Origin of the sequence: Cohnella sp. LGH, assembly GCF_017671885.1 — a bacterium.
GTDB classification, from domain to species: Bacteria; Bacillota; Bacilli; order Paenibacillales; family Paenibacillaceae; genus Cohnella; species Cohnella phaseoli.
Genome location: NZ_CP072117.1, coordinates 5,644,840 through 5,702,510 on the forward strand (window position 1 = coordinate 5,644,840; position 57,671 = coordinate 5,702,510).

At 53.0% G+C, this 57,671-nt stretch carries 39 protein-coding genes and 1 pseudogene (2 of these 40 only partly in view); 7 read left to right on the forward strand and 33 right to left on the reverse strand.

Annotated features, from left to right (window positions below):
- Both J4772_RS23925 and J4772_RS23930 read right to left on the reverse strand, forming a co-directional pair.
- Window positions 1-548, reverse strand: the 5' portion of a protein-coding gene (locus J4772_RS23925; protein WP_116062954.1) for a carbohydrate ABC transporter permease. It extends 358 nt beyond the left edge of the window; only the first 548 of its 906 coding nucleotides appear in the window; its start codon is at window positions 546-548; the stop codon falls past the left edge of the window.
- 19 nt (window positions 549-567) lie between these two features.
- Window positions 568-1,431, reverse strand: coding sequence for an ABC transporter permease (locus J4772_RS23930; RefSeq protein ID WP_116063032.1), 864 nt, complete (start codon window positions 1,429-1,431; stop codon window positions 568-570).
- 320 nt (window positions 1,432-1,751) lie between these two features.
- On the opposite strand from J4772_RS23930, the gene J4772_RS23935 reads away from it, so the two are divergent.
- The gene (locus J4772_RS23935) at window positions 1,752-2,609 is read left to right on the forward strand and encodes an AraC family transcriptional regulator (protein WP_209071694.1); all 858 of its coding nucleotides are present in this window, start codon (window positions 1,752-1,754) and stop codon (window positions 2,607-2,609) included.
- Window positions 2,610-2,629: 20 nt separating this feature from the next.
- On the opposite strand, the gene J4772_RS23940 is transcribed toward J4772_RS23935, so the two are convergent.
- Window positions 2,630-3,826 carry an SGNH/GDSL hydrolase family protein gene (locus J4772_RS23940; RefSeq protein ID WP_209071695.1) on the reverse strand — a complete coding sequence of 399 codons (1,197 nt, stop codon included), beginning with the start codon at window positions 3,824-3,826 and terminating at the stop codon, window positions 2,630-2,632.
- Between the two features lie 407 nt (window positions 3,827-4,233).
- Here J4772_RS23940 and J4772_RS23945 point away from each other — a divergent pair, with 407 nt between their 5' ends.
- Together J4772_RS23945 and J4772_RS23950 are read left to right on the forward strand one after the other, a co-directional pair.
- Window positions 4,234-9,738 carry a discoidin domain-containing protein gene (locus J4772_RS23945; protein WP_209071696.1) on the forward strand — a complete coding sequence of 1,835 codons (5,505 nt, stop codon included), beginning with the start codon at window positions 4,234-4,236 and terminating at the stop codon, window positions 9,736-9,738.
- A gap of 162 nt (window positions 9,739-9,900) precedes the next feature.
- A complete protein-coding gene (locus J4772_RS23950) occupies window positions 9,901-10,416 on the forward strand; it encodes a hypothetical protein (RefSeq protein WP_209071697.1) in 516 nt (171 codons plus the stop codon).
- 553 nt (window positions 10,417-10,969) lie between these two features.
- Here the strand turns inward: J4772_RS23950 and J4772_RS23955 are convergent.
- The 14 genes from J4772_RS23955 to J4772_RS24020 all read right to left on the reverse strand — a co-directional run bounded on the left by J4772_RS23955 (window position 10,970) and on the right by J4772_RS24020 (window position 34,331).
- A complete protein-coding gene (locus tag J4772_RS23955) occupies window positions 10,970-11,251 on the reverse strand; it encodes a hypothetical protein (RefSeq protein WP_247740835.1) in 282 nt (93 codons plus the stop codon).
- A 152-nt stretch (window positions 11,252-11,403) separates the two neighbouring features.
- Entirely contained in the window at window positions 11,404-15,315 is a 3,912-nt protein-coding gene (locus tag J4772_RS23960; protein ID WP_209071698.1) for an S-layer homology domain-containing protein, read from the reverse strand.
- Between the two features lie 113 nt (window positions 15,316-15,428).
- Window positions 15,429-18,029: a winged helix-turn-helix domain-containing protein gene (locus J4772_RS23965; RefSeq protein WP_209071699.1), complete on the reverse strand. Its 2,601-nt coding sequence runs from the start codon at window positions 18,027-18,029 to the stop codon at window positions 15,429-15,431.
- Between the two features lie 490 nt (window positions 18,030-18,519).
- Window positions 18,520-20,787: a glycoside hydrolase family 3 C-terminal domain-containing protein gene (locus J4772_RS23970; RefSeq protein WP_209071700.1), complete on the reverse strand. Its 2,268-nt coding sequence runs from the start codon at window positions 20,785-20,787 to the stop codon at window positions 18,520-18,522.
- A gap of 24 nt (window positions 20,788-20,811) precedes the next feature.
- Window positions 20,812-21,699 carry a carbohydrate ABC transporter permease gene (locus J4772_RS23975; RefSeq protein ID WP_209071701.1) on the reverse strand — a complete coding sequence of 296 codons (888 nt, stop codon included), beginning with the start codon at window positions 21,697-21,699 and terminating at the stop codon, window positions 20,812-20,814.
- Window positions 21,700-21,723: 24 nt separating this feature from the next.
- Window positions 21,724-22,656: an ABC transporter permease gene (locus J4772_RS23980; protein WP_247740836.1), complete on the reverse strand. Its 933-nt coding sequence runs from the start codon at window positions 22,654-22,656 to the stop codon at window positions 21,724-21,726.
- Window position 22,657: 1 nt separating this feature from the next.
- Window positions 22,658-25,315, reverse strand: coding sequence for a glycosylhydrolase-like jelly roll fold domain-containing protein (locus J4772_RS23985; RefSeq protein ID WP_209071702.1), 2,658 nt, complete (start codon window positions 25,313-25,315; stop codon window positions 22,658-22,660).
- The gene (locus tag J4772_RS23990; RefSeq protein WP_209071703.1) at window positions 25,312-26,850 is read right to left on the reverse strand and encodes an ABC transporter substrate-binding protein; all 1,539 of its coding nucleotides are present in this window, start codon (window positions 26,848-26,850) and stop codon (window positions 25,312-25,314) included. The genes J4772_RS23985 and J4772_RS23990 overlap by 4 nt, the downstream gene beginning before the upstream one ends.
- An 84-nt stretch (window positions 26,851-26,934) precedes the next feature.
- On the reverse strand, window positions 26,935-28,560 hold the full coding sequence (locus J4772_RS23995) for a response regulator (RefSeq protein WP_209071704.1): 1,626 nt from the start codon (window positions 28,558-28,560) through the stop codon (window positions 26,935-26,937).
- Window positions 28,535-30,283, reverse strand: coding sequence for a sensor histidine kinase (locus tag J4772_RS24000; RefSeq protein ID WP_209071705.1), 1,749 nt, complete (start codon window positions 30,281-30,283; stop codon window positions 28,535-28,537). Before J4772_RS24000 ends, J4772_RS23995 begins: the two co-directional genes overlap by 26 nt.
- Before the next feature lie 32 nt (window positions 30,284-30,315).
- On the reverse strand, window positions 30,316-30,942 hold the full coding sequence (locus J4772_RS24005) for a TetR/AcrR family transcriptional regulator (protein WP_209071706.1): 627 nt from the start codon (window positions 30,940-30,942) through the stop codon (window positions 30,316-30,318).
- Window positions 30,932-32,155: a pectin acetylesterase-family hydrolase gene (locus tag J4772_RS24010; protein WP_209071707.1), complete on the reverse strand. Its 1,224-nt coding sequence runs from the start codon at window positions 32,153-32,155 to the stop codon at window positions 30,932-30,934. The genes J4772_RS24005 and J4772_RS24010 overlap by 11 nt, the downstream gene beginning before the upstream one ends.
- Before the next feature lie 35 nt (window positions 32,156-32,190).
- Window positions 32,191-33,081: a poly(ethylene terephthalate) hydrolase family protein gene (locus tag J4772_RS24015; protein WP_209071708.1), complete on the reverse strand. Its 891-nt coding sequence runs from the start codon at window positions 33,079-33,081 to the stop codon at window positions 32,191-32,193.
- Between the two features lie 464 nt (window positions 33,082-33,545).
- Entirely contained in the window at window positions 33,546-34,331 is a 786-nt protein-coding gene (locus tag J4772_RS24020) for a TatD family hydrolase (RefSeq protein ID WP_209071709.1), read from the reverse strand.
- A gap of 650 nt (window positions 34,332-34,981) precedes the next feature.
- Between J4772_RS24020 and J4772_RS37620 the strand changes: the two genes are divergently transcribed.
- Window positions 34,982-35,065: a putative holin-like toxin gene (locus J4772_RS37620; RefSeq protein WP_371822914.1), complete on the forward strand. Its 84-nt coding sequence runs from the start codon at window positions 34,982-34,984 to the stop codon at window positions 35,063-35,065.
- Between the two features lie 212 nt (window positions 35,066-35,277).
- Here J4772_RS37620 and J4772_RS24025 read toward each other — a convergent pair whose 3' ends face one another.
- Window positions 35,278-36,735: a DHA2 family efflux MFS transporter permease subunit gene (locus tag J4772_RS24025; RefSeq protein ID WP_209071710.1), complete on the reverse strand. Its 1,458-nt coding sequence runs from the start codon at window positions 36,733-36,735 to the stop codon at window positions 35,278-35,280.
- 324 nt (window positions 36,736-37,059) lie between these two features.
- Between J4772_RS24025 and J4772_RS24030 the strand changes: the two genes are divergently transcribed.
- The gene (locus J4772_RS24030) at window positions 37,060-37,764 is read left to right on the forward strand and encodes a TetR/AcrR family transcriptional regulator (RefSeq protein WP_209071711.1); all 705 of its coding nucleotides are present in this window, start codon (window positions 37,060-37,062) and stop codon (window positions 37,762-37,764) included.
- Between the two features lie 74 nt (window positions 37,765-37,838).
- Here the strand turns inward: J4772_RS24030 and J4772_RS24035 are convergent, their stop codons facing one another.
- The 4 genes and pseudogenes from J4772_RS24035 to J4772_RS24050 form a co-directional block, all read right to left on the reverse strand.
- Window positions 37,839-38,024 carry a GNAT family N-acetyltransferase gene (locus J4772_RS24035; protein ID WP_209071712.1) on the reverse strand — a complete coding sequence of 62 codons (186 nt, stop codon included), beginning with the start codon at window positions 38,022-38,024 and terminating at the stop codon, window positions 37,839-37,841.
- Window positions 38,021-38,507: pseudogene (locus J4772_RS24040) on the reverse strand (DAK2 domain-containing protein); the annotation flags it as partial. The gene J4772_RS24035 and the pseudogene J4772_RS24040, both read right to left, overlap by 4 nt.
- A 229-nt stretch (window positions 38,508-38,736) precedes the next feature.
- Entirely contained in the window at window positions 38,737-41,361 is a 2,625-nt protein-coding gene (locus J4772_RS24045) for an S-layer homology domain-containing protein (RefSeq protein WP_209071713.1), read from the reverse strand.
- A complete protein-coding gene (locus J4772_RS24050; protein WP_209071714.1) occupies window positions 41,358-43,802 on the reverse strand; it encodes a DUF6242 domain-containing protein in 2,445 nt (814 codons plus the stop codon). Before J4772_RS24050 ends, J4772_RS24045 begins: the two co-directional genes overlap by 4 nt.
- A gap of 172 nt (window positions 43,803-43,974) precedes the next feature.
- Here J4772_RS24050 and J4772_RS24055 point away from each other — a divergent pair, with 172 nt between their 5' ends.
- Window positions 43,975-44,643, forward strand: a complete 669-nt coding sequence (locus tag J4772_RS24055) for a response regulator transcription factor (RefSeq protein WP_209071715.1) — start codon at window positions 43,975-43,977, stop codon at window positions 44,641-44,643.
- 2 nt (window positions 44,644-44,645) lie between these two features.
- Here the strand turns inward: J4772_RS24055 and J4772_RS24060 are convergent, their stop codons facing one another.
- The 10 genes from J4772_RS24060 to J4772_RS24105 form a co-directional block, all read right to left on the reverse strand.
- Entirely contained in the window at window positions 44,646-46,628 is a 1,983-nt protein-coding gene (locus J4772_RS24060; RefSeq protein ID WP_209071716.1) for a sensor histidine kinase, read from the reverse strand.
- A gap of 114 nt (window positions 46,629-46,742) precedes the next feature.
- Window positions 46,743-47,996, reverse strand: a complete 1,254-nt coding sequence (locus tag J4772_RS24065; RefSeq protein ID WP_209071717.1) for a hypothetical protein — start codon at window positions 47,994-47,996, stop codon at window positions 46,743-46,745.
- A gap of 162 nt (window positions 47,997-48,158) precedes the next feature.
- On the reverse strand, window positions 48,159-48,644 hold the full coding sequence (locus J4772_RS24070) for a small multi-drug export protein (RefSeq protein ID WP_209071718.1): 486 nt from the start codon (window positions 48,642-48,644) through the stop codon (window positions 48,159-48,161).
- A 34-nt stretch (window positions 48,645-48,678) separates the two neighbouring features.
- A complete protein-coding gene (locus tag J4772_RS24075; protein ID WP_209071719.1) occupies window positions 48,679-49,395 on the reverse strand; it encodes a hypothetical protein in 717 nt (238 codons plus the stop codon).
- A gap of 124 nt (window positions 49,396-49,519) precedes the next feature.
- Window positions 49,520-50,518, reverse strand: a complete 999-nt coding sequence (locus tag J4772_RS24080; RefSeq protein WP_209071720.1) for a LytTR family transcriptional regulator DNA-binding domain-containing protein — start codon at window positions 50,516-50,518, stop codon at window positions 49,520-49,522.
- Between the two features lie 91 nt (window positions 50,519-50,609).
- Window positions 50,610-50,990, reverse strand: a complete 381-nt coding sequence (locus tag J4772_RS24085) for a VOC family protein (RefSeq protein WP_209071721.1) — start codon at window positions 50,988-50,990, stop codon at window positions 50,610-50,612.
- Window positions 50,983-51,450, reverse strand: coding sequence for an SRPBCC family protein (locus J4772_RS24090; protein WP_209071722.1), 468 nt, complete (start codon window positions 51,448-51,450; stop codon window positions 50,983-50,985). Before J4772_RS24090 ends, J4772_RS24085 begins: the two co-directional genes overlap by 8 nt.
- 55 nt (window positions 51,451-51,505) lie before the next feature.
- On the reverse strand, window positions 51,506-52,093 hold the full coding sequence (locus tag J4772_RS24095; protein WP_209071723.1) for a TetR/AcrR family transcriptional regulator: 588 nt from the start codon (window positions 52,091-52,093) through the stop codon (window positions 51,506-51,508).
- A gap of 93 nt (window positions 52,094-52,186) precedes the next feature.
- On the reverse strand, window positions 52,187-53,086 hold the full coding sequence (locus tag J4772_RS24100) for a phosphotransferase enzyme family protein (RefSeq protein ID WP_209071724.1): 900 nt from the start codon (window positions 53,084-53,086) through the stop codon (window positions 52,187-52,189).
- Window positions 53,087-53,370: 284 nt separating this feature from the next.
- Window positions 53,371-55,629, reverse strand: a complete 2,259-nt coding sequence (locus J4772_RS24105; RefSeq protein WP_209071725.1) for a glycoside hydrolase family 36 protein — start codon at window positions 55,627-55,629, stop codon at window positions 53,371-53,373.
- A 190-nt stretch (window positions 55,630-55,819) separates the two neighbouring features.
- Here J4772_RS24105 and J4772_RS24110 point away from each other — a divergent pair, with 190 nt between their 5' ends.
- On the forward strand, window positions 55,820-56,716 hold the full coding sequence (locus tag J4772_RS24110) for a helix-turn-helix domain-containing protein (protein WP_209071726.1): 897 nt from the start codon (window positions 55,820-55,822) through the stop codon (window positions 56,714-56,716).
- 21 nt (window positions 56,717-56,737) lie between these two features.
- Here the strand turns inward: J4772_RS24110 and J4772_RS24115 are convergent, their stop codons facing one another.
- Window positions 56,738-57,671, reverse strand: partial view of a hypothetical protein gene (locus J4772_RS24115; RefSeq protein ID WP_209071727.1) — the final stretch only. 1,241 nt of this gene lie beyond the right edge of the window; only the last 934 of its 2,175 coding nucleotides appear in the window; its start codon lies off the right edge, out of view; its stop codon occupies window positions 56,738-56,740.

The following is a 57,671-nucleotide window of genomic DNA, read 5'->3' on the forward strand; positions in this document are numbered from 1 at the left end:
CTGCAGCCGTCCAGCTGCGCGGCTTCCAGCATTTCCTCCGGAATCGAGGTTTGAAAATAAGTCCGAGTTATGACCACGTTCCACACGCCCAAGGCGCCCGGCAACAGCATCGCCCAGACCGTGTCGAGCATGCCGAGATCTTTCACCAGAATATAGAAAGGGATAAGCCCTCCCGAGAACATCGTCGTGAAGACGAAAAGAAACATGAAATAGTGGCGCCCGTACAAGTCCCTTCTCGACAGTGGATACGCTGCCAACACCGTCATCGTCACATTGATGGCCGTGCCGACCGCCATGTAGAACAGGGAGTTGCGAAAGCCGGACCAGATCAGCTTGTGGTGGAACACCGCCTTGTAGCCGTCTAGCGTAAAATCGACCGGCCATAGCCAGACGCGGCCCGACACGATGGCTTCCGAGCTGCTGAACGAAGCGCTTACAATGTAAAGAAGCGGATATAAGACTGACAGCAGAAACAGCGATAAAATCGAATAATTGATCACGGTAAACCAGCGGTCGCCGCCAGAATCCCGAATCGCACGGTTGTCCAAGCGAAACTCTCCTTTCCCGTTACCAGAGGCTCGTCTGTCTCGTCTTGCGCGCGATCTGGTTCACGGCAATGAGCAGCGACAGATTAATGACGGATTTAAACAATCCGATAAGCGTGGAATACGAATAGTTCATGCCCGGCGAATTCAGCGCCACCTTGTACACATAAGTATCGATAACCTCGGAAGTTCTCATGTTTAGCGAATTCTGCATCAACAATATTTTCTCGTAGCCGACATCCAGCATATGACCCATATTGATAATCAACAGAATGATCGCAATCGGCAAAATGCCCGGTAGATCGACATGCCACATCCGCCTCACCTTACTTGCCCCGTCGATGACGGCCGACTCATGAAGCGCCGGATCGATGCCAGCGAGCGCCGCCAGATAGATAATGCAGCTGAAGCCGACCATCTGCCATACGCCGGACCATACATAGATCGATTGAAACCATTCGGCTTTGGCCATGAACTGAACCGGTTCGAAGCCCAGCCCTTGGATGACGTGGTTGACCATCCCTTTGCGCGGATCAAGAAGCTCGAAGATGATGCCGACCATGACGACTACCGAGATAAAATACGGCGCATAGGTGATCATCTGAACGCTTTTCTTGAAGAACACGCTGCGAACATAGTTCAGGCTCAAAGCCAAAATAATCGGGAACGGAAATCCGGCAATCAGGCTGTAGAAGCTGATCGTTAACGTATTTCGCAGCAGTCTCCAGAAATCGTAGGAATGGATGAATCGGTCCAGATGCTTGAGTCCGACCCATTCGCTGCCCCAAATTCCTTTGGTCACCACATAGTTTTTGAACGCAATTTGCGCCCCGTACATCGGAATGTAGCTGAACACGATAATGAAGAGAACGGGAAGCGCCAGCATGAGATAGAGCTGCCAGCCTTTGCGGATTTTGCTCCATGCGGACTGGCCGTTCTTACCGGCAGGGGATCTATGGATGGTCTGTTCGTTTTGCACGGTTTTCTCACCCCCCTTCGTTGTCCGGACGACCGGCGTTTAATGTAAGCCTTTACAACCCTGCCATCCTATTATAAACTCGTACTGTCATTATGTATTTGCATTACATGTTCTTGTTTCGCTCGAAACCCTATTTATTTTGTTTACAAGCACACAAAATCCATTATTTTATTTGTACTAAATTGACTTTAGCTGTTTTCCTCAATTTAAGGGAGGCTGTTTATGCCATGCATATCCGCAAATACGGCAACATTACCCTCACCTCTCCCCAGCGCTACGAGAGCGGCGGCATTCACCCCTATCATCATGAGATTCTGTACATATCCTCAGGCGAGATCCAATTGAGTTGGCTGAACGAGGTTTATGAGACGAGGGGGCCGGCGCTTTTTTTCCTGACGCCGAACACTCCGCACCAACTTACGAAGATTTCCACCCAATACAGCTTTCTGTTCATGGAAGCCGACATTCAGCACGATCCTTTCCTCAACCTGTCGGAGATGATGCGTTGGAACACGCTGCAGTGCGGGATGCAGGCTCCTTCCTATGCGTTGTCGGCGATTATCCAGACGATGAACCTGATCCGCAACCATTTCGAATCCGAGCTCTCGACGCATACCGGCCTGATCAACCAGTTGGTGACGGCGGAAATGCAAAAGGTGGTGCTGTTGGTTCGGCATATCGTCACCCAGTCTCTGCATACGGCCAAACCCGACAAGAAGCTGCGGGCGGAGTCGGACGACGGTGTCAAGACCGAGACGGAGGAGGCGGTCGACATGCTGATGCATTTCATGGAATCCTACTACCGGGAGAACATCACCCTGAAGGATCTAACCGACCGGATCCACCTTAATCCGTCCTATCTGATCCGGGTGTTCAAACAGATGAAGGGCATGACGCCGTTCCAGTATTTAAACAACCTGCGGATGAACGCAGCCATCAGCCACCTGGAAAACAGCGAGCTGTCCGTACAGGATATCGTCAAGCTGACGGGGTATCAGAGCATTCATTATTTCAGCCGAGTGTTCAAGAATACGTACGGAGTCAGCCCGACGATGTGGCGGCAGAACCATCGGACCGTCCCGTAACTTCATGCAGCGGTCATCGTTCAGGGGACAAGTAACCCCGTTATAAATTGGGCATACCAGCGAATCAGAAAATCGTTCGGATGATTGATGTTGTTGCCCGTCATATCCGCAAAGGGCTTGTGTTTCAGCAGCTCCTGATGCACGCCGGTCAGATCGGCCACCACGATTCCTTCCCCCTCGAGTCGATCGATCGCCGTCTTGTAATTGGGCTGCTGCTTGAGAAATTCCGTTTCCGGATTAGGAAGGCTTGTGCTTACGACAATGAATTCGATGTCGGGATTGGCGCTGCGGATCTGATCGACGATGTCTTGAATATTGCTGCGAAATTGTTCCGGCGGAACGTCTAAGGTTCCATCGTTCATACCGAATGCGAGGATGACCAAGTCCGGACGGCGCTCCGCAACGAGCGCCCTCGCTTCCGCTTTGCCCCAGGCGGAATCCTTGCCTCCGACGGAAGGATTCTCGAAGATAAGCTCGGAAGCGTAATTCCGCTTGAGCGCCTCAACCAGCAGCTCGCCCCAGCTCGGCAAATAGGGTGCCGCTCCCGTTATTCCGCTTGCATTCTGCCCTTCCGCGATGCTGTCCCCGTATAGGATCAGTTTTAAAGGCTCCCCTGCCCGCAGCCTGCTGAGGGTTCTCTTCAAGGCTCGTTCCGCAAGGGACGGAACCGGTCCTTTCCATTCGTTCGCCCTGTGCGTATAGGTCACGCTGACCTGCTGCTCATGAAAAAATGATCCTTCTCTGTAAAGAACGTACCCGCCTCCTTTTTTGGCGAAGTCCATTCCTGGGATGTGCGTGCGAGGGTATAGCCGGGACTTTTTCATCACGGGAATGCGGGAGCCTTCCGGCAGCTTGAGCTTTCCATTCTCGAATATCCAATCCACGCCCGGATCATAGACGATATCTTGACCCGCATTCGTAACGGAGACGATTTCCAGAGGGGTAAACAGCAAGCTCGCTTCCGGAGGTTTTTCGCCATCCGCCACCATGAGAAGCGATTCCCCGTACATCGTGGTCCCTTTCCAGAAAGGGACCAGTGCCCTTTCAACCGGATCGCGGATATCGGAATAAGTAGCCCCGGTCCTCTCCTTCTTTAGCTGCAGATACAGACCAACGGTCGCCGCCAGCAGCAAAAGCGCAAGCATGCCAGCAACGGCCATCCGCCGATTGATTCCTCTCCGTTCCTTGCTGCCGGATAGCTTGTAATCCCGTTTCATTCGCCCGGTCGCTCCTTTCTTTCCCGTCTAAAGCAATCATAGATGAAACGAACGGCCGCGTATTTACCTCACATGTTGCAATTAGGAGAATCCGGAAATTCATAACCCGTGCCAGGCTTCATCTGACAGTTAAGCGCTTGCATTATTTTGACCTTGCCTTTTCCCGCAGGAGAGGTTTCCGAAAAAGCAGATTCTTTTGCCAAACCTAGCGGAAGTCGATGGAGTGCAAATCCTCCTTCTTCTGATGATCTTATTAAGGAGAAAATTCTCTTTCAGGAATTAGCCAACAACAATATGTCGTGTAAATACTTTCGAATTCGACACGTCTATAATAAAGCTCAACATCATGTAAAGGCTTACATCAATCGTTATACAGCAATCCGAACAACGACTTAAGGAGGAACATGATGAGAAAAAGTTTAAGCATGGGTCTTACCTTGCTGTTGAGTATGATGCTGTTGGGGAATCGCGAGGTCTACTCCCAGAGCTCGGAATCCGTATTAAGCGCGCGGTCCGGTCCAACCGGCTTCGAGCCGCGGATCGGACTGCTCGCCGCCATTCCGGACATGTGGAGCTTCCCGGATTCGGCCATCCAGGACGTAGCCGACGCGGGCGTTGACGTCGTGGAGCTGAAAGCGGTGGCCAACGACCCGCTGGCGCATCCGAATCCCGGAGGCGACGGCGTCATGAGCGCCAAAGGCACGTACGACTTCTCCCTGCTCGACGCGCAGATCGACCGCTGGGAGGCGAACGGCATCCGGGTCGTGCTCGAGGTGACGTTGAACGGCTCGTTCCGGCAGGATTGGTGGCCGGAGTATTATGCCGATTACGTGGCGGAGGACGGCTCGATTCTCCCGAATCGCTTCAACGTCTATGTTCCCGCGCTGCAAAACGGCTACGACAGCTTTATCGAAGCGGTGGTCGACCATTACGACGGGGACGACGGCGTCTACGGATTCTACATCGACGGGCCCGGCTACTACGGAGAAGTGGAAATGCTGACCGACAATTACGCGAGCCCGAAGTTTTACAGCTACGACCCGCATGCCAAAGCGGCCTTCCGCTCCTATCTTCAAACCGTCTATCCGAGCGTCGCCGCGCTGAATACGGCCTGGGGCTCCTCGTATACCGGCTGGGGCGACGTTCAATCTCCATTGCCGGACTACTCTCTCGGGGAGGGCGAGGTGGATCTGCGGCAGAGTTGGTCGGACTTTGTGACCTGGCGTCATACGTTCCTCTACGACGTCATGGAGAGATGGCTCTCAACGGCCAAGAGCGCGACGTCCAAGCCGCTCGGCATTAAGATCGGCGGCGCCAAGATGGGCTCCAATCCGAACTCCGCCGCTTTCTCGGCGTCCACGGCCGATTTGCTGAAGCTGCTGGCCAGCGGCGGGCATCCCGCCTTTTTCGACGACACGAACAATGAGAACTTGAGCTCGATGCGCCACAGCACAACGATCGGCAGCCATTACGGCGTCAAAATCTGGGGAGAAGGCGACGGAGGCATCCCGGCCGTCTCGTACAATCAGCAGCGACAGAACGCGGCCAACCTGTTGATGTCGGGCGCCGATACGATGCACTACGCCTACGTGGAGTGGCTGTTTAAGGGCTTCGATTGGGGCACCGCCTCCTGGACGGGCGGCTTCGAGAAGACGAAGGACTATTATTACTGGAAAAGCCTGAACGAAACGGTTAAGCAATATCGGCCGGACTACGAGCCGAGCGAGGTCGCCTTCTTCCAATCGCACCATTCTTCCTGGTATCGGGGCGGCGACAAGACGAACCGCGACGTCAGCCTCGTCTACGATGCCGAGATGACGCACGGCGCCTACGGCGCGTACGCTTCGTGGGCCCGCTATCTGACGACGCCGGATGTCGTGGACGAGCAGCTTATTCTGGATGATATTTTGAGCCGCTACAAGGTGCTGATCGTGCCGAATACGTCGAGCACCGTCACGCTGCAATCGGTCGGCGACAAAATCAAAGCATGGGTGCAGGGCGGAGGTAAGCTGGTTACGTTCGGGGAAGGCGCGCTCACGTATCAGATCGACGAAGATCGTCGGCTCGTCTCTCCGAGTCCGTCAGATCCCTCCGGTTGGAGCCTCGGCCTTAGCGGAGGCACGGCGGCAGCGGCGACGTCCAGCCGAGAATGGCGCGTTGCCGATAGCAAACCGGCTTGGCTCGCCTCGCTGACGACGGCGGACGCAGGCGAGCTGCCCGCGATCGACAAGGCCTTCGTCTCGCTGGCGGCGGGAGCCGTTCCGGTCGTAGAGGACGGAGACGGCAACGCGCTCGTCGTCGAGTATCCGTACGGCTCGGGCAGCGTGCTGTTCACGACGACTCGCGTACAGAACAACGCCTTCTTTAACGAGATCATGCCGAACATCTTGTCCGACTTCGCAGATTCGTCCGGCGTCGCGCGGCCTATCCGGTTCGAACCGACCGTTGCGGCTGCCTATACGGGCACCGACGCGGCCAGCGGCAGCAAGCTCGTCGTTTCCTACAGCGGCAAAAACCTGATGGATTCCCAATACGACGAGGCAGGCGGAGTTCAGCAGCGGATCGAGTTCTCCCCCTCGCTGACCGGCAGCGCCGAGGTGCTGCAGTTCACCAAGTATTACGGAAATCCGTCCGTCGACTCTCTCGGCGCGCGCGACACGATGACCGACGCGATCGCGACGACGGTCACTCTTCCGGCGGACGTCACGCACTACCGGTCGGCAAGTCCGATCTCCATCTACGATGTGCAGACGACGAACCAGCACGGAGATTACCCGCGCGAGAACATGATCGACGGCATGATCGGCGGCGAAGACCATGGCTTCTGGGCCGGCACGCCGACCGCCGTTCAGACGATCATCGCCAATGTCGGCAAGGAACGGGTCGTTCAAGCCGTCGTCATCGAGCCGCGCCAAGGCTTCGGACCGAAGAACGCGACGGTCTCGGTGTCGAGCGACGGCACAAGCTATACGGACGTATGGAACGGAACGCTGCCCAACGAACGCAAGGTCGTCTATTTCGAGCGGTCGATGAGGGCGCAGTTCGTTAAGCTGTACGTTACTTCCTCGTACGCTCCGGACGGAACCGTGCAGATTCGGGAGCTGCAGCTGTACGGACCGGAAACTGAGGACGATTCCAAGCGGATCGCTCCGGTAAGCGCGACCGCCTCCTCGCAGGGGGTTGGCTCCTCCGTCTCGAACATCCACGATTTGCGTGAGGATACGTCCTGGCGCAGTGGAGCTTATCCGACCGAGCCTGCGCCTCAGTCGATCGTCTACGATTTGGGCGCGAGCCATCGCGTCAACCGGGTCGAAATTCAGCCCGTACCGAATGAAGGGCCGAAGGATATCGACATTCTGCTGTCCACGGACGGCAGCAGCTACAGCTTCGCGTATACGGCGACAAGCGCGAACGGCGGACAGCTGCATACGTTCAAGCCGACCGAGGTGCGTTACGTCAAGCTGAACATCCGCTCTTCCTACGGCTGGAGCGACGCGGGCATTGCCGAGATGGCCGTCTATGCGACCGCGGCCAAGGAGGACGGCTACAAGGAGATTGCGGCGGCAACGGTGCAGGCTTCCAGTACGCTAAGCTACTACGCCTACAATCCGGCCAAGACGCTGGACGGGGTGAAGGATTTGCCGGAGGAGGGCTTCTGGGTAAGCGGCAAGCCGGCTGCCTCCGCCAATCCCCAATGGCTCGTCTACGATCTGGGCAGTCTTCGCACACTCGGCATGGTCCGCATTTTGCCGCGGGAGAATTATGGGAATAAGGACACGGAAATTCTGGTGTCCGCAGACGGAATCCGTTATACGAAGGTGGCCGACTACACTGCGGCCAACGCCGCTCAGAGCCGGTCCTTCGGCCAGACGGACGCGCGATTCGTGAAGCTGCTGTTCAAGTCCGGCTACGATGCGGGCAGCGTGCAGATTCGGGAGACGGAGTTTTTCGGACCGATCGTCCCGGGCAGCGACAATCGTCTGCCAATCGCGTCGGTCGCCGCCTCGTCCGAGGTCGCGCCCTATGCGCCGAGCCGCGTCGACGACGGCGTGTACGATAACGGCTCCGGCTTCTATGTCGGCGCGGAGCCTTCCGAAAGCCAGCCTCAGACGATGACGGCCGATCTGGGCGCAGTGCGGAACGTGAGAGCGATCGCGGTCGATTCGCGGATGGGCGCTTATCCGCTCGGTCCCGCCGAAGTCATCGTGCTGGGCTCGAACGACGGCGTCGATTACGACCGGCTGTCTGCCGGCTACTTGACGCAGGGCCGAACTGTCCTCGGCGTTGGGCAGGCGACGGCGCGTTATATTCGGCTCTACATGAAATCGTCCTACAGCGGCGACGGCACGAACCAGCTCAATGAACTCGCCGTGTACGGCGATCCGGAAGATCCTGCGCCGGGCTCGGCCTACTATTCGAGCTTCAGCCCGGGCAACGCGCAAGGTTGGACGCTGATGCAAAGCCTGACCGGCTACATCTATTCCGATACGTATTACTTAACGGTGACCGGAGCGGACCCGTACTTGCACTCTCCGGACAACCTCGCCATCGATGCTTCCCGGTACGCTTACGTCAAAATCAGCATGAAAAACAACACGGCGGACGACTCCGCCGAGCTGTATTGGCTGAGGGACGACGACACTACGTGGGATCTGGTCAAATACAAATCGTTCGACATCCGTCCGAACGACGACGGCTATACCGAGTATATCGTCGATCTGTCCGCAGAGCCGGAATGGAAGGGCGTCATCCGGCAATTGCGGCTAGCCCCGGCGAACACCGCCTCCAGCGGCACGATCGAGCTCGACTACGTCAAGGTCGACGACGACAGCAGCGCCCGGACCGGGTACGACGAGAGCGAAGCGTTGACGCCGCTCTGGTCCTCGAACACTATCTATAATGAATCGGTTATGTTCGTCTCGCACGACGGCGGTCAGCCGGAAACGAAGCTGCACTATACGCCGCTCGATATCGTATCGATCAAAGACGCGTCGCTCGGAACGGAGTATATCGAAGGAATCGATTGGACGTACGATTCGACGTCCGGTAAGCTGAAGCTGCTTCCCGGTACGAAAGCCGGCTTCTTGACGACAAGCGAGCTGTATCCGACAGCCTATCAATCCGGCTGGGCGATGTATCGACAGGGCTCCGGCTACATTCTGTACCGGGAGGGTACGGACATTACACGCAGGCAGTTGGCCGTCACGTACACGAAGTCCGAGCCTTGGGACGGCGTCGTTCCGCAATATGCGGGAGCCGACCTGCCGAATACGTCCGCCAAGCTGACCGCAGGTTCACCGCTAAAGGTCGCCTTGCTCGGGGACAGCATCTCCGTAGGCAGCAACGCTTCAGGCTATTCGGGCGGCGCGCCTTACATGCCGAGCTGGGGCCGCTTGTTCGTCCGGCAGCTAAGCGAGGCGTTCGGCAGCGACGTCACGCTGGCGAACAAGTCTGTCGGCGGCCAGGTGTCCGCCTGGGGGGCGGCGAATTCCAGCTTGATCGCGGCGGATCATCCCGATCTCGTCATAATCGCCTTCGGCATGAACGACGGCACTTATCAAGTATCTCCGGCCGCTTTCGAGAGCAACGTCAAGTCGATCATGGACGACGTGCTCGCCGTCAACGCCGACGCGGAATTCATCCTCGTCGCCACGACGCTGGCGCGGGAAGGCGTCTGTTCGGACGCGGCTTGCTCCATCGTATTGGCGGGTAACCAGGCGGACTATAAAGCGGCGCTGGACAATCTCGCAAGCACATACGACGGCACCGTGATCATGGACATGACCGGCGTTCATCGGGAATTGCTGCAGCATAAAGACTTTCTCGACATGACCGCCAACAACGTCAACCACCCCAACGACTACCTCGTTCGTTGGTACGCACAATATGCGTCAGCTCTGTTGATTCCTTGAAACCATTCCGGATAAAAAAAACCGCTCCGCAAGGTCTATGTCGACCTTCGGAGCGGCCCGGAATTGATAAAACTATAACGTGCCAATTCACATTCAGGAACACACACCCTGCGGACCGCCTCTTACGGTCTGACAGACCGCTACGCGGGCGAATCCGCGCTTTTGACCGCCTCTTACGGTCTGACAGACCGTTATGTAGGCGAATTCGCGCTTTTGACCGCCTCTTACGGTCTGACAGACCGCTACGCGGGCGAATCCGCGCTTTTGACCGCCTCTTACGGTCTGACAGACCGTTATGTAGGCGAATTCGCGCTTTTGACCGCCTCTTACGGTCTGACAGACCGCTACGCGGGCGAATCCGCGCGTTCAACCGCCTCTTACGGTCTGGTAGACCGTTACGTGGGCGAATCCGCGCTTTTGACCGCCTCTTACGGTCTGACAGACCGTTACGTGGGCGAATCCGCGCTTTTGACCTCCTCTTACGGTCTGACAGACCGTTACGTGGGCGAATCCGCGCGTTCGACTGCCTCTTACGGTCTGGCAGACCGTTACGTAGGCGAATCCGCGCTTTTGACCTCCTCTTACGGTCTGACAGACCGTTACGTGGGCGAATCCGCGCGTTCGACTGCCTCTTACGGTCTGACAGACCGTCCAACGCAAGCGAATCCGCGCGTTTGACCGCCTCTTACGGTCTGGCAGACCGTTACGTAGGCGAATCCGCGCTTTTAACCGCCTCTTACGGTCTGCGGGACCCTTACACTCGCCCATTCGAACGTCCGACCCTTGCCTACAGCCTGCAAAACCGTCCCTTTTAAATTGTTTGGGCTGATCTTCATTATTCAACTTATATAGTCAGCTATTCGTAAATCAATTGGTCAGCCGTAGAAAAAAGAGACCGTATATTGATAGCAGCCTAAGTGTGCTTCCTTTTCCAATATACATTCTCCCTCTTATGCTTAATGCCATTTATCCAAACCGTCGCTTTTCCTTCGTCGACCTCAAACACAAAAATAACTTGATAGAGCCCCAATCTTACCCATTGTCCTTTCAATTTGCCTGTCAATATGGGTTTGGCGGTAAGTGTGGGTTTGGCGGTAAGTGTGGGTTTGGCGGTAAGTGTGGGGGTAACATCAATCGGGCAAACGAATCCAGATAGACTCTTTCCTTCACATCCGGCGGGTTAGCGAGAATGCGGCTGAGTTCATCCAGTGAGGTTTGCGTCCAAAAAACTCTATATGTCTTGTCCATCTTCGAATTCCTTAACCTTGCTGCGAAGATAGTCTAGTCCGGCTTCTCTGCCAAATATGCGTTGATTTTCATGATCCTTGCGACTTTGCTCAACTTGCCGAATGAGATCGGCATCCTCCCCAAGCGCTGCGATATCCAATTGCTGCAATTCAGCGCGTTCTCGCTTCATATTTAAATATCCAACAAAGTCGTACACTTCGAGCGCATCTTGTTCAGGAATTTGATCGATCATTTGCTTCAATTCTTCCCGGTTTACGCTCATCATGTTCACCGCCTCTTCATTCAAAATCGCCAACACTTTAATCCCATTAATACCACAAATAGTGAATATCTAAGTCCGACGTGCGGTTCGGGGGAGTTCGTTAATCAAGCCCCCCAACGTCCTTACTCCCATGAAACGCAAAAGCGATAAGTTCTTCAGTCCTGCACCGAACGCCAAATCGTCGATACCGCTTCCGCGCGAGTCGAGTGAAGGCGAGGCCTCATCGTATTGTCCGGATAACCGGTAAGAAATCCGCTTTCCGTCGCCGAAAGAACCGCATCCTTCGCCCATGGAGAGATTTCGCTTTGATCCGCAAATTTTTTACGCGCCGGCACGCTCTCCGATTGCAGGGCGTTCACGATCATTACCGCCATTTGTTCGCGCGTAATAAACTCGTCGGGAGCAAATGTCCGGTCATCGTACCCGGTAATGATTCCGTGTGCGTAAGCCGTCGAGACAGCCTGTTCGGACCAATGGTTTACCGTGTCGGCAAATGTCTTGCCCTTCTTGTCGCTTAAACCTAGCACCCGAACCCATATCGCGGCGAATTCCGCCCGGGTAATCGGACGATCAGGCCGGAAGCTGCCGTCCGCATAACCGCCGACCGCATCAGTCTCCACCAGTTTCATAATGAACGTTTCCGCCCAATGACCTTGTATGTCCGTGAAACGGACCGCGGGCTCCTCTTTCCCGACAGGGATCGCAAGGACGGCAAATTTCGCGAAATGGTTAATCGTCCCGCTAATCTCGCCCTTCTCCCAGTCCGCTTTCCTATTGTCCAACGGCAACCACCGGCCGAGCTCTTCGTCAAGCCAGCAGAGACTGACCTCCGCATCTTCTCTCCGTATCGATTCGGCATTGAATCGCAGGCTGACGGTCACGTCCCGATCGAACTTTCCGGCTTGATCTTTGGTAAATTCGATCACCTTGCTCGCCAATCGTTGTCCGTCGGCAAACGGAAGGCGACTCGTATCGCGAATCTCGTTAATCGATAGTCGGAACAGACGATTCATTGCCCCGGCGGGAATTACGATTCGGCCTCCCTCAAACCGCACCTCCCTGCCGTTCACGCCTATAGAGTAGACGTTGTCCGGCAACGCTGCTTCTTCATATCCCCCCGTTCCGGGGCTTGTTCCGCTCTCCGTCCGATGCTGGATCAATCGGAACCGGCCCGCCACCGCGAACGCCTCGTTGCCCGCCATGTCCGCTGCCCGAATATGCAGATACCAATCTCCATCCGCTCCGCTTTTCGTCAAAGCGGCTTCGTTCGCGAACGATATCCAGCCTGCGGCCGGCGGCGATATGTCGGTTGTCCATGCATATTTCAAAGACGAGGCGTCCACGCGGCTTCCGCTGTCGCTTACCGTTGTCTGGACTGCCGCCGATGCGGAGGCGGTTTCGTTGCCGGTCGGGTCGAAGTCGACCGCAGGCGCCGTCATGTCGATCTTAACCGTGAGCCGGTCGGATATCGTATTTCCCGCTCTATCCGCTGCTTGGAAGGAGATCGTATGTATACCTTCCTCCGAGAGCTCGATCGGCGTCCCGTTCGTATAGGCTTGCTCCGGACCTCCATCCAACGTATAGACAAGCGCTGCAATCTCACTGTCTCCCGCATCGGCATACACGCTCACGGTTACGCTTGCGTTCGTCCACTCATCGCTTCCATAGGCGCTTCCGTCCGCCTTCTTCATCTCGATTTCGAGCGACGGCGACTTATACACGGTCAGATTCGCCAAACCGTGCATCGAGTTGCCCGCCAAATCGACGATACTGCCCAATTGAGCGTTGTAGGACAGAGTAACCGCTGCCCCTTGCTCGAACGCATCCGCAACGATAAAGGTAAGCGTCTTCGTACCGTCGCCTTCTACATTCACAATGGTCTGGCCGATTTCATCGGATTCGATCAAGACTCCGGAGGCGTCCGCAATGCGCACTTCTTCATCGAACGTCACAAGGATGCGATCTCCATATTCGCGCTTGATTGCCGCGCTCGCAACCGTCGGCGGAGCAACATCCACTCCGACAGATAGGGCAGCCCCCCGCAAAGTCGGATAGGTCCTGCCTTCTTCGATGGTCCAAATCGTGACGAAATCCCAATTGGATTCGAAAGTGGCTCTCTGCTTCATCTCCGCAGTCATCGTGGGAGTGCCTTTATCGGCATCGCCGTGACCGGACGTCTGGCTATCGTATGCGCTGGCAATGACCGGTTCGAAATTCCTCCCTACCAATCCGCCCACACTGCCGCCATTCGCCGTGACCCTGCCTACGGCGTAAGCGCGATTGATGCTGCCGACATTGCGTCCCACCAGTCCCCCGACTTCCGAGCTGCCGTTGACGGAACCGGTACTATACGCGTCGTTAATCGTGCCTTTCTCATTGCGTCCCGTCAACCCGCCAACGGCAAATTGACCGGTAATAGGGCCGGTCGCGAAGGACTGCCTGACGATGCCGCCAATATTGTTCTGTCCGACTACTCCCCCTACATTGGAATCTCCACTGACGTCGACCGACGAATAGGCTTGTACAATTGTACCCCCATAGCTCTCGCCGACCAGAGCTCCCGTGGAGTATCTCCCGCTGACGAAGCCGCCCTCAAGCCCCACGTTTCGCACGACGCCGCCGGATCCCAGGTAGCCGAACAGGCCGACGAAGTCGGCATCCGGACGGTTAATCCTAAGATTTTTAATCGCTTGATTCGCACCATCGAACTTGCCGGTGAAGGGCTCATGGTAATCGCTGCCGACGGGAGCAAAACCTGCACCGATTCCAGAACCGGTCGCCCACATGTCGGAACGGCTGTCATCCGTCAACACGGCCCCGAAATCGATATCCCGGGCCAGCGTATAATCCGCGCTTACATTCATCGCCATCAACTGCAGTTGATGGGCGTTGCCGATCGTGCGCGACCATTCCGACCGCAGGAAGGGACGAGTGGCGCCGTCGATCATGAACCAGACATTCGTGAAATCCCAGGCGGAATAGCTGCTTTGCGTCAGAGCTTCCGCCACGGCGAGGGCGGTCGCCGTGCATGTCGTCCCCGGGTAGCCTTCATTATTGTATCCGCAGGCGCTGCTCTGTAAGGTTGTCTCCCGATCCCAGAAGCTATCGGTCAGCTCGCCGCCGTTGTTTTGCCCGATCAGCCCGCCGGCACGGACCTGACCGTTAACTGAGCCGGTGGCGTAAGACTCGCTTATTCCGCCGAAGTCGGTGTTGCCCGCCAATCCTCCGACATTGATTTGCCCGTTGACGTCGCCGATCGCATAAGAGCGGTTAACGATGCCGGATAGATTATAGCCTACTAGCCCCCCGGCATTATTGCCGCTCCCGTTCACCGTGCCGGCGGCATAGGACTGACTGATTTGCCCGCCCTCGTTGCCCCCTGCAAGCCCGCCGACAATGTCGATGCCGCTGACGGTTCCTGAAGCATGGGATTCCCTTATCGCACCGTCGTTGCGCCCAACCAGCCCTCCGACGTAGACGGGGCCGTCGACAGCACCGGAGGCGTAGGAAGCGTTCACCGTACTGCCGATTCCGCTGTAACCCACCAGCCCTCCGACGACTCCCTCGCTGCTGCTGACAGAGCCGGTAACGAAGGATGAAGCCACCTCGCCTAAATTGCGTCCTGCAAGGCCGCCGGTGTTGAGCTTGCCGGTAACGGAGCCTCCGTCGAGACCGACGTCTCTCACGATTCCGCCGGGGCCGACGATTCCGAACAATCCGACTAAATCGGTCGCGGGCCGATTGACGGTCAGATTACGAATGATATGCCCGGCTCCGTCGAACACCCCCGTGAACTGGCTGGCGCTGTCCCCATTTCCGCCGATGGGCTCAAACCCGTTGCCGCCGTTCCAGTCGATCGTCTCCGAAGCGTCGATATCCGCCCCAAGTCTATATTGCGCAGTCAAATCGTTTCGTACGGAATTCAACTGCTCCAGGGTCATGACGATATAGGGATAACTTGCCGAACCGTCCCCTTGCACCGCGGCATCCGTGTCTGCCAAAGCTTGCAACGGGAAGGTTCCTATCATTAGAATAATGGTCGTTAGAATAGAGAGTACGCGTTTCATCCGATCCGTTCCTTCCTTGAATGAGCTCAATAGCGTCGATACAGAGCCCATTATATCGGAACGATCCGAACGTCGAATCTAACCACGGTTATAGAGCCGGTTATAGACGAACGTTACCCTTGCAATTCTTTGCCTCTTTTGATCGCTTCCAAGCGGCTCTTCACCTGGAGTTTGCTGTAAATGCGATTGATGTGCGCTTTCAGGGTGCCCATGCCGATGCCAAGCGCTTTGATAATCGCCGCATTGTCCAACCCTTCCTCCATATAACGGAATATCGCGTACTCCTTCGGGGTGAGAAGCGTCTCCAATGCCGCCGATTCGTTCGGCGAGACCGCCGCTCCTCCGCAGCCTGAAATAATTTTGCGTACATAGGGGAGCGAGGGTGCGTCCCTGTCCCGGATATTTCCTTTTTGCCGTTGTCGGACGTATTCCGAGAGCAGTTCGGCGACTCGCTTGCCCTTGTCGACGAACACGCGGACATAGTCGTCGGGATTCGCGTATTTGAGCGCCTCTTCCAACGTAAGCAGCGCCTCCTCCGGCTTCTCCGCCTGCGAGAGCATAATCGCCTGGAGCACTTGAATTTCCAGCGCGTCCATCGGTCGGTGGCCTTTCACCGCAATCAGCAGCAGCTTCTCCGACAACGGCCACGCCTCCTGCCGGCGGCCGGTTTCCATCAACACTCGGACAAGAAAAATGTATACGAACAGCTGATAGACGGACACCGGATCGTCCGCCGTCAGCTTGTAACGCTCGATCCACCGAATTGCTGCCGACGAGTCTCCCCCGTCCAACCGATGAGCGGCCATCTCCGCTTCGATCAGAATCGGCGCTGCTTCGGCGCCGTCCTCCCAAGCTCTCCTGACGGCCTCCTCCAACCATTTCTCGGCTTGCGACAAGTCCTGCTTGGCTCTGCTGATCCGCGACAGGAACAAGCTGGCGGGCACATAGACTTTCTCCTCCTGATAACGCGCCTGGCTGTTGCCCGCGAGCGCCAGCTTCAAATAATGTTCTGCCTGGTCCAACTCCCCCCGTTCGTACAGCAATTCGGCATAGCAGACCAGGATCGAATCCTGCAGGCCCATCAACGCCATAAAGTCGATCATGCTCAGAAAGAAGTTGTCTGAGAGTCCCCGGGGCAAATGTTTGCCGCGTTTGCCGTTATAGGAGCGATAAATGGAAGGAGCGAGCGGCATGTAGGGAGATGCGAAAATCAAATCGGTTCCTTGGGGGCTATGTTGAAGCGAGAGACGGATATATTCCAGTCCCCGAATCATATCCATGTCGTACTGGGTCGCTTTGAAATTTCTGACGAAATACAAGTAACCCAAATAACGATTCTTCTCTGCCTCGCTCCAGCTTGCCGAAGCGGTCTCGTAATTCTGTTCGGCAAGCCGTAAATGCCGCTCCGCCAGATCCAGGTCCTGAACCCATAGCAACGAGAAAATATAGGAAAAAAAGAGGTAGGGATGCTGCATCAGAAGCTCCTCGGGTATAACCGATAGCCACGCTCTCAACGACTGGAACTCTCTGCGGATCATAATGCTCCGCATCTGTTCGAGCAAGCGTACGGCTTCCCCGTACTCCTGCCCGGCCAAGTAGTAATCCACCGCCTCCTCCAGCAGCTCCTCCGACTCGCACCCTTGCGCAGCCGCGCGGAAGAGAGCTTTCGTTCTCCCGGGGTCGCGCCGTCGCTGCTCTGTCCTCAGAAACTCTCCGAACAGGTGGTGAAACCGGAACCAGACTTTGTCATCATCCAGCGGAATGACAAACAGGTTGCTATCCGCCAGTTCAGCCAGCTTGACCGATCCGTTCTCCCCGCCTGCCACCGCTTCGCACAGCGGCCCGCTCATCCGCTGAAGAACCGATATGTCCATGAGAAATTGCCGCGTTCTCTCGTCCAGTCCCTCGAAAACTTCCTCGAACAAAAACCTCTCGACGCTCTCGCCGTCCCGTCCGGCCAAGTCGCGCTCAAGCGATGACGTCCGCTTGCCGGATCGCAGAGACAGCGAAATCAGCTTCAGCCCCGTCACCCAGCCTTCGGTGGTAGCCAAATATCGTTCGATCTGCTCTCTTCGAGGCTCCCGCGTCAAGAAAATCCGGAAAAAATCCACCGTCTCCCGCAGGTCGAAGCGCAGCTGTTCGACATTCATCTCCTGAATCCAGCCCCGGCTGATCCATCTTGCTTTCGAAAATCCGGCTAAAGTACGACCGATGATGACAAGATGGATCGAAGGAGGCAAATATTCGAGAAAATAAGAGAAGGAGGCGACGATATCCTTATCGACGATAACGTGCCAGTCGTCCAGAACGAGGATCAGAGGCTCCCTTACATCGTTCAGTTCGTTCAGCAGAGCTACGAGAAACGGCTCATGTCCGCCAGGACTTAAGGCAGCTGCCGCCTCCCGGGTTGAAGCGCGCAATCCGCCGAGTGCCCTCTCAAACGCCGCCATCACGTAGTTCCAGAATCTGGCCAGATCGTTATCTTTGTCGTCTAACGACAGCCACCCGACAGCGACGCCAAGCTGCCGGGCCCACTCGGCGATCAGGGTCGTTTTGCCGTAGCCTGCAGGAGCGACAAGAAAGGTGGCTCTGCGGGATAATCCTTCATTTAATAGTTCGAACAAGTGCGGACGCGAAACAGAAGCGGAGAGAGGCTGCGGGATCTGCAGTTTGGATAAGAGCACCATAGAGTTGTCGTTCCTTACAGAGGTCATCAGTGCCCTCCTTCCTCATAGCGTTCTATCTTTATTTTTTATTTTACCATGACAGACGATGGAGAAAAGACAGAGTTGCTTGAAATACATTGAGGCTCAATCTCAATATCAGTGCTTGACCTGTATGTTTTTTCACACAATTTGCCCCCAAAACTGTTCGTCAAAGCCTGTTGTATGAAAAACCACACAAAATCGTGCAGAGATATCTAAATAAGCGGAAATTTGTACGACATTTCATATAAAGTACCTGTCATCGTCTGAAAAAGACCGATCCGTGTGCGAAAAATCATACAAAACAGAGCATCTCAGGAGCGTATAGCAGCGGAAGGACGTGCATTCCCCTTGCAGCTTTATCCTGTCGTATACAATGACCATCCTGTCCCACCTGAACCCCCAGATTTTAAAATAAAGGTATCCTTCCGCCATTCCCATGGCTTGGGGATACCCTCATATTAGATCGTTATTCCACACCGCTCATTGATGGAGGCCCCTACCTTCCTACCGAATTCGCATGGTGCAACAGCCCGTCCAGCATCTCGTCGGTGAACGCCCCTTTGCTGAAAGCGACCAACGACCGCAGCGGCATTTCCCGGATAAACACGGCCATCATCTCCGAGCTATGCTTGTCTTGGGAATCGGACAGTCCTTGCGTAAATTGGCGGATGATCGGCTCGACCCGGGGATCGGCGATTAAATCCGCCAAGGACGACTGACGGTCGTATGGCCTTCGGATCGAGGTCGTCGAACGAAGGTTTACCGTCTCTTCCAGCAAAATATGCCGCGAGGACTGACCGATCAGAATATCGAACTCTCCCGTCTCCGCGTGCCAATCTTGAAGCTCCGGATCATAATAAGCGAAAGCCCTCTTATCCAGCGTAAAGACGATTTCTTTGGCTTCCCCGGCATGAAGCTCGACTTTGGCGAATGCCTTCAGCTCCTTCTCCGGCCGAACCAAACGGCTCACCTTGTCCCTTACATACAATTGAACCGTTTCCTTGCCTGTGCGATCGCCGATATTCCGAACACTAAGACGCACGGCAAGCGTTTCTTGATCGCTGATCTCTTTCTTATCGAGATGCAAATCGCTGTATTCGAACGACGTATAGCTTAAGCCGAAGCCGAACGGGTAGAGCGGTTCGATCTTGCGGCTGTCATAATAACGGTAGCCGATGAAGAGTCCTTCGCGATATTCGCAGCGGTCGCCCTCGCCCGGAAAAGCAAGGTAAGCCGGAGTGCTTGGCAGATCGACGGGGAACGTTTCCGCAAGCTTGCCGCTCGGATTGACATCTCCGAACAGAATGTCCGCAAGCGCACCTCCGAAGGCTTGGCCGCCCAAGTAAGCTTCCACGATTCCGCCCGCATGCTTCTCCCAAGGCATATCTACCGGGGCGCCATTGCATAAGACGACAATGACCCGCTCCTGAACCTGCGCTATGGCGCGGATAATCTCGGCTTGGTTAAAGGGAATTCGCAGATGCTGCCGATCATACGCCTCCGATTCAGTGCGCTCCGGCAGTCCGACAATAAGGATAGCCGCCTCGGCATCCGCCGCTGTCGTTCTCGCCTCCTCTTCCCACGTTTTGTTGACTGCTTCGCTTTCCAGATCGTAGCCTTGTACGTAGACAAGCTCGCTGCCTTCGCCCAGCTTGGCGGCAATCGCGGCTTCAACCTCGTCCACCTGCGTCGGCTTCATATGCGAGCTTCCGCCGCCTTGAATTTTCGGCGAACGCGCCATTGCTCCTATAAGCGCGATTTTACACTGCCCCTTGGACAATGGAAGCAGGCTCGCCTCGTTCTTAAGGAGCACCATGCTTTCCGCTGCGGCCTTCCGGGCAAGTCGATGATGACTTTCATAATCGCAATCGACCGGCTGCCCGGAACGCTTCGAGGAGAGAACGGCCAATTGCAGCACCCGCTCGACGGCGCGATCAAGCGCTTCTTCGGTCAATGCCCCGCTCTGCACCGCTTTGATTATGCTTGCTGGACCGTAGCCTTCGCTCGACGGCATCTCCAAATCAAGCCCGGTCCGAATGCCTTCCGACAGCACGTTCACCGCTCCCCAGTCGGAGACGACCGCGCCTTCAAATCCCCATTCTCGCTTCAGGACTTGATTCAACAAATGCGGATGCTCCGAGCAATAAGCTCCGTTGACCCGATTGTAGGCGCTCATGATCGTCCAAGGCCGACTGCCCTTGACGGCAATCTCGAAGGCGTTCAAGTACAGCTCCCGTAATGCCCTCTCCTCAACGACGGCATCGGTCGTCATCCGCCGCGACTCCCTGTTGTTGCAAGCGTAGTGCTTCAACGAGGTGCCGACATTCTGGCTCTGAACGCCGTTAATATAAGCTTTGGCCATCTCTCCCGACAGATAGGGGTCCTCCGAGAAATATTCGAAGTTTCTCCCGTTCAGAGGAGAGCGCTTCAGGTTCACGCCGGGCCCGAGCAAAATATCCACTCCCGCCGCGTGGCATTCCTTCCCAAGCGCAACGCCGATTTCCGTCAGCAGTTCCCGATCCCAGGAGGACGCCAGCGCGGACGCCGATGGGAAGCAAGTGGCCGGAGCGCTGTCGCTCACATCGAAATTGACTTCATATTCGTCAAGCTTCCTTAACCCGTGGGGACCGTTCATCATGACGACGGACGGTATGCCGAGTCTTTCCAGCGCGTTCGTTCGCCAATAGTCCTTGCCCGAGCACATGCTTGCTTTCTCCTCCAGAGTCATGAGGGAAAGCCATTCCTTTACTTTCGTAAGCTCCATCCGTCGGTTCCTCCTCGCTTCGATCTATCCTTTTACAGCGCCGATCGCTATGCCTTTAATGAGATATTTTTGAAAGAAAGGATACATCGCGATAATCGGCAGAACGCCGACGACGGCGATCGCCATCTTCACGGTCGTGCTGGGCAAATTCGCCCCGGCCTCGCCTAATTGCGCGCTGAACTTGCTTTCCGACAGAAACTGAATGTCCGTCAGCATTCGATTCAGAATGTTCTGAATACTGAACAGCCTGGAATCCGTCACGTAGATCATGCCGTTAAACCAGTCGTTCCAGTAGATGATCGTCTGAATCAGGCCTACGGTGGCCACGATCGGCAGCGACAGCGGCATAATGATTCTCCAGAAGATTTTGAATTCCCCGGCTCCGTCTATTTGCGCAGCTTCGATTAAGGCCGGAGGGATCGTGGTCATAAAAAAGGTCCGCATCAGCAGTACGTTAAAGCCGTTCATCAACAAGCCGGGCACGATAAGCGCCAGAATCGTATTTTTAATATCGAAATATTGCACATAGATCAAATAAGTCGGGGTCAGCCCGCCATTGAACAGCAAGGTGAAAAAAACGAAAAATGCAACTCCCCCGCGCCATGGCACGCCTTGTCTGGACATCGGGTAAGCGAGCATCGCGGTCATAAGCAAACTCGCCGTCGTGCCGAAAATCGTGATAAACACCGTTACGCCATAAGCCCGCACGAGTTGATCGGAATGATTCCATAAGTAACGGTAAGCCTCCGACCCCAGTCGATCGGGGAAAAAGGTGTAGCCCTGCCGCAGGATCGAGCCTTCATCCGATACGGACGAGATGACGAGCAGCAGGAAGGGCAGCACGCAGGCCGCCGCTAGGGCAAGCATCGGAAGATGAAGCCAAATCTGCTTTCCCCTATTGATCGTATTCATGCTTCTCCACTCCAGTCCCAGACCTTAGAACAATGCGCTGTCCTTGTTGAATTTGCGCACCGCGTAATTTGATAGCAGCACCAGCACGAAGCCGACGATGGACTGGTACAGCCCTGCGGCGGAAGACATCCCGATATCACCAAGATTCATCAGAGCCCGGTACACATAGGTGTCGATGACCTGAGTCGTATCGTTAAGCGCTCCCGAGCCTAGCGGAACTTGATAGAATAAGCCAAAATCCGAATAGAAGATTTTGCCGATCGCGAGCAAGGTCATCATAATGATGATCGGGGACAGCAGGGGCAGCGTAATGCTGCGGATTTGCTGCCATTTCGTGGCACCATCCAGCGTGGCCGCCTCATAATATTCCGGGTCGATGCCGACAATCGCCGCCAAGTAAATGACGCACAGAAAGCCGGCCCCCTTCCACAAGCTGATGATCGTCAGGATGAACGGCCAATACCGCGACTCGCTGTACCAAGAAATTTCCTCTATCCCAAGAAGCGGAAGCACGGTCTTGTTTATAAAGCCGGTTTCCATGCTCAGCAGGGAGTAAGCCAAGTAGCTGACGATAACCATCGAGATGAGATGAGGCAGCAGCAGCACGCTCTGATAAAACCTCGACAGGAATCGGCTGCGGATTTCATTCAGCGCAATCGCGATTCCGACGGCAAAGACCGTATTCAAAAGGATGAACGCAAAATTATAGAGAATCGTGTTTCTAGTGATGATGTAAGCGTCCTGCGTCTTGAACAAATATTCAAAGTTTCTAAGGCCGACCCAATCGCTGCCGAGCAGCCCCTTCGCAAAATTGTAGTCCTTGAAGGCGATAATCAGCCCGAACATCGGCATATAGTTGTTGATTAGAAGATAGGCCAAGCCCGGCACCATCATGAGCAGCAAAACACCGTATTTGCGCAAGCCGTTTTTTCGGCGGAGTGGATAGGTTTGTTCCATTCTAGTTCCCGCTTTCCGCGCTTATCGCTGATTGCCTAAGGAGTCTGACCGGACCGAGCAAGCCGGAGGGTTCCTGCTGAACGAACTTCGAAAACCAATCCTGCTGATCCTTGGCCAACGTATTCGTCACCTCGACGGTTAACTCGTTCGTCCCCTGCCGCCATAACTCCGAAATATCCCACACATAGGGAGCGCACAATCGGACACCGGCTCCCCGTCCGTTCACCCAAACCTGCGCAGTCTCGTACGCCCGACCCAAATCAAGCCAGACGGAGTCGGCAGCTTCTTCGTCCTGCACTTGGCATTCGTACTTCATCGTGCCGGAAAATCTCGGCAGCAACTCGCGAGAGCCCAGGTTTCGTAAGCTCGTCAAAGTGCCCCAAAGCTTGAACTCAGGATAGTCCTGCGCCGTGGCCAATGAAACACGCCACTCCGTCGGCTCGATCAGACGGCTTGTCGCTTCCAACGTTGGCGCCGTCTTCCCTTTACGTACCGGATACATCTCCTCGTCGTCGGGCGGAATGCGCAGCAAGACGGCCGATTCATAGGCGCTGAGCGTGAGATCGTAAGCATAATGTCGTCCTTCTCCGACCCGACCCAACGTATTGCCGAAAGCGTCGTAGCGCAGCCATGCTCCCTCGCCCGGTAGAATGACGCGAGTGTTTAACGTCTCTTCGGGATGCTCGTTGAATAGCATTACGACCTCCAGGCGGTCATGACGATATTGATAAGTTCGCAGATAAGGCTGTCGGTCGCTTGTTTCCAGCTCGTACATGCCCCAATCCCGCAACGCATCGGCTAGATGAAGTAGAGGTACAACCGAGATCTTGGCCTGATCCTCCAATCTCCTCAACGGTTCCGCATACGGCACGGCTTGGCTCGCACGCTTCGGCAGCGAGTCGACAAAGACGACCCGCAAGCCTGATTCCGCTAGCTCCGACAGCTTCGCGATCAATTCAATCGGCAACGCTTCCGCATAGGGAACGATTAAGCAGCGATACCGTTCTTCGTGAACGGCAAGCTCCCCTTCCATAACGCTTGAGCGAAGCAAGACGTCCGCGGGAAGTACGTCGCAGTCGATTTGGTTCTGCATCAGCTGTTTGACGGGCTCCTGGAACAGCATCGCTTCACCGGACCATTCCGCCTCCGCGTGATACAGTACTCCCGCAGTGGCCACGTGCTGTCCGTCGTTTAATAAATGGCAAAGCCGGTTGGTGTAGGCATTGAGCAGTCCGTAATGTCTGAACTGCGGATTGTATCCCCTCGCATAGAAATGCGGCGGACAGTCCCAATCGGGAAATTCCTTCTGGGAAAAGGCGTGGGGAACGAAATGGTTGACGCCTCTGACCAGCATATGGTCGGTCAGCCACTTCATTAGCTTCAAGCCTTCCGCCCAGCCGTAAGCTCCGAAAATCTCGCAAAACGTCCGCCCCCGCTTCCGGGGATCGAGATGTCCGAGCGATGCCGCCAGCTTGGTCATGCCATAGTGGAAAAAGACGCTGTCCGTCTCGCCGCCCATCCAGGAAAAGGACATTTCATCGAAGCCGGGCACGATCTGCCACAGCACCACGTCAAGGCCCGACATATCCTGGCCCTCCAGCGCTCGGAAGAAATGACCGGCTCCGCAGCCGAGTCTGGCGTGGACGTTGTTGTCCTCCATAAGGTGACCGATGTAAGCAACGCCGCGCTCCTGGCACCAACGTCCGATTCGGCCGCTAAAATGTTCCGCATACAGCTTGCTGACGACATTCATGTAGGCATATCGGACAGCGAACGTATGCGGGCCGCCTTCATGCCACAGCAGGGGCAGATGTTGGCGAACAGTCGGACCGTATTCCGCCTCAAGCAGCTCGAGGAGATCGTCTCTCCACGGCAAAGCCATCTTGGCGTTGCCCAGACCCGATGCGTAATCATAGGAAGCTTTGCTATTGTAGAAGCCCGGCTCGTCGGAGAAAAAGCCCGCGAACGTTGCGCCAAAATCGTCCTTATAGCGTGCGTAATAGGCTTCATAGATCGTATCGATCAAGATTTGCGTCGATTCCGGAACGATCGGGTTTAAATAATCCTTCCTGCGGTCGTCTCCCCCTTCGCGGGTAACGACGAACAGGCAAATCGTCCAATACCCTTCGGGCACGGGCCAATACAGAACGCCATCCTGTACGGAGGTTTCAAGGTCGATGGGAAGGAATTCGCCGTCCAGCTTGCCCGTGGCCGGATCGCGTCTGGCGGCAGCGGCGCCTACGGGTCTTGCCCCATCCAGAACGGACCAGGGCCGCAGCAGGAAGGAGGCTTCGGGATCCGGCCCCCTCGCATCGATTCGCCGCTCCGATAGAAACTGCCGCTGATGCTCCAGCGGCGCTTCCTTCACCTTGCCCGCGGCATGGCCGGTCGGAAAGTGATCGTCGTCGAACACCCAAATCTGCATGCCGTGGGTTCGAGCTTCGTCCATAATGATGTCCATGTCCCTCCACCACTTCGGACCCAGCATATCGGGATGGGGTCTGGACTCGACGCATACCGCCCTTATTCCCGCTTCCCTTATGCGCGCAAGCTCCTCGCGGATGACCGCTTCCTCTTCTCCGCGCTGCCAGAGGAACGGGAGAATATAGTTCCGTTCCTCGCCGCGCAGCAACTCCTGCAATTGGATATTCCCGCTCATCGCCCGCCCTCGGCTTTAGCCCATGCGTCCAGCTGACGCTGCTTCTCCGCGATCACTTTATCCAGACCGGCGGTTTTCAGCTTTTGATTGAATTGAGGAAGCACTTTGTCCGGGTCTGCGGAGCCGGTCTCCAGCACGAGGTAGTATTGGGCGATGACGTTGGAAACCGCGGCGATTTCCGTCTTCACGGACTCGGGGTCCATCGTAAAGCCCATCGCTTTCGACTTGACCGCTTGCTCGTTGAACTCCTTCATCTTTTGCCAAATATCGGGGTCTTCCCCCTCAAACACATAAGCGAGAAATTGATTGCCGAACAGCCAGCTCATATTCAGGTTATAGCCGTTCGTCATGATCGTTACGCCTTCCGGGTACTTGATCACATTGTCGGACACTTTGACATAATGCTTGCCTTCAATGCCCCAGTCCAACAAATTGACGAGCTCCGCATCCCCGTACATCAAGTCCAGAAACTTCATCGAAGCTTCCGGATTGTCCGCTTGCCTCGGGATGCCCCACATAATGTTCAATACATGATCCGTCATCGATACCGGAGCCGATAGCTCGGCGCTAACCATCTCTTTGCCGATCGAGCGGGATTCCTGCGCATCGAAGCCGGGCTTCAGCTTCGAGAGGTAGCCGAAGGCCCGATCCGCCTTAATGAGTTCGATCTGGCTCGACTTGTTCGTAGAAGCGTCCTTCAGTAAGTAACCCGCCTCATACCAGCTTCTCATCCTTTGCAAGAGCTCGGCATACTCGGGCGATTCAAAGCTGTTGACCAGTTGCAAGCCGTTGTCATAGCCCGGGAGAACGCCCATCCCGTTGCCTAACCCGTCGTTCCAGCTATAGCTCGTTAAGAAGGAAAACCCCGCACCGCTTGGAATTAACGGCGTGATCCCCGGCTCTTTATCTTTAATGATTTTAAGCGCGGCTTCTACGTCGTCCAACGATTTGATCTTCCCCGCATCGATGCCGTGCTTGTCTGCAAGGTCTTTGCGCATCGTGAAACCGTTGGCGGTCGCCAAATCCCTTACCGGCGTTACGCCGTAGATTTGTCCGTCCACCTTGCTTGCATCCAAATAGACGGGATCAAGCGCCTTGCGAATGTTGCTCCCATGCTTGTCGAGCAGTTCGTCCAACGGAAGCAATTGCCCTCGGGACACTTGGGAGCTAAATCCGAACGGCGAGCCAACAACGATGAGATCCAGCTTCTCGTTGCTCGTCAGCATCAGATTGACCTGCTGGGCGTAAGCTCCGTAATTGATTGGCATCAAATTGACGGATACATTGATTTTGGCTGTCGTGATTTTGTTGATTTCGGCTTCTACGGCCTTCAGATCGGGCGGCGTTCCCGTTACGCTTAGAAAGGCGACGTTCAGCTCGTCGGTTTTTTGCGGCTTGTCGCTGCTTGACGGAGCGTCCGTCCCGGTAGCGTTCCCCGGCTTCGACGATTCGCCCGAGCCTCCATTGGAACCGCATGCCGACAACAATAACATTACGATTACTAGACTTGCGGACAACCATGCCTTCTTACTCATTGTATTTCCCCCTGGCCTCGTCATTTGGCTTTCTCTTGCCATTGTAGCCGGAGACCGCCGCCTGCTTCTGCTTCGGCTTCGACTTTAGCCTGACGCGATTTCGACTTTGCCATTGGCGCCTCCGCGCTCGCTTTGGCGAAAATCTACCGGGGTCAAGCCCGTCTGCTGCTTAAACAGTTTGGCGAAATGGGAGAAATTCGCATAACCGCTGGCCATCGACACGGCGCTTACGGGAAGCTCCGAATGGGCAAGCAGCTGCCTGGCCAGCTTCATTCTTTCGCGCATGATAAACTCCGGAATCGTGCAGCCGAGCTCCTTCTTGAATAAGCGGGTCAAATAATCCGGATGCAAATAAACGTGGCTGGCTGCCGCCTCCCTGGACAGGTTCTGATCCAGATTGGATAAAATGAAACGGGTTGCCTTTTCGACGACATCTCCAACGGAAGACGCTTGAGCGTACCCCGCCGCCTTCGCAACGACATGCGCAAGCCAGCGCTCCAGATCGGCCAAGGATCGCGACGCCGCTTCCGACAACCGCAAGCTCCCCTCGTCGCAAAACATAAGATGCGCTTGGACGTCCTGCTGCTGCAGCACCGCGTGCGTCATTTGCAGGAAATTCTCTTTTAATGCGAGCAAATAGCGGTTATCAATGTCCAACCTTTGCCTCAGACTGCCAATAAACGCTGTCGCTTCCTCCAGCAGCCTCTCTTTGACGCCCTGCCGAAGCAGCGCCGCCCACCCGCTCATATCTGGCAAGGCAGCCGAAGCGTCGACGGAACGTTTCTCCGCTTCAAGGCTGACATAACCGACTCCGTTCACATTGTTCCGATCCAACTTCAGCAATCTATGCAGCATCGATGAAACCTCGAATCCGGGTATCGCTTGCCCCCCGTAACAGGTTAACTCGCAATAGAGGTTTGTTCTGCAAAATTCAACCCATCGACGGCACATCATAGCGAGCCCGCTCTCTCCTATACGCCGATCCGGAGCGACAGGTATAATAAGAAGCCATGCCTCGCTGCCAACCGGCACGAATACGTTGCCCGGACTTAGCTTTCCGATCAGTTCTTTGCCCGCATTTTTTAGCGCGTACTCCAACAGCTTTCTGTCTCTGACCCGAAAATCCCGATGCCAATGCCGAACGACCAGCAGGATCGGGAGCACTTCGGCATCCCCGCACAATGAAATTTGCCGGGCGGCCGCTTCGCGAAGAAAATCTCCGCGATTAGCCGGAATCGTCTCGCTCAACAGATCCGTCCAAAATCTCTCCTGGTTCATGTCCTGCTGGTGCGACCACCACAGCTTATTTCGCTGCGCCTCCATCCGCTCTTGCTCCCGATTCGCGATTAGCGCCGCTTTGCGGATAGCCGTTTCCAGCTCCTCCTTGGATAGCGGCTTGAGCAAATAATCGGAGCAGCCGAGACGTACGGCTTCCTGCGCGAATCGAAAATCGGCGTGACAGGTCATCAGAATCGGCACCGTCCGCAGCTCCTTTTGCCTCATCCACTCCAGCAGCTCCAATCCGGTCCTCTGCGGCATTTCAATATCGCAAAGAAGCACATGAATGTCATGCGCCTGAAAAATCTGCTCTGCGGAGGAAGAACTGTAGGCCGTATAGACGTTGGCAACGCCTAGCCCCGCCCAGTCCACCATACGCTTAACCGCTTCCACAAAATGAATCTCGTCATCGACGATTAACACGTTCAGCATCGTTGTCGTCCTCTCCCTTAGGGAACGGCTTCATCGGCAGACGAATCTCAACCCTTGCTCCTCCTGAATCCCGGTTCGCTAACTTCAAGTCGGCGCGTCCTTCATACAGCAGCTCCAGCCTGCGCCGCGCATTCCACAAGCCATGCCTACTTCCGTCCTTGCGCTCCAAGCTCCTTCCCTCCGCCAAGCTTTCCAGCACCTCTTGAGGGAAGCCGTTCCCCGTGTCCTCTATAACGAGAAGCAAGCGGGGCTCGCTTCCGTCCGATTCCAACTTTCCTCTAAGGGTCAGACGGAACGGCTTTTCCAACGAAAAGGCGTGCTTAACGGCATTCTCCACGAACGTTTGAATAACGAGCGAGGGAACGGCCAGCTCCAACAAATAAGAAGGAACCTCGATCTCGCCGCTCAGTTGGCCCGGAAACCGCAGCTCTTGAATCCGAATGTAATTCCGCGTATGCATAAGCTCATCTCCAAGGGAGACGAATGAAGCGCCGCTGCGGAAAATATAGCGGAAATAGTCCGCCAGACAGCGGGACATTTCCTGAATCAATTGATAATCGCCAACGGCGGCAAGGCTGTGCATAATGTTTAAGGAGTTCAAATAAAAGTGAGGGTTAATCGTCGTTTGAAGCTGTCTCAGCTCCGCTTGCTGCTTGCTTAATTGTTCTTCGTACACATGGATTTTCAGCTCTCTAATCTGGGTGAGCATATAGTTAAAGTTGTCGTTAACCACGCGGAACTCTTCCGTCGCGAAGGCAGCTTTGGGAATTCCTTGCATATGGCCTTCCCCAATTCGCTTCATCGCGGCGAGAAGCCTCCGAATCGGCAGCAAAACCGTTCGGCGAAGCAGAAGCAGGCTTAGCGGAAGCAGCACAATCGAGCCAACCGACACCGCCGTGTTCCATTCCCGGAGATTAAACAGGCTCTTTAAGATTTTTTGTTCCGGTATAATCGCTGCGAGGCGAAAGTCTCCCTGCTTCGATAACGCCCCTACGGTTAAATACCGCTCCGGTTTCCCGGATAGGCTGGAGCCTCCCTCGGCGAAGCTAAGGTCGATTTCATTGTCGCGAACAAACTCGGCCTGCATCATCGGCTTCCCATCTGTCGTAGCGAACAAGGAAAGTCCATTATCCCCCAAGTCGATCATCTTAAGCGGAACAAGCAGACTGTCCGCCTTCACCCAAGCTCCGACATAGGTGTTTCGTTCGGCTTGAAGCAGCCGCAAAATATAGTAGTCGCCATTAATCTCGCGAACGATCCAATTTCTTGCCTCTCGCGAAGACTTCATGGAAGTTAAGCTTAGCAACCGGGCGATTTCTTCTCCTACCGCAACCCGCTCGGAGTAGGTCGGCCGCGAGCTAAACGATTCAATGAGACTGTTGTCGAAATCCGAATAAATAAAAAATTCGTCCATCGTTCCGTAACGGGCGATTTCGTTCGTCAGCTGCTTGGAGAGCTGCACCTTTAACAGCGCCGCCTGCTCCTCGGACTGCCGCTTATCCAGCAACGGCAAATTCGGGTCGGAAACGATCATGCCGATCAGGAAGCTATCGATCTCTTCCAAGATGCCGTCTATTTGGTTCATATAAAGCGAGATATAGCTTTGATTGCTCTCGGCTACCTGCGTTCGGACGACTTGCGCGGCATAATATTGGTTGAAATTCAGCAGGACGATAAGCGGCACGAGAATCGCGGCTACGCCTGCCACCAGTTTGAAACGCATCGTGTGCCTAAGCCCGCGACGTCGGCTCTCCATCATTGCCCTTCCCATAAATTGAGCAGAAATTCCTTATAACGAATGTTCTGCTCGATTTCCTCCGCTTTCGTCGCATCTTGATTTTGCCGAGAAATTAACACGGACTTCTGCAAATAAATGAAGTAAAGATGCGTCACCATTCGCGTGCGCTCGATCCATACGAGCTTTTGCCCCGTTTCCTCCGTTTGCAAATCCAGCGAAAACGCGCTCATGGATAGATGGGTTTCCTCGTTGATCAATTCCTTGAACGCCGGCAGCTCCGCCGGATTTTTGCCCATGCTGGCAAAATACACGTTGAAGAGCGAATCGTAATACAGCAAATCCGGATGGTGCTCCCTCAGATACAAATATCTATTTAGAATGGCCTCTATCGAGGCGCGCGGCGATTGGAAATCGAATTCTAGAAGCAGTCTTCCGAACATTCTCTTGAGATTGTCCACGTATACCTCGGTCGCGAGCTGCTCCTTGTCTTTGAAGTGATGGTACAACGTTCGTCTGGACGTGCCCGAACGGGCTGCGACGAGGACGAGGTCCGAGCCTTCAATCCCCTTCTCGCAAAACGTTTCCAACGCAGCCTCCTTGATCATTTCTCTCGTTAGCTGAAGCTGCTTCTCTCTAAGCTTCATTGTGCGATCCCCCTACCTGCATTCTGGCTTTCTCGGCGTTCGCCGTCTCGGTTCCCTCGGGATACAGAAAACGGGCGCCCCGCGAGACCCTCTCGTTTTTGTGAATAATCCCATCGAGCCACGTTATTAATTTCGTGCCTTCTTCCTCCGCCTCGTAGAAGGCTTTCATTGGCAGCAAAGTGTGCGGTGTCGTATGAGTTTCCGAATCGTATTCATGGTTGGTGAGAAAATAATAAAAATTAGGCAGTTGCTCGTCAAGCTGACGGGTGGACGAGCGGAATTGACGGCTCCATTCCTCTGTAATTTGCCTATTGATCTCGTCCCCTTTGCCGTTCAGCCTATTCTGAAACGAGGCCAGCACTTTATCGTGGATAGTACAGGCATGAAGCAGAACCGCATGGGCCGGCATGGCCGTGCCGTTGTGGCGGAATGCGGCTCCTATCATATCCGCTTCCATCGGATATGAGAACGTCCGCTTAAACTCTGCCTTCCAATTGTCTTCCACAAGGGTCGGCCACCGATCGGAAAGCAAAAAGGAGCTGTCCGAGAGATGATAGATTTCGGCATCGGCATAGTGATTGGCAATTTTGCTTCCCCAGAGGGCGGAACCGAAGCCCCCGGCACTTGAACCTGCGATGAGCAGCTTATCCGGCGTATCGAAATTCCGGTAAATCCACTGTAACGCTTCCTCTACGTTATTTCTACCGTTATGCCTGACCGTTCGGGATTTGGAGCTCTTTTTGCTCGCGTAGCTTACCGTCGTATGGCCAACATGAAAATCGCCGGAAGCATAAGGGATAAACACGACGTTCCATTCGGAGAACGGATTGTCGGGACGTTGGTCGAAAATCCCCCGATGCATGCTAAGAATATAAAAAGGGATTCGCGCGAAGTAATAGCCGAATTGGCCATGCTTAAGATAAGAGCGCAGAGACAAGGGAATATGGGCCATCTCGCTTTCCCAACAGCCGCCTCCTCCGCAGAAATAGATCATCAAATTGCGGCCTCCGCCTTTGCGCGTATATAAGAAAAACTTCGATCCGTCGGCTGCCATGGCTTTTGGGCCCAGCTTCACTTTATTCCATTTGCCGCGCTTCGTTAGTTCGAAGCGGGTTTGGCTGCTCGGTCTGTTGAGAACTTTGCGGTTAAAGTACACGATGGAAAGCACAACAACGACAATGGAATAAAATAGAACGCGCTTAATCTTTTTCATAGAGCGATTCCCTCTTCCCGTCTTTAATATACGTTCTAAAGATTTTGGGTGCGGACATGCTTCCAGCCTTTATTGCGATGCAGCTCGGGGCGTTGGCCTGCAAAGACGGCAGCGGCTTGCCCATCCGCCTCCAACCGATAACGCAGCCACGCGGTCAGATAGCCCCTATGCATGCCTCCGTTCCCCATGCTTGCCACATGGTCAGCGCATTTCGTCATAGCCATGGCTGCCGATTGCCTCGGACGAACCGCATGATAGGCTTTCGAATTGGAAGCGGTCGGTGAAATGATGAAATCGTGCGTACCCGCCATGAAAAACAAGTCGGAATACTGGCTCTCGATTTCATATACGTCCTTGGCATCGCACCATTTCAGAGCCGGGAGAGCGATCGTCACAACAGTCTGAAACGGCTTCTCCAAATATCGACTCGCGTTCAACACCCCGGTCGCCCCTTGAGAATGACCAACCGCGCCCATTCGATTCGTCTTCAGCTTCCCGTAGAACGGACTCGTTGGCTTGTCATTCTCGCGCCATACATAATTGACGGTGTCGGCAATTTCCTTGCCGGTTCCCGTATTGCGGCAATAATTGCCGACAACCGCGAATCCCCAAGTGGCCAAATGAGCCAGCAATTCCCCATAGTTCTCCGGCTGGGCATCCGAGCCGTTGCCCCATAGGACAACCGGGCAGGCATCCATCCGGTCTTCCGGGTAATCGATCCGATATAGCGGGCGTCCTTGTTCGTCATGGATGACAACGCTAACGCTTCGATAGGGCCCCGCTTCGCCGTAAAGCCGCTCCAGCGGCTCCGGTCGGTAGCGGTATAGCCGCTCGCGTAATTTAAGCACGTACATAAGAAGCACAAATACAGGCATGACCACCCACTTTATCCATGGGCGTGCTGTCGGCTGCTCCGAGGTCGTCATACGGCTTTGCACCTTTCGCATTTATTTTATGTTACATCAAGATAATTAATTACACACCATGTGTAACAAATTATAGATTTGGGCCTCCATTCTGTCAATGAAATCCGAAAATCCGTAAGTCACCCGCATGGACAGATCATACAACGCCCGGTACTCGTTGGAGCAAACGGCGGGCAAGTAAAGCCGTTCGCCGCTTCACCAGTGACGTTCAAAACGGCAAGTGGTACCGAAAACTGTATTGCTCCTTGAATATTTGCGACTACCGCTTCTACAAAACAAAGCAGCAAGCCATACAAGAATGGGAAACATCTCGATGGTTAAGGGACCGACTGCTGACACAGGCAGATGTGCTTAACGATTGGGAAAGGTCCTATAGAAGAAAATAAACACAAGCGCCGGTCAGGGAAGCCCGGCGCTTGTGTTTATTAGATTACGGATATCGGGATTGCAATTCTTCGACCTTATTAAATCTCGAAAAACTCCGTCGCGGTTTCCGTCGTCGCCTTAGCGACCTCATCTGCAGGTCTACCTACGCATCGTGCTACCGCCTGCAGGATGTGCGGGAGGAAAGCAGGTTCGTTCCGTCCATCCGCTGGCTTTTCCTTTAAGTCCCTTGGAGTCAAGAACGGTGCGTCCGTCTCGATCATTAACCGGTTGAGCGGAATCATGCGAACTAGGTCCCTCAGGTGCTTCCCCCGTCGTTCATCGCAGATCCAGCCGGTAATTCCGATATAGTAACCCATTTGTAGATATACCTTTAGCTCAGAATACGTCCCTGTAAAACAATGGACCACCGCTTTCTGAACCGAATGCTCCTTAAGAATCGCAATAAAATCCGCAAATGCCTCCCGCTCATGCAGAAACAACGGCATGTTCAGCTCAATCGCCAAACGAACTTGCTCGGCAAACCATTTCCGCTGCACGTCCCGTGGCGAAAAGTCCCGGTTATAATCAAGCCCGCATTCCCCGATGGCTACCACCTGCGGCAATGCCGCCAATTCTTTTAGCTTCGCGATCGTCTCCGGGGTACAGCTCTTCGCATCATGTGGATGTACTCCCGCAGTCGCATACAGCTTTCCGGGGTAACGTCCGGCATAACGCGCGGTTTCCATGCTGTTTCTTAAGCTCGTCCCTGTCAGAATAAGAGGTGTAACCTCGTTTGCTATCGCTTTCTCGACCACCTGCTCGCGATCTTGATTGAACGAACGATGCATCAAATTAACGCCGATATCTACGAGTGGTTTATTCATAATTGATGTACTCCTTTCCAAAAAACCGTTCTTACAATTCTATTCCTTTCATTATACCTTCTTCGAATGCTTGAGGGATGGGAATTGTTAGTTATAAGAATTTATTAGGACTGCAGAACGGTGTGAAAATATTACTTAAATATGTAGATAGGCGCACCAAGCAAAAACGCCTTCGGCTCCCTCTTGGCGCCGGAGCTGCTTTGCCGAGACGATTCAGGCAAAAGGATACCGGACGAGGTTGAGTTCGATTGGATTGGATTGGCCCGTTGTCGTTTGAAGTCGCACGCCAAATTTAGATAAAATCTCATACAATTTCATTCCCCTTCGTCCATTTGAGGTCAACTTGTACGATTTGTCATACAAATCTGGCGCCCCGACGGCTCCAACACCTTATTTTGTACGACCAACCACACAAAGTGGCTACATCCCCCTGAAAAATAGAAGTGTTTATACGATATATCGTCCAAATGGTGAATGAAAATCATTTACCCCCAACGTCATGCAGAAAAGTTAGCGAATTTTATACTATCCGATAGGTCAAAAAAGAGAGACCTTTTTTTTGCTCTTTAAACAAAATGTGGTGTGATTGGAAGTACAACAGTATAGGCTTTGAGGGCGGTCGGCTAGTCTCCCGGGAGGGAGGTGATGCCATGGAGGTTAAGGACGCTTTGGCGCTTATGATTTCATTTGCGACTTTGATTGTACTTATACTCTCATTCTTTAAAAAGAAATAGACCGCCCTCACCCAAGGACAACGGTCTATTTCTAATCGCTTATCCGAAAGCCTACCGCCCTTAAAAGCGGCTGTTGTGGGGAGTCGTGTTAGCGCACGGCTCCTCTAACTTTACATCTCTCTAAATTATACCACGATGATTTATTCTGTAAACAAGTAAGTTCCTACCTAACTCCTCGCTACACCTTATTCCAAGCCTACCAGCCCTGCTCACTAAACGCCGACGTCCACCACGACAGACGACTGAGCCTCTTGCTCCTTGGCCGGTCGCTTAAGCGTGAGCGCCAGCAGCAATCCGGCAGCCGCGAGGATAGCGATCAACAGATACACATTATGAAACGCGTGCGACATCGCATCCGGAATAGGCGCCTCGCCTTTGCCCGCATAATAGCTGGTTCGGTTAACAAGCAGCGTTGTTAATCCCGCGATGGCAAACGATCCGAAGACCTGCTGCGCGGCGCTTGTCAACGAAGTCACCTTGCCGACCAATTCCTTGGGCGCCGTCTGGATCAGGTGTGTGTTCAAGGCAATGAAAGACAGCCCCGTTCCGAACCCGATTAACATACGAGGAGTCAAGAACAACCATGGACTATCGCTCGGATCGATAAACGAGAGCAGATAAGCGCCAACGGTGACCAATACCAGCCCTCCGACGACTAGCGGACGCGCGCCGATCCGGTCGAACAGCCGTCCGCTGAACGGCATCATAATGGCCGAGGCTAATGCCTGCGGCAACGTCCATAATCCCGCCTCGAACGCACTCATTCCCATCAGACGCTGCATGAAGTAAGGAATGGCGAAGATCAGTCCGAACATGGAGAACTGCATCACCCACTGTACCACGATCCCGCGAGTAAATTGTACAGAACGGAAAACCCGCAGCTCCAGCAAAGGCTCCTTCTTGCGCCGAAGCTCGATGACGGCGAATAGAATCATCGCCACGGCGCCTACGGCCAGACCGGCGATCGTCTTTGCGGAAGACCACCCTTCCCCTGCTTCGCTCAATCCGTATGACAGCCCGCCGAAAGCAAGCGGCGCAATCGCGATTCCCGCGTAATCAAGCGGAGCCGAAGCCTTTTTCGGGAGTTTTGGCAAATACAGAACGCTCAACAGCACCCCGACGATCCCAACCGGAATATTGATCAGGAATATCCATTTCCAATTGACGTAATCTACTAGATACCCGGATACAACCGGCCCAAGCGCCGGGGCCAGCAGTACCGGTACTCCCATCATCCCCATAATCTTCCCCACCGATTCGGGAGGACTGATCCGGTAGGTCATCGCGAAGGCGATTGGCATGACCATTCCACCGCCAAGCCCTTGCACGATACGGAAGGCGATCAACTGCTCCGCCGTGCCGGCGAATGCGCAAAGAATCGAACCCACGGTGAATAAAATAATCGATACGATAAAAGTCTGCTTCGCCCCGAAGCGATCGGAGAACCAACCCGCCATCGGAATTACGATGGCCTGAGCCAGCGAATAACCGGTGATCGTCCATTGAATGAGGCTTAATGAGCTATGCAGATCATCGGCCAGCACCGGAATGGCGACATTGACTGCCGTTGTATCCAAGATGACCATAAACAACCCGACGACAATCGCGATCAACGGTGCAAGGAGCGAACGAACTGAGAATGACTCACCTGCATTGGCTTCTGCTGACATGTACATCTCCTCCAAAGATAATCATTTGCTTGCAACTAAAATAGCACATCTCATTATACGAAGTAAACTAAATAAATAAAAAAAGTTCAATTAGTAAACGATGTTTATAATCCTGGAGAGATGCTCTATACTAGGGCGTGTATACATACTCCGAAGATAGCAGATTTGGCCGAATTTTCGTTCCATGCAAGGAACTTTTGTGAAGGCGTACCGGGGGTACGTCAAGCAAAAGTGACGCAGCAGGGGGCGAAAAGGAGGTGGAAGATGCCCCTGAGCGGGTTTGCATACACGCCCTAAAGTTGGTCAGTCAGGAGGTGTTGCGAAATGTCAGAACCCCAATGCGACCCGTTTTTCGATAAACGGGAGAAGCTTGTCATGCGCTTGATACCCTATGTTCAAAAGCACGGCTTCAGTCCGTTAAAAATGGACGATGCCGCCAAATATATGGATATTAGCAAAGCGACGATGTATAAATATTTTGCTTCGAAGGACGAAATCGCGGAATGTATCATCGATAAATTCGCGCTGTTCGTATCGAATCAGATGCTGTCGGAGGCTCCCCCGACGTTATCCTCGGAGCCGCTCTCGCAGCCGTCCGCCGAAGAACGGAAATTCTACAATGAATCTTTCACACAGGCGTTTAAGCTCACGATTAAACTGTCCTTCTATTTGACAGATGTACTGCTTCAGGATCTGAACACAACCTACCCTAACTTGTCGTCCAAGCTGGGGCAAGCCGTAGAGCTATGCAAAAACAAGCTGGCCGACTACTTCGATAGCGGCATTCAGCTTGGCGTATTTTATCCGATCCATACGCGCATTTATCTCACCCAGGTCGATCTTGTTTTCCGAAAGCTGTTGGACCCCAAGTGGTTGATGCTGCAAAACATCACGATGAAGCAGGCGCTGATGGATTTCTACAAGATGGTGAAGCACCAGGTTTTCTACGAGAAATGGATCGACGAAGACGACTCCGCAATCGACCTCTACTTCGACAAAATGATTGCGAGTATGCGTGCGTACGATTGATGCAAACGTCGAAAGCCTCCTTCGTTGTGAAGGAGGCTCCGCGTATCATCCGCTACAAGTCCATTCGATCCGTCCTAAAGCTTCCCCGCCCAATCCTTCCTCTCAAGTTGATAGTAGCTATATTTCTCGTCATCCAGCTTGATCGTCCCCTGAAAATGAAAACCGCATTTTTGTATGACCTTATTCGATGGAACATTCATGACTAGAGCAATAGCGCTAAGCGCCTCAACGTTCGCATTCGTAAACAAATAATGAATCATGCCTTGTGCAGCTTGAGTCGTATAACCTTTACCTCGTAAGCGCCTGCGTCGGGATAACCGAGGCTTCTCTCTTCCGCTGTACCGGCCCGCCCCATTCGAGCCACGATTCCCTTCGTCGACTCTGCGCCTTGGACAGCCGCTGCCGCGCCTTTCTCGAAAGCAGTCTTGAAATGATCGCCCGCCTTCTCGCTTGCCGTCCACGACTGAACGCAGGGCACTAGTGCATCTACAAGCGTTTTATCGCCAACTGCCGCGCCCCTTCAGAAAGAACGTTCCCCGGTAGCCTGTATTCCTTTAACGTCAGCTTGCATCATGTCGGCGAACTCTCCCGATATTTAATTGAGGATGGCTCAGAATTTCGCGCCACTCCCGCTTCAATTGCTTAAATCCTTTGGCAAGACTCATGCCGAAATCCCTGTCGCCCGCATGCGAATCCAGTTCACAGAACGGCACCTCGTTCCGGATAATGACTTCGCTAGCTTTTAGTTCATCTCGTTTGGACTGAAGTAAAAAGAAGTTCAGCATTGCTCTAGGAATATTATTTTCAAAATTAAAATATACCATGTTGATTTATTCTGTAAACAGATAATTTCTATAATATCATATACGTTGGACATGCTTCTCTCAATTCGCTCCATATTTATATTTAATTTTCGGCCATTTACAATCGGAAAAGGGATACCCTCCATCCTCGAAGGGTATCCCTAATGCATTAGATCAGCTCGGATACTTGCAGCAATCTTTGAATCATCAGGGCAACTTCAGCCCGGGTAACGGTTGCTTTCGGAGCAAGTTCATGATTGCTCCGACCGTTCACAATACCGGCTTGCAAGCAGTCTGCAGCACTTCTCCTGGCCCATTCAGCCACCATGCCTGCATCCTGATACACATTTAAAATATCATCCGCCTCTGCGGCTTTCAGCCTCGTCTTCAATCCAGTTACGCTCATCGCTTTGGCTATAATGACCATCGCTTGCTCGCGTGTAATGTTGTCGGCAGGTGCGAATTGCCCGTCTTCAAATCCATTGATTAATCCATGCGAATAAGCAGTATGCACCGCCGTATGGAACCAGCGCTCAGGCGGCACATCGGAGAATGGCGCCTCTCCGGATTCCAGCTTCATCCCCAAGCCTCTGACGATAATGGCCGCAAACTCCGCACGGGTTATCGCTTGATCTGGATAAAACCGCTCTGCTTCAACTCCGCTGACAATCATCCGCGAGCCCATATCGTTAACCGCATCCTGCGCCCAATGACCCGCGACGTCCTTGAATTCTCTCGGGTGGTAAACTACTGAGTAGGCGCTGTTCGTTAAGCTGTTAATTTTCGCATAATATTTGCCATCCACGGTCACAATCTTCGTAGGTACATGGCGGACGGTTCCATCCGGCTCGTTCACAACTCCTGTCGTGATCCGGCTCAGATCCACGCCTTTCGGAATGGCAATTTCACGTTCTACATAAGATTTGAACTCCGACACTTCAACGGTTCGATCCCCGTAAGTCACTTCCACCTTAAATTGCACAGGCGCCGCAACCAGTTGGAAGTTTTCTCCCACAGCGGAGCGTTCAATGTATTCTAATTGTTCCTCCGTTGGCTCGGCAATGACAATTCTCACCTTGATCTCCTGCAGCTCCACGCTCCTCCCTAATCGTTGCGAGATGGCGCTGATGTTAATTTGCTGCGCAGGCAGCGTATACGTGGCGCGTTCAGTTTTAACTGCGACGACCGCCTGCTTGCCCTCCATATTTTTCACCATCTGCCCGTTCAGCTCGCCGACGACGACATCGGATCCCGTGTTGACCAGAATCGTAATGACTGCGCCTTGGCCTTCCGCCGCAAGACGACCCTCCAGCTTCATCTGATCGACCGCTACTGTAGTAACGGTTTGGTTACTAACGGTCGTCGTGACAGCAGTTCCCGCCTGCTCCACTTTGCCATTCACCAGCACTTCGACTCCCGCCGGCGCATTTGCCGCCGAGGCGGATGGACTGCTGCTCGACGACCGGCTTGGCAATACAATTGTTACTTTGCCGGATGACACCATCTTTGTCATTTCAACGATTGCCGTATCACTGAAGGTAAACGACTGTATATCGTTTTCATCGCTGACGTTCAAAGCTGTCTCACCCGGCGCCGCATTCACTTTGATCCGGAATTGTACCGTGAACATCGCGCTGCCCGCGGCAAGCGCATGATCGCCGCCCGAAGCATCGGCCCACGCTGCCTTCAGCCAGCCGTCAGCGTTATCGAACATTGACGCGAAATGATCCCCGGACTGTCCCGTGATCGAGCTTACTTCCAGAATCGTCTTGTCAAAGCTGATTTTTATTCCATAAGCGCCAACGCTGCCCGAGGCTGCAGCTACAGTAACCGGCACACTTACTGTGCTCCCCGCCGTACCGGTCACCCTGCCGATATCGACCGTCACCGTTTGCGGCACAGCCGCATCGGTCGTGAACATCCAATCCGTTGTACCGGCAAAGCCGGCAAACGCATTGTTGGAGGCATCGACAAACGCCCCTTCGTCGATCAGCACATAGTAATCCGTTCCGTGGCTTAATACCCCAGCCGGTTTGATAGACACCATCGCTCCTGCGATACTCACCTGCGTCGTATCATCCGCCTTGATCGTGACGATATTGCTGTTGTCCGAGACTTTGCGAATTACAATTTTTTTGTGCACTGCCGCCGTTACTTGCTCACTGAACGTCAGTTGGAGCTCGGGCGTTCGCGCCGAAATGTTCGTATAGGTTGCCTGAATGACAGTAGGAGCCGCCGTATCTGACATTCCCGTTCCCGTTACCGTTACCGTACCGGAGGTAATGTTGGTATCCAGGATGGTCTCCGGCGGAGCTCCCATGACCGTATAGGTTGCCGTTCCGGAAGCAACTGAAATGGAAGTGCTGCTTCCTGCTACAGCCGAGTTTTTGATCTTGAACTGAATGGAAAATACCTTTTCCTTATCAAAGGCAATAGGGCTAGCATCCTGGAGCGCGATCAAACCTGTCGTCCCAATTTTGTCCAGCGATACATTGGGATTGGCACTGACCATAGAGGTAAAGCCTACATCGCCAGTCTGAACTTCCTCAAACACGTCCAAATCATAATTGAGAGTCATCGAGAAGTCATAAAATGAAGTATCTCCCGGAGCCATATACACCGCCACGGTCACGGTATCCCCAGGTGCGCCCGATGCGCTTTCGATTTCAATTGACACCGGAACCACGCTTGCGCTTGCCAACGTTCCGAAGGAGAAGATCATGCAAATGATTAGAAGGATTGATACTGCTCTTCGCTCAGATTGCCAAGTGCGGCCAAGTAAACGCTCACTCACGCCAACCCACCTCCCATGTAAATTTGCAAAATCATTTTGGCGTCCTCAGCCGTCACCAAGCCGTCTCCGTTCATATCAAGAATGTTCTTCTGCGTTTCCGTTAATTGGATGATTCCCTTAACATATTGAGTCACGTAAAGTGCATCCGCCGGGGTCACTTTACCGTCTCCGTCGACATCGCCCTTAATGACTTCCCACTTTGCATACAGCGTTACATCATCGGCAGCCATGTTAAAGCTCGCCCCTGCGGAGTAGTCCGTACCGCTTCCGTCCGCCTTCGTGTTCCAGCCCGCAAACGTATGGCTAGCTCTAAGCAAGTTGCCCGTATTCCCCTTCACCGTAACCGTCGCCCCCTCCACGTACGCGCTGCTGTCTACCGGAACGGAGCCGCCTGTGTTGCCATTTCCGTTATAGGTAACTGTGGATGCGCTCTTCCACTTCGCATACAGCGTGACATTGTCCGCAGCAACGTTAAAGCTCGCCCATGGCGCGTAATCCGTACCGCTTCCGTCCGCCTTGGTATTCCAGCCAGCAAACGTAAGGTCTCCATTGACCAGAGCTCCGGTGTTTCCCAGAACAGATACAGAATCGCCGTCCAAGTAAGGCTTGCTCATGCTTGGCAGACTGCCTCCGGTGCTCCCGTTGCCGTTATAAGTTACACTGTAAAGGGAAAAGGCATTGGATTGAAGGATAAGTCCCTTATCGCCAACCGCCACAAATTGATTATTTGCGAACTGAATGCTGTTCAATGTGCTCGTTGCCCCGGAATTTCCCTTCTTCCAGGAAACGCCGTCAAAGGAATACCAGACTGAACCGCCATTCAACAACGCAGTAAAAAAGCCGTTGCCGAAAGCCAGACCATACACATTAGAGTTGGCTAATTTCTGTTGAATCGTCCAATGCTCGCCGTCAACAGATGTCAGAATAGCGCCGCTCTGTCCTCCTACAACAAACGTGCCGTTGCCGTAGCTGATACTGTAGAGAGTAGTGCTGTCGGAATTCTGGCTATTCCAATTCACCCCATGAGAGGAAGTTAGAATTTCACCGGCGGAGCCGACGGCAACAAACATGTTGTTGGCGTAAGTAATACCGCTCAAAAAGCTTGAAGTCGTTGACACCCGGCTTGTCCATGTAACCCCGTCAGGAGAGGTAATAATTGTGCCGTTTTGTCCGACAGCAACAAACAGTCCGCTGCCGTAAGCGATACTCGTTAATAAATTTGAAGTTGTAGAGCTGGCCTTATGGTCATCCCAGCTCACTCCGCCATCCGTGGATTTGATGACGGTGCCGCCGCCTCCCACCGCCACAAAACGATTGTTGCCGAACGCGACGCTTTTTAATGGAGCCGAGTAGTTCACGATCAAGTTCCGAGCTGTCCAGAATATGCCGTCGCCGGAGGTTGCAATATCATTGGAGTTCCCTACCGCAACAAACCCGTTGTTGCCGTAACCGAGCCCGCTAAAATGGTCGCTGCTGCCGTTGTCAGAGCCCGAATTGCGAATGATCCACGCTTCGCCGTCAGCGGAAGTCACAATTCGGCCATTGGCTCCTACGGCGACGTATGTGGCATTGCCGTAGGCGATACTACTAAGCGGGCCGGTCGCTCCCGAATCCTTCGGCGTCCAGACCGCTCCATTGCGGGAAGTCCATATGGTTTCCGTACTGGCTCCGGAAGTATATGAAATAGCAAAAAAAGTGTCATTGGCATAACCAACGCCCTGGAATTGATACGATGTTCCGGAGGTTTGAGCCGTCCATGTCAATCCATTGGCAGAAGTTGAAATTTTGCCACCCGCACCTACCAGCACGAAGCTGCTACCGCCATAGCTGACGTCATCTATCGAACCGATTAATTTGCCATCTTGAGGCGACCAGTTCACGCCATCCCCGGAGGACAGCACGGTGCCTTGCCCGACCGCAACAAACACATTATTGCCGAAGCTGACAGAATTAAGGCCTTTATCCGTGCCGGAATCCTGCAACATCCAGCTTGTCCCGTCACTGGAGGTCACAATCGTGCCGGAGGCCCCAACCGCAACGAACTTGCCGTTGCCGTAGCCGACACCGCTCAAGGTTGATGTTGTTCCTACTGATTGGCTTGGCGTCCAAATGCTCCCGTCCGCGGAAGTGAGAATGGTACCGTCCACTCCGACAGCGACATAGATACCGTTGTCGTATATGACTTCAGAAAGAGTTTTTGTCGTGCCGGATGTTTGCTCCGTCCAGTCGATCCCGTTGGCGGAAGCCAGAATCGTGCCGTTGCCTCCCACTGCCGTGAATTTGTTGTTGGCGAAAATTACGCTGAGCAAATACTCTCCTGTTGGCAGCGGCGCCCGTTTCGTCCACACATCTGTCGAGCTGTCAGCAGAAGCCTGCAGCGGAAGCGACCCTAAAGTCATTAAAACAGATGTCATGAAAATAATGAAAATACGTTTCAACATTGTGCGCATCACCTGTCCCTCTCTCTGATCCTCTTATTCATATCACGTTTTTCCGACATAATTCTGCATAAACATATCCTTTGCCAATCGGATTTCAGTATAATAGAACTACATTTCGCGATTCAATGACGTTTAGTCACTACTTTTTTCCTGGAAGGGGCAGACAACAGAAATGGCGAAACCTCTAAAGGTCTTGATCGTCGAGGACGACGCTTTGTTAAGAAGCGGACTGGAGCTGATTATTGCCTCCGAAGAGGATATGGAAGTTAGCGGAGCAGCACAAAACGGACTGGAAGCACTTCATTTCATAGAAGCTTCCAGCCCCGATATCGTACTGATGGATGTGCAGATGCCCGAAATGAACGGGCTCGCCTGTATTAGAGAAATCCGGAAGCTGAACACCGAGCTGCCGATTCTGATTCTGACGACGTTTAATGAAGAAGAGTATATTTTTCAAGGGCTTGCAGACGGAGCCAACGGCTACATCATCAAAGGCATGGATTTCGAACAACTGGTTCAAGCGATTCGCGATACCGTGAATCGTCAGTTTGTTCTGCCGGCTCAAGTTGCCGCCAAGGTTGCCCGATACGCTATGGAAAACAGCCATTTTATAAAAGAAAAGCGGTTGAAGCATTTTTTCCAAACTGACGAACAGTTCTCAAAAACCGAACACCAGATCATTGCCATGCTGCTTAAACGATGCTCCAACAAGGAAATGGCGGACAGCTTGTTTTTCACCGAAGGCACGATCAAAAACAAGCTGTCCGCCATTTACGACAAGCTGGGAGTTCAAAATCGACAGGAAGCCATTCATAGCTTGGAAAGGAGACTCCTTGGATAAGCTTACATTTCATCAGAGATAACCGGCAAAATGAAATAAAACACACTCCCTGCCCCCCGTTTACTCCTTACACCAACCTTGCCCTGATGCTGCTCAACGATTTCTCTTACAATCGCCAGCCCGAGCCCGCTGCCCGATTCGTTGTTTTCGCGATTGGTATAGAAACGGTTGAATACTTGAGCTTGTTCGGCTTCCGTTAAACCCTTTCCATAATCGGCCACCTCCACAACGAGCTCATTTCCGAATCCGCTTCCACTTAATCGGATAGTGCCGCTAAGCTTTATCTCGCGGCTCATGCCCTTGCTGAATTTCACTGCATTGTCCATGAGGTTTTGGAGAACCTGAAGCATCCGGTATTTGTCTATTCGGATCAGGCAAGCTCTTGCCCCTGCGACTAAATCCGCGATTTCTTTATGCAAAATCATCCCCTCATTGCCTAAGTCTGTTTCGAACTTGCCGTACAGCTCCTCGATCCACGAACGAACCTTGACATGCTCGTATTTAAAAGCGATATTCCGCGACTCCAGCTTGGATAATTCAAACAAGTCATCGACTAAACGCTTCACATAGACTGCTTTGTCCAGAAATTGACCGGTCATTTTATTGTTGTCGGCCGACAGTTTGCCCTTGACCATTAGCTGCAAATAAGTCTGAATGCCAACCAAGGGCGTGCCCAGATCATGGGCGATATTCGCCAGCATTTTCGTTCGCTGTTCATTGGCCTCCCGCAAGCTTTTTGTCCGATCTGCCACTTTCTGCTCCAGCGACGCATTTACAGCCCCGAGTTCCTCCAGCAGCGCATCATTCCGGCGAGAAAGCCGAACATACCGATAGGATACAATGATAGCCTGAGTCATAATAAATGGAACGATGCTGTAGCTGAGCAGTTCCACCGTATCAGCTATTCGCAAGTAATACATCGTATCGTTTACCACGGCGCAGACAATCAGAATCATAGCAGCTAAGTGAATAAGCGCGCCTTCCCTCTTGCGCAAGTATGCCTTGATACCGACGTAAACAATAAAATACAGCAGAATGGCCACCTTTAGCATCGATTGAGCCAGCATCGATTCTGTAAAAATACGGGCAGGCGTCAGTAAAACAAACAAAAACAATCCGGCTGAAACGATCACGGAAAACCGCATCATCAGCCTGTGAACCTCCCGGGGATATAAGCTTTTCATGAGAAACACAAACGAGATAAATTCGAAAATTTCACTTGAATACTCCAGCTTGGTCAACAATTCCCAGCTCTCGATCCCGAGCAGCTGCTCCGATAAATAACCGTTGATCAGTAAGGTCCGCATGGAAATGCCCAATGACACCAACCCGACATAGAGCGCAGGGAGATCCCTTTTTCTCATCCCGAATACAATCATGTGGTAGAGACCGATCATAAGAAAACCGCCGATGACAAAGATGTCGTAAAGCAGTTCAATTAATATGCTGGGAATAAGCGCATCCGTATCGCCATAAACGATTTCTCTGTTAATTCCGCCTTCACGAAACGAGTAGTTGGATACCTGGATGACGATCTCCAGCGTCTGTTTCTTCGGTTGAAAAAAAACTAAACTGATATGAGCTCTCGGCCGCTCCTCCTCCAAACTGCTTCCGACTGTGCCCAGCCCCGGCTTCTCTTCGCCGTCAATCCAGAGTCGGTAGGAGCTTCCTATCGCCCGGATAAACAAGGACTTGTTATTCCCCAGGTCGGAGGCCGGTACGTGCAGCAGCAGCCGATATGTGCCGAAGCCGTGGCTATCTTTAGCCGTCTCGCCAGAGGCGTCATCTCCCCACGAAGAAGGCACCGTTATATAGGCAGGCGTCAAGCTGCGGTTAATAAAATCTTTGGGCTCCAGTCGCTGATTCCAATAAAACTCCCATTCCCCGTGCAAAGAGACGGCTTTCGGTTCCACGGAACCGTTGTCGCGAATTTCAATCACGCCCTTACTCGGCTGAAACGCCCCTGGCTCCATGTTAGATGCCAAGGTAGCCGATGCTCCTAAGCCAGACGCTGCCAGCATGATCGCACACACGATTGTTGTAATAATCCAATTCTCCCTCTTCCGATGTGACTTTTGTTACGTTTATCGAACCGTTGCTTATTTGATTGAAATCCACCCTACATAAGCTCGTTCTCTTGCCGCCTCTGTCGAGAATGCGATAAATATCCGTTTCGACGAAGGGCTCCAAACATAATCCCTATCCATTCGCACGTAATCGTCCAATACCAAAGCAGGATCTGTCCCGTCGGTATTGCTGATAACCAATTTTACGCCGGATACCTTGTCATCGATGCTTTCCCCTATCGCACCGAGTAAGTAGGAAAGGTGCTTTCCGTTTGGCGAAAACTGCAAGCCATGAGGGCCCACACGTCCGCCATTCACGCCGCTTTCGTAAAAGGGTTGTTCATATGGGTTTCCGCCCTCCACGTAATTGGGGTTCTTTCGCGTGGATTCATCCAGTTCAACAGGCCATTCCAGTTGATTGGCAATGTCTCCTTTGCGGTCATACCAAGCAAACTTCCCGTAGTCCGTTATGAGCAATTGGCCCGCTTCTTTATGAATCGCATAATCCAAATAGTCTAAATTTGAAGTATCTACAATCTGCTTTTCTGTGCCATCCGGTAAATGAATAATCTTCAATCCAATGACATCGTCAAATCCGTTCGAAGCAACAATGCTTTCATCGGGAACCAGCCACCTGAGTCCTCCCCAAAACCCCTTTTCGTAAGAAAGAACCGTGCTTTTCCTTGTTGCAATGTCATAATGGGCGAGCGTAGCTTCAAATCCGGCTCCATCCCCCAAATTGACACCCGTTGAATGCAAATAGTAAAAGCCGCTCCCATCGCTTAGCCAGAGTGGATTTCTGTCTCCGTCGCTGTCCGTCCATTGCGTCTTGTCTCCCGTATCCGTAGCTATGCCCCAGATGCCCGGAGTATTCATATCCCACTCCGCTATCCACTTTCCAGTTGGGCTTTCCACTTCCCAATTTCCTGGAGGCATTTCCTCTACTATATCGTCCGTTTTTGTGATAGTTTTAGTGTTCATATCGATCAGGGCCCAATAGGAACGATTCGTTTCTATATCTGTCTGCATATCCGTTAATTTCACTCGCAGTTCACTGTCGCTAAGCGCTTCTATTGCCTCAACATAATGCTTCGCCGGCAGCTCCACATATTCTTTAAGCGGCAAAACGGGGACATCTGCTTCCGGTTCTGCGGGCGCAGGCGAATTCTCTCGAGTCGCATCCATATGAAGCTGATCTATCCTTGCAGGTTTGTCCTTGTCGGTATCGCACCCAAACATAGCCAAGATAAGCAAAAGCATCAACACCGCACGAATCGACTTCCTCAACTGGTCCCGCTCCCTTCATTTAACCCTACAACAACAAAACGTTTTCGGGTTTGGAAAGTTGCGGTATTCTGTCCTCAATTTAATAAAAACGTCAGCCGACGAGAAGGTCGGACTGACGTTTGACTTATTTGAGTTCGATGTTCATCCAATCGGGTTCGATTCCTACCGCAAGCTGCTTACAAAATCAATGCCTACAGCAGCCAGCGCTCCCGCAGCGATCGTCCATACCAGAATCCCAATCGTCATCCACAAAGTGACATAACGCTTGGATGACCCCGACACGAGCGAGATGAACGCCCCAATATGATGACCGAAAATTAAAGGCCCGATCAACGCGACGCCGGGCACGCCGTATTTATTGAATAAATTGCGGGCGCGTTCCATTCGCTTGCCGGAATGACCGCCGCTCTGTTTGGCTTTTCGACGGCGGCTCAGCTTCTCATACAATACAATAATCGCCATGACGGAAATCCAATTTCCAAAGCAGGCGGCGATAATCGTCGGAATAGCGGGGAATCCTATCACAATACCGACTGAAGCCGCAACATATCCTTCTAAAAAAGGAACAAGCGAAACTATAAACACGGTTCCCAATTGAATAAAAATATTAGCTTCTTTTACATTCTCCAATATACTCCCGATATCCATCTTTAACCTCCGGACGCTGCCTGCATGATGTGACTTACCGCCCTTGTTTTCTCCAGACTAATCCGTAACCGGCCCCCCCGACGACAACCGTCCACAAGCAAGCTTTCAAGGCCAGCGCCGCCAGTATTCCAAAGCTCCCTTCCTCTGCAACAACGTTCATTGCCGCCGACAGAATGCCTGTTGGATAGTGTTTATACCAGGCAAGGAGCCGGATGTTGTTCTGTAACGGAATGAGTACCGGCAAAATAACGAGGACCATTATTAATAATATAGGCAGCAATTTCGTTAATACAATTTCCTCCATCGAATTGTAAGTCAATCCGACAATGACGCCCACAGATATAAAGGCTCCTAAAACAGGCAATAGAACAATCATCAGCTGCACAACCTGCAAGAAGTCATACCCGGTAATCATACTGCAAGTCAATACGGTAAGTAAGGAGATCGTCACTGTTACTACGGTTTTGCATCCGAGCAGCGTCATCAAAGAGACTCCTGCGCGATTAAGTGTTCGCCATTCGTTGGTTTCTTTCTCCGCAACAATCAGCAACGCCTCAACAAAGACGCCGCAAATCGAAAGAGCCATGCTTATACACACTTGTACTGCGGTAAACATTTGCTGGCCGATTATGTTGTAGATGACAGCATATAAAATCGGCAGCATGATAAACATTAACACTTGCGGGCTGCGCATCACGATTCTCGTTTCCCGATACAGCAGCGCACGCCATACGGCGCTCTTTTGCTTCAATTACAACCTCCTCCCTGCCGACTTGCTATCAGTTTACAGCGCTCAATGTCCGATAACCGTAAAAATGCCGCGAAAAGCGTTAAATCGAGGGTGAAAAGCGGCTGCAGGCAATGAAAGGCGAGGATCAAATATCCAGCTGCTCCTTCAATTCCAGATATTTGGACTTGGATAGAGGGACAGTTATCCCTTGTACGCCATCCAGCTTAAGAATGTAGCTATCCTTTGTCCAAGCTTCGAGCTCGCGAACCTGCTGCAGGTTGACGAGGTAGGAGCGATGACTGCGGAAAAAGCCAAATGGGGTCAGTCGGGCTTCCAGTTGATTTAATGTCATGGCGCAATTGTAGGATAGACCGTCTACGTAAACAACAGTGCTGCCGTCGCGCCCTTCAATGTAATTGATCTCAAACGGATTAAGCAGCATAATCTTGTCGTCGAGCTTGACGGGGACTTTACTGATTTCGATCATTCGCCGGGGGGAGTCGTAGCTTGCCTTGTCCGTATCCTGCTGCAGCGTTAGAAGCTCCCCTTTAAACAACCGATACGTCTGGTCGCCAAGCTCGGCCGCCTGCTCGGCGGAGGCAACCATTACGAGAACGGCTTTATTTTCCTGCTTCAAAAAGGCGATCGCCGCCTGCAAGACGGCTAACGATTCGTGATCCATGATCTGCTTCGATTGATCAATAAAAACGGCAAGCGCCCGATCTTGAAGAATACATCTCGCCCACTGTAAGCGGATTTGCTCGGAAGCGCTTAGTTTGGCAATTAGCGAATCGGCTCCGCCCGTCAATCCGACCAACGAAGCGACTTGTTCAATCCCTATGCTCGAACCGAACAAACGGCTCCAAAACTTTAAATATTCGCTTACCTTCAAGCGTTGATTTACTTTCTCTTCATTTAGCGCGAAAACAAATCGCTCCATGATCCCCTTATCGGCAGCTTGGCCATCGAATCGAATATCTCCGCCGGATGCATTGTACAGGCCTTGCAGAAGGCCCATGAGCATTTCGGCCGTTTCATAAGCGGAATAGATTGCAACGGACTGTCCCGGAGCAACATTCAGATTCATCTTCGATAGGAGGTCTTGGTTTCCAATCGTTTTATGTAGATTGATTAGTTCAAGCAAATGCAGTCCCTCCAACCGTTCTGCGTTTCCCTATAATAGCACAAAAGAGGGGATCGCCGCCCCTCTTCGCCGCTTCCGTACGTATTGAGATTTAATTCAACCGATGCACCAGTTCATATTTATTTCCGCAAGGATCTTCAAAATAGACGGCGTAATACGTGGGGCTAATCGGGAACAACCGGGGGCCGTCATTAATCGTACCGCCATTTTCCTGGACCAGCTTCGCAATATAATCGACTTCCTCCCGGTCGTTCGCCCAGAAACCAATCAGATTGGAATTGGGCTTATGTTCCCGGTCCTCTGTAATCGCAAAATAAGCTGCGCTAGGCAATTCCCCTTCGGCCGCAAACACCTTCCAATTCAAGCTGTGATACGTTCTCGTAAACCCCAACTCAGGAAGCAGCTTCTCATAAAAAGGCATGACACTCTCTAAATCGTTCACTCTAAGATCGATATGACTAAATTTATTCATCCTTCCCCATCTCCTCTTCATCATTTACCGTGCTTGTATTCTGCCAGATGGCACTCAGAACGCTTTCCCAATGCAGCTTCATTTGTTCCCGCGTATTCGGGTGATCCAGATTCTCTTGATGGAAGCTGATCGTTGTTCGATCGGGATGGCTGGATAGCAGCCGGATTTGCAGCGTGGACGGCTTCATCCAATTTTCCTTGCCCCACTTTAAGCGGAGCTGCTTTAGAGGCTTTACGACCCTGAGCTGGCCCGAAATCCCTTCTTCGGATGCAAAAATCTCTCCCTCGTTAAATGCAAGAGAAGGTACGGTTCCAAGCCACAATTGTGTCCCTTCGGGCGAAGTTAGAAACGACCACACCTTTTCAGGCGAGAGGGGAAACGTCCTCCTAACCCCGATTTGGAACCCTGTAGCTGCCGTTTGACCCACAAGCTTGTGCGATTCTCTATTTGAATGTTTCATTCCTAAACCTCCTCAAATGTTTGTTAGCGCTCACTATCTTTTGTTCAAAAAAAAATTAAGGGCTTAAAGCCCTAACGAACAACTCGACACTTGAGCTCATAAAATCTTGTTTGGATTTTGCCGTAAGCTCAGACTTGACGAACAATTGCGAAATAAAAGCCCCGTAATTCATCCACATGAAAGTGATCGCCTGCATCTCCGCATCGGTTGTAACCATTTTGCTCTTTTTCTGCATGTCTATAAAATAATTCGTCAATAGCTCCAATAGCTTCCGAGGATGCTTTTGTGCCTTTTCGCGGATTTCAGCCAATTCTTGATCGCTCAAGACAATGAGGAACAACTTGCGATTACGCTCCATCATTTCATGATACATCCGGCTAATCATGAGCAAGTCGGCTCTCAAGTCCCCTATCACTTGCTCGTCGAAAATTTGGGTCATTTCAATCGAATAATGATAATGGTCCACCGCTTTGTCCAGCAGGTTGATCTTGCTGCCGAAATTACGGAACAACGTCATCTCGCTGACGCCTGCCGCCGCTGCAATTTCCTTCGTGGATACGCCCTTGTAGCCCTTCTCAGCCATGAGGTCTATTGCCGCGCGCATCAGCTTGGCTTTGTTGTCCAAGATCATCGTGTTCTCCATAATTATCTTCCCAGCTCGATTCCACTCATTATAGTTAGTACTCACTAACATCATGTTATAATAATAAAGCGAAGCTGCTGTATTGTCAATATCTCACACAGGCTCGATCACTTCAAATAGAAAAGACCTGTCCGCCAGAAATTCTCTTACCCGAACATATTCCGGCTCTAACTTTCTAACGCTTTCGTAACCTTGAATAAGCATCCACCGATGCTTAGGCCATAATTCCAACAGGGTCCCTGCCATATCGTAGAGATAGTATCCGTAACCGCACCTGCCGAAATCAATTGGATACGGTTGATCCTCCTTAAAAACCATATTCCCGGAATGTAAATCGGCATGTATGAGCCCATAGTTGTGTTCGTTGGGATGCATCGTCGTAAGTCGGGAGACCACTTTCTCAGCCGCAGCTTGATACAGCGTCCATCCTTCTTCGGATAGGAAACGTTCATAATAGCGCTCCAGCTTGGCCATATCACGTCTAAAGCTTTCAATTCCCCAAGTCGGTCTGACAAAATCGGAAGGCGAAACAAAATTCCCGGCCGCGACATGGAGTCTGCCGATCAATACCCCCATCTGATAAACACGGCTATCCGTAAAATCTCCTACTGCATGCTCTCCCTCTACCCATCGCATCATCGTTACATAGGGCCGTCTATATCCTGATTCCGTTTGGATTTCCATTACATAATCGCCCTTAGCATTTGCAATCCCTTCCGGTACGATTAAATCATGCGATTCGTTCAGCGCTTGCAGCCATAGGAGCTCCGAACGAATTTCCTCTCTGCTCAATCTGCCCGAATGAATGCGCAGCAAATAGTGGCCGGCTGTGTTGGTTTCGATTTTATATGTGATCGTGTCAGATAGCTGAATAAATTCAATACGCTCCCACTCCAAGTCATACTGTTGGATAGCGGATAACGCGACCTTCCTTGCTCTGACTAATAGCGCCCGTCGTTCTTCATCGGTATCGAATCTAAAAAAATCTAACATCGGTTATCGTCCCCGCGTCGTTTATGAATTAATCCAACTACTTCCTTCTATATGTTATTGTAACGATCGCGAAGGGACGGATATAGGTAATAAACAACTTAAACTAATTTTACATAAACAAAAGCCACATTAGAATTTCATCCAAAGTGACTTTTGATCAAACATTTTATCTATTCTATACTCCTAGAAACCCAAGTTGGTAATATACCACTTGCCCTCGCTCTTGATCAGATTAAACGAATCTTGAATGGTTTCAGCTTTCTTGCCGTTCCTTTTCATTTCAATCATGTAGTAAACGGTGGCTTGGTCAAAGCTTTACTGGCATCCGCGGAATTCGCCGCGAACCGAATCTCGAAAAGTCGCGCCTGATAAGGCATGGGCATTCGAACGGTCAACTGCCCCGTCTGCGGGCTATAATGGCAATCCACCGCATAACCTTCGAAAGGATACAGCTGCACGATCTCCGCCTGAAGTCCGTCTATTCCGCTCCGGCCGTTGGACCTGGCCAGCGGAATCGTCCGATATTCGTCCCCGTCCCCGAGTCTCCAGACAGACAGCAGCAGCCGCGAACGGTCGCGCGACGCCAGTCCGACGGCAGCCCAATTCAGCCCGTCGTTGATCCTCGTGAAGCCGAGCGGCCAGAAGGGATAGGCTTGCGAGATGAACGAGCGCTCCTGCTTGTAAAGCCCGACTGCCTCCGCGATCAGCGCGCGGTTCTTCTCGTCGGCAAGATGAAGGTGGCCGGACAAATACAGACTGCCGCACATGCCGTTCACCATATTAAAGATCGTCTGCTCCCCATCGGCCATCTCCGCCAGTCGGCCCGATTTCTTGATGCTCTCCGGATTCGGCAGGTCTGTATAAAGCAGCGGATACGGATAAGCCCAAATGCCGAGCTGCTCCGGCAGAACCGCAGCCAGACTCCCCCCGATGATGGAAGGATATTTGCGGTAATCCTCTTGATCGCTGGAGCTTTGCAGATGAAAATGAGCCAGCGCCTCGTAGTCCGCCCTCATGCCGCCGGAGCCGCAATTTTCCAACCTCACCTGCGGGTGGCGCGCCCTCACCTCGTCGATGAATCGGTAGAAATCCGCTAGCGCCCGTCGCAAGCCCTCCGCGGCCGCTTGACCCCCGGTGTCGTCGCCCGGCCCAATGCACAGATTGTAATCGTTCTTGAAGTAACGGACACCCATTCCCACAAGGCGGTCAATTACGCCATGCATGTAAGATCGCACGTCCGGATGGCCAAAATGGAGAAAAGAGCGAAGCCCGCCTCCCACTCGGATACCGTAACGGCGGATAAACCAGTCGTCCGGCTTCGAGGCCAGCACCGCGTCGTCTCCGCACACTTCCATCTCCAGCCACAGGCCGGGCTTCATGCCTTTGTCCGCGATATAGGCGAGGAAAGACACCAGTCCTTCCTCGCCGAACCGGTTGCGGCTCGGTTGCCAATCGCCGAGACCGCTGCCCCAGGACAAGCCGATCTCGCCGAACCATCCGGCGTCGATGCAGAAATATTCGCAGCCCGAAGCCGCCGCGGCATCGACAAGCGGCGTCAGCTTCTCTTTAGTCGGATCTCCCCACAGCGCATTCATATAATCGTTGTAGACGACAGGCGCAGAAGGAATGTCCCTGTACAGCCCCTTCGTCAAGAAGCGGCGGTGCGCCGTCAGTTCCCTTATCGCGTCGGAAAAATCGCCGTCGCAGCAGCCGAATGAGGCCGGAATCGATTCGTAGCTTTCTCCCGGTAGCAGTTGCTTGCTCCAACCGCCGAACCGCTCGTCGGCTCCGTCCGCGTGAATGAACAAGCCGCCGCTATCGTCGCTCCAAGAACCGCGATGGCCGATCTCGAGATGCCAGTTCGCGGACGTCTCCAACTGACAATACCATGACTTACCCGTCTCCAAGTCCTCCAGCACGATCAACGGCAGCAGCTTGCCCGTGCTCCAGCTGCCGACGGAAGAGAAGTGGACAGCCGACGTGCTCGGGTGGACCGATGTCGGATACAGGCCCAGCTCCTCCAGATCTCCGACACGCCATTGGCCTTCCCCGTTCCAAGTCTGACGGCAGTAATGAACGCGGATTTTGCGTTTGTCGTACCAAGGCAGAAGTCCGTCCGTGGCGACGCCCTGTATGCACATCGAGGACAGATGGGTCAGCACGACCGGCGAATTCCCTTCATTGGTGACGGTCGTTGTCTGGCGGATCGCAGCCGCCCCGAGCGTAAACCGCATATGGACCTGTACCTTCAGTTGCAGCTGTTCGTGCCGATACAGAAGCTGCAGCCCTTCAGCGTCGGCGGAATGGGACGCCAATCTCATCTCAGAAGACAGGGCGGTCAGACCGCTGATCAGCGCTGGGTTGATCCCGTAATGACGGCCCGCGACGGCCAACTCGAAATTCGGAAAAGGAATGCCGGAAACCCGTTCCTGCATTTCCTTGGAAGAGTTAAAATCCACTTGCATCCATCCATTCTCCGTATGCGCAAAGCCGATATACATGCCTTCATGTTCGATCGTCATCCTGTTAGCGTGCTCTTTCATTCGTTTTCTCTCTCCTGTAAACCAGCTCGGCTGGCCGAACGCCAGCGGCTTCATAGCGCTTAGCGGGACGATTCGGAATTGTAATATTTCATCCTATTTCTCTCTTTTCTTCTCTACCAGACTTGCATAAAATAGAGTTAAGCATCATTCTTACTTTGTATTATTTAAACCGTAATAAGGAGAGCATTTTATGGAACGCGGGTCGATGCTATACATGATTGCTCCTCCTATGCCATTTTACGTAATAGGCGGAGTGAATCAGTATAATCCGGGAGACGAGCACCCCGATCGCTACGCGATCGGCGTTTTCGATATGCTGCTCGTGATGAAAGGCGCACTCCACATCGCGGAAGAGCAACGAAGCTGGCGGGTCGGCCCCGGACAGATGCTGATTCTGCGCCCGGATCTGCACCATTACTCCGCCGGACCTTGTGAAGAGGAAACCCACCACTATTGGCTGCACTTCATGCCTGCCGGCGAATGGTGGGAAATTCCCGACGACCAGCGGCCGCCTGATAAAGACAGACTTGTCCAACTCCAATCGGCTCGAACAAAGTTTCCCCTTCATCGCGTGTACACCATTGCGGTGCCTAAATACGGTATGATCCCTTCTCCGGGAAAAACATTCGATGCCCTCAAGCATCTGATTCAATCGGAACTGGAGCCTCCATCTCTGGTCTTGTGGAAGCATCAATCCATTCTAGACGAGTTGATCCGGGATTTGCACCGCGATCAGAAGTCCGTGAACGATACGCAGGCCGTCCGGCTGGCCGAACAAGCGGAAGCGTTTCTGAAGCAGAACTACAAGCATCCGTTAACGAATGCCTTACTTGGAGAGGCGCTGAACTTCCACCCCAATTACATTGCACGCAGTATGCGGAAAGTGCTCGGCTTGACTCCGGTCGAATATTTGATGCAATATCGCTTGGAACAGGCGAAGCTTCTGTTGATGAAGACGGAGCTTTCCGTCATGCAAATCGCCGAAGAAGTCGGGTTTCAGCAAACCGCCTACTTTTCCCGTTGTTTCTCAAGCAAAGAAGGGGTCTCGCCCTTGCAATTCCGTAAAAAGTTTAAGAAGAGGGGCTGAATTAAACAGCCCCGATTGCCGTCAATACCCTTCAGGCAGAGCGAACAGCTTTCCTTCCCCTGGCGCAAAGGAGGCGGTCAATTGCCCGGTCACGCTGTTGTAGTCGGCGGCGACTTCTCCCCCAGTCGCCTTGGAGATTTCGCTGACGGTTAACGGCTTGGGCGTCAGGGAGAACGTCAGCGTATGGGAATTCGCCGTGTCCCTGTTCACGACCATGATGTATTTGCGCCCGCTTCCATTCGTAAAATACCCGATCACGGCCGGCTGCGTACTGTCCGTCGGTTGCCAGAAGAAATTCGCGGGAAGCGCGGCGGATCCATTCGGGATCGTCCCCGTATGATAGACCGCCTGCGAAGTCAACGAAGTTAAGGAAGGCCCCAGCTTCAGCACCTCGCCATTGATTTCCCGAGCCCATGGGTAGGAGCTGTTTTTCGTGCCGTCCGGCAAAATGATGCCATTATGAAAAGGTTCGTTCCATACAGCGTTTTGCGGCGTCCAATACGTAAAATAAATATATCCTTTGGCGCCGTAGACAAGGTTGGTATAAATCTGATAGCGCATTTCTTCCTTGCTCGGTACGCGATACGTGCCTGTAATGCCGACCGACTGAATATACGACCAGAAATCGATCTGGCCAAGCTGCGCTTGCCGACGGATAATTTCAAGATTTTCAAAATAATCGCTCCGGTTTGCCCCGGACTCCAGAAACGGATAATGATCGAACACGAGCACATCCGGATGCTTGCTTACCCACCTGTATACGTAATCCTCGTAAGATTGCGGCGTAATATTCTGATTAATCGTGAACCAGAAATCCGCGTCGATCGGGGTGCCCCCTACATAAGCGGTACCGTCCATCTCCCACTTCTCCCCCGCATTGGTGCGAATGACCCAGCCTACGGATTGATCACCCGCTCCATTATGCGTCAGCTCCATATAGTAAGAGGTATTCGGG

Bases quoted from the DNA above. Each gene is read 5' to 3' on its own strand.
- J4772_RS24070 (WP_209071718.1), bottom strand. From the start codon at position 48,644: ATGGATATCGGGAGTATATTGGAGAATGTAAAAGAAGCTAATATTTTT.
- J4772_RS23995 (WP_209071704.1), bottom strand. From the start codon at position 28,560: ATGCTGAACGTGTTAATCGTCGATGACGAGATTCATTTTGTGGAAGCG.
- J4772_RS24030 (WP_209071711.1), top strand. From the start codon at position 37,060: ATGTCAGAACCCCAATGCGACCCGTTTTTCGATAAACGGGAGAAGCTT.
- J4772_RS37620 (WP_371822914.1), top strand. From the start codon at position 34,982: ATGGAGGTTAAGGACGCTTTGGCGCTTATGATTTCATTTGCGACTTTG.
- J4772_RS24025 (WP_209071710.1), bottom strand. From the start codon at position 36,735: ATGTCAGCAGAAGCCAATGCAGGTGAGTCATTCTCAGTTCGTTCGCTC.
- J4772_RS24105 (WP_209071725.1), bottom strand. From the start codon at position 55,629: ATGAAAGAGCACGCTAACAGGATGACGATCGAACATGAAGGCATGTAT.
- J4772_RS24015 (WP_209071708.1), bottom strand. From the start codon at position 33,081: ATGACGACCTCGGAGCAGCCGACAGCACGCCCATGGATAAAGTGGGTG.
- J4772_RS24000 (WP_209071705.1), bottom strand. From the start codon at position 30,283: ATGCGTTTCAAACTGGTGGCAGGCGTAGCCGCGATTCTCGTGCCGCTT.
- J4772_RS24095 (WP_209071723.1), bottom strand. From the start codon at position 52,093: ATGGAGAACACGATGATCTTGGACAACAAAGCCAAGCTGATGCGCGCG.
- J4772_RS23965 (WP_209071699.1), bottom strand. From the start codon at position 18,029: ATGACCTCTGTAAGGAACGACAACTCTATGGTGCTCTTATCCAAACTG.
- J4772_RS24110 (WP_209071726.1), top strand. From the start codon at position 55,820: ATGGAACGCGGGTCGATGCTATACATGATTGCTCCTCCTATGCCATTT.
- J4772_RS24090 (WP_209071722.1), bottom strand. From the start codon at position 51,450: ATGAAACATTCAAATAGAGAATCGCACAAGCTTGTGGGTCAAACGGCA.
- J4772_RS23935 (WP_209071694.1), top strand. From the start codon at position 1,752: ATGCATATCCGCAAATACGGCAACATTACCCTCACCTCTCCCCAGCGC.
- J4772_RS23960 (WP_209071698.1), bottom strand. From the start codon at position 15,315: ATGAAACGCGTACTCTCTATTCTAACGACCATTATTCTAATGATAGGA.
- J4772_RS24055 (WP_209071715.1), top strand. From the start codon at position 43,975: ATGGCGAAACCTCTAAAGGTCTTGATCGTCGAGGACGACGCTTTGTTA.
- J4772_RS24050 (WP_209071714.1), bottom strand. From the start codon at position 43,802: ATGTTGAAACGTATTTTCATTATTTTCATGACATCTGTTTTAATGACT.
- J4772_RS23980 (WP_247740836.1), bottom strand. From the start codon at position 22,656: ATGGAACAAACCTATCCACTCCGCCGAAAAAACGGCTTGCGCAAATAC.
- J4772_RS23940 (WP_209071695.1), bottom strand. From the start codon at position 3,826: ATGAAACGGGATTACAAGCTATCCGGCAGCAAGGAACGGAGAGGAATC.
- J4772_RS23985 (WP_209071702.1), bottom strand. From the start codon at position 25,315: ATGAGCGGGAATATCCAATTGCAGGAGTTGCTGCGCGGCGAGGAACGG.
- J4772_RS23955 (WP_247740835.1), bottom strand. From the start codon at position 11,251: ATGATGAGCGTAAACCGGGAAGAATTGAAGCAAATGATCGATCAAATT.
- J4772_RS24005 (WP_209071706.1), bottom strand. From the start codon at position 30,942: ATGAAGCTTAGAGAGAAGCAGCTTCAGCTAACGAGAGAAATGATCAAG.
- J4772_RS23930 (WP_116063032.1), bottom strand. From the start codon at position 1,431: ATGCTGGCGCTTCCCGTTCTCTTCATTATCGTGTTCAGCTACATTCCG.
- J4772_RS23945 (WP_209071696.1), top strand. From the start codon at position 4,234: ATGAGAAAAAGTTTAAGCATGGGTCTTACCTTGCTGTTGAGTATGATG.
- J4772_RS24035 (WP_209071712.1), bottom strand. From the start codon at position 38,024: ATGATTCATTATTTGTTTACGAATGCGAACGTTGAGGCGCTTAGCGCT.
- J4772_RS24085 (WP_209071721.1), bottom strand. From the start codon at position 50,990: ATGAATAAATTTAGTCATATCGATCTTAGAGTGAACGATTTAGAGAGT.
- J4772_RS24020 (WP_209071709.1), bottom strand. From the start codon at position 34,331: ATGAATAAACCACTCGTAGATATCGGCGTTAATTTGATGCATCGTTCG.
- J4772_RS24100 (WP_209071724.1), bottom strand. From the start codon at position 53,086: ATGTTAGATTTTTTTAGATTCGATACCGATGAAGAACGACGGGCGCTA.
- J4772_RS23990 (WP_209071703.1), bottom strand. From the start codon at position 26,850: ATGAGTAAGAAGGCATGGTTGTCCGCAAGTCTAGTAATCGTAATGTTA.
- J4772_RS23970 (WP_209071700.1), bottom strand. From the start codon at position 20,787: ATGGAGCTTACGAAAGTAAAGGAATGGCTTTCCCTCATGACTCTGGAG.
- J4772_RS23975 (WP_209071701.1), bottom strand. From the start codon at position 21,699: ATGAATACGATCAATAGGGGAAAGCAGATTTGGCTTCATCTTCCGATG.
- J4772_RS24010 (WP_209071707.1), bottom strand. From the start codon at position 32,155: ATGAAAAAGATTAAGCGCGTTCTATTTTATTCCATTGTCGTTGTTGTG.